The 52,077-nt window shown below is 50.0% G+C and carries 48 protein-coding genes (1 of these 48 cut by a window edge); 47 read left to right on the top strand and 1 reads right to left on the bottom strand.

Translation table 11 applies throughout. The features are described from left to right. From WC592_01140 to WC592_01025, 24 genes are all read left to right on the top strand, one after another. A partial coding sequence (locus WC592_01140; GenBank protein ID MFA4981059.1) for a hypothetical protein occupies nucleotides 1-383 on the top strand: 383 nt, incomplete at its 5' end. A gap of 89 nt (nucleotides 384-472) precedes the next feature. Further along, complete coding sequence (atpD, locus tag WC592_01135) at nucleotides 473-1,864, top strand: F0F1 ATP synthase subunit beta (GenBank protein MFA4981058.1); 1,392 nt, start codon at nucleotides 473-475, stop codon at nucleotides 1,862-1,864. Between the two features lie 71 nt (nucleotides 1,865-1,935). Continuing rightward, the gene (locus WC592_01130; GenBank protein MFA4981057.1) at nucleotides 1,936-3,708 is read left to right on the top strand and encodes an ATPase, T2SS/T4P/T4SS family; all 1,773 of its coding nucleotides are present in this window, start codon (nucleotides 1,936-1,938) and stop codon (nucleotides 3,706-3,708) included. Between the two features lie 195 nt (nucleotides 3,709-3,903). Next, nucleotides 3,904-5,181 carry a type II secretion system F family protein gene (locus WC592_01125; GenBank protein ID MFA4981056.1) on the top strand — a complete coding sequence of 426 codons (1,278 nt, stop codon included), beginning with the start codon at nucleotides 3,904-3,906 and terminating at the stop codon, nucleotides 5,179-5,181. Between the two features lie 145 nt (nucleotides 5,182-5,326). Then, nucleotides 5,327-6,130, top strand: a complete 804-nt coding sequence (locus tag WC592_01120; protein MFA4981055.1) for a peptidase MA family metallohydrolase — start codon at nucleotides 5,327-5,329, stop codon at nucleotides 6,128-6,130. Then, nucleotides 6,118-6,609: a type II secretion system major pseudopilin GspG gene (gene gspG / locus WC592_01115; protein ID MFA4981054.1), complete on the top strand. Its 492-nt coding sequence runs from the start codon at nucleotides 6,118-6,120 to the stop codon at nucleotides 6,607-6,609. Before WC592_01120 ends, gspG begins: the two co-directional genes overlap by 13 nt. Further along, the gene (locus WC592_01110) at nucleotides 6,587-7,096 is read left to right on the top strand and encodes a prepilin-type N-terminal cleavage/methylation domain-containing protein (protein MFA4981053.1); all 510 of its coding nucleotides are present in this window, start codon (nucleotides 6,587-6,589) and stop codon (nucleotides 7,094-7,096) included. Before gspG ends, WC592_01110 begins: the two co-directional genes overlap by 23 nt. Further along, the gene (locus WC592_01105; GenBank protein ID MFA4981052.1) at nucleotides 7,077-7,775 is read left to right on the top strand and encodes a prepilin-type N-terminal cleavage/methylation domain-containing protein; all 699 of its coding nucleotides are present in this window, start codon (nucleotides 7,077-7,079) and stop codon (nucleotides 7,773-7,775) included. Before WC592_01110 ends, WC592_01105 begins: the two co-directional genes overlap by 20 nt. Continuing rightward, entirely contained in the window at nucleotides 7,720-8,865 is a 1,146-nt protein-coding gene (locus tag WC592_01100) for a hypothetical protein (protein ID MFA4981051.1), read from the top strand. Before WC592_01105 ends, WC592_01100 begins: the two co-directional genes overlap by 56 nt. A 33-nt stretch (nucleotides 8,866-8,898) precedes the next feature. Next, nucleotides 8,899-10,422 (top strand): pilus assembly protein PilM, encoded by a 1,524-nt coding sequence (pilM, locus tag WC592_01095; GenBank protein ID MFA4981050.1) that lies wholly within the window; start codon nucleotides 8,899-8,901, stop codon nucleotides 10,420-10,422. After that, nucleotides 10,419-10,958 (top strand): type 4a pilus biogenesis protein PilO, encoded by a 540-nt coding sequence (gene pilO, locus WC592_01090; GenBank protein MFA4981049.1) that lies wholly within the window; start codon nucleotides 10,419-10,421, stop codon nucleotides 10,956-10,958. The genes pilM and pilO overlap by 4 nt, the downstream gene beginning before the upstream one ends. Nucleotides 10,959-11,124: 166 nt before the next feature. Beyond that, nucleotides 11,125-11,643, top strand: coding sequence for a sigma-70 family RNA polymerase sigma factor (locus WC592_01085; GenBank protein MFA4981048.1), 519 nt, complete (start codon nucleotides 11,125-11,127; stop codon nucleotides 11,641-11,643). A gap of 114 nt (nucleotides 11,644-11,757) precedes the next feature. Continuing rightward, nucleotides 11,758-13,098, top strand: a complete 1,341-nt coding sequence (locus WC592_01080) for a porin (protein MFA4981047.1) — start codon at nucleotides 11,758-11,760, stop codon at nucleotides 13,096-13,098. Nucleotides 13,099-13,129: 31 nt separating this feature from the next. After that, nucleotides 13,130-14,458, top strand: a complete 1,329-nt coding sequence (amt, locus tag WC592_01075; protein MFA4981046.1) for an ammonium transporter — start codon at nucleotides 13,130-13,132, stop codon at nucleotides 14,456-14,458. Nucleotides 14,459-14,469: 11 nt separating this feature from the next. Next, nucleotides 14,470-14,808 (top strand): P-II family nitrogen regulator, encoded by a 339-nt coding sequence (locus WC592_01070; GenBank protein ID MFA4981045.1) that lies wholly within the window; start codon nucleotides 14,470-14,472, stop codon nucleotides 14,806-14,808. After that, nucleotides 14,809-14,988, top strand: a complete 180-nt coding sequence (locus WC592_01065; GenBank protein MFA4981044.1) for a hypothetical protein — start codon at nucleotides 14,809-14,811, stop codon at nucleotides 14,986-14,988. Between the two features lie 92 nt (nucleotides 14,989-15,080). Continuing rightward, nucleotides 15,081-16,316: an ammonium transporter gene (locus WC592_01060; GenBank protein MFA4981043.1), complete on the top strand. Its 1,236-nt coding sequence runs from the start codon at nucleotides 15,081-15,083 to the stop codon at nucleotides 16,314-16,316. Nucleotides 16,317-16,326: 10 nt separating this feature from the next. After that, nucleotides 16,327-16,668 (top strand): P-II family nitrogen regulator, encoded by a 342-nt coding sequence (locus WC592_01055; protein MFA4981042.1) that lies wholly within the window; start codon nucleotides 16,327-16,329, stop codon nucleotides 16,666-16,668. A gap of 175 nt (nucleotides 16,669-16,843) precedes the next feature. Continuing rightward, nucleotides 16,844-18,175 (top strand): type I glutamate--ammonia ligase, encoded by a 1,332-nt coding sequence (gene glnA, locus WC592_01050; GenBank protein MFA4981041.1) that lies wholly within the window; start codon nucleotides 16,844-16,846, stop codon nucleotides 18,173-18,175. Nucleotides 18,176-18,274: 99 nt separating this feature from the next. Further along, the gene (locus WC592_01045) at nucleotides 18,275-18,502 is read left to right on the top strand and encodes a helix-turn-helix domain-containing protein (protein MFA4981040.1); all 228 of its coding nucleotides are present in this window, start codon (nucleotides 18,275-18,277) and stop codon (nucleotides 18,500-18,502) included. Then, nucleotides 18,499-23,031, top strand: a complete 4,533-nt coding sequence (gene gltB / locus WC592_01040; GenBank protein ID MFA4981039.1) for a glutamate synthase large subunit — start codon at nucleotides 18,499-18,501, stop codon at nucleotides 23,029-23,031. The genes WC592_01045 and gltB overlap by 4 nt, the downstream gene beginning before the upstream one ends. After that, on the top strand, nucleotides 23,024-24,469 hold the full coding sequence (locus tag WC592_01035; GenBank protein MFA4981038.1) for a glutamate synthase subunit beta: 1,446 nt from the start codon (nucleotides 23,024-23,026) through the stop codon (nucleotides 24,467-24,469). The genes gltB and WC592_01035 overlap by 8 nt, the downstream gene beginning before the upstream one ends. A 46-nt stretch (nucleotides 24,470-24,515) precedes the next feature. Further along, entirely contained in the window at nucleotides 24,516-27,125 is a 2,610-nt protein-coding gene (locus tag WC592_01030; protein MFA4981037.1) for a PEP/pyruvate-binding domain-containing protein, read from the top strand. A 2-nt stretch (nucleotides 27,126-27,127) separates the two neighbouring features. Then, on the top strand, nucleotides 27,128-28,729 hold the full coding sequence (locus WC592_01025; GenBank protein ID MFA4981036.1) for a CTP synthase: 1,602 nt from the start codon (nucleotides 27,128-27,130) through the stop codon (nucleotides 28,727-28,729). Between the two features lie 97 nt (nucleotides 28,730-28,826). Here WC592_01025 and WC592_01020 read toward each other — a convergent pair whose 3' ends face one another. Further along, nucleotides 28,827-28,961 (bottom strand): hypothetical protein, encoded by a 135-nt coding sequence (locus tag WC592_01020; protein MFA4981035.1) that lies wholly within the window; start codon nucleotides 28,959-28,961, stop codon nucleotides 28,827-28,829. Between the two features lie 580 nt (nucleotides 28,962-29,541). On the opposite strand from WC592_01020, the gene WC592_01015 reads away from it, so the two are divergent. The 23 genes from WC592_01015 to WC592_00905 all read left to right on the top strand — a co-directional run. Then, the gene (locus tag WC592_01015; protein MFA4981034.1) at nucleotides 29,542-30,645 is read left to right on the top strand and encodes a TIGR00730 family Rossman fold protein; all 1,104 of its coding nucleotides are present in this window, start codon (nucleotides 29,542-29,544) and stop codon (nucleotides 30,643-30,645) included. A gap of 38 nt (nucleotides 30,646-30,683) precedes the next feature. After that, nucleotides 30,684-31,382 (top strand): response regulator transcription factor, encoded by a 699-nt coding sequence (locus WC592_01010; GenBank protein MFA4981033.1) that lies wholly within the window; start codon nucleotides 30,684-30,686, stop codon nucleotides 31,380-31,382. Then, nucleotides 31,379-33,151 carry an ATP-binding protein gene (locus WC592_01005; GenBank protein ID MFA4981032.1) on the top strand — a complete coding sequence of 591 codons (1,773 nt, stop codon included), beginning with the start codon at nucleotides 31,379-31,381 and terminating at the stop codon, nucleotides 33,149-33,151. The genes WC592_01010 and WC592_01005 overlap by 4 nt, the downstream gene beginning before the upstream one ends. 271 nt (nucleotides 33,152-33,422) lie before the next feature. Further along, a complete protein-coding gene (locus WC592_01000; protein MFA4981031.1) occupies nucleotides 33,423-33,782 on the top strand; it encodes a response regulator in 360 nt (119 codons plus the stop codon). A 35-nt stretch (nucleotides 33,783-33,817) separates the two neighbouring features. Continuing rightward, nucleotides 33,818-34,012 carry a hypothetical protein gene (locus tag WC592_00995; protein MFA4981030.1) on the top strand — a complete coding sequence of 65 codons (195 nt, stop codon included), beginning with the start codon at nucleotides 33,818-33,820 and terminating at the stop codon, nucleotides 34,010-34,012. A 45-nt stretch (nucleotides 34,013-34,057) separates the two neighbouring features. Continuing rightward, nucleotides 34,058-35,449: a putative porin gene (locus WC592_00990; protein MFA4981029.1), complete on the top strand. Its 1,392-nt coding sequence runs from the start codon at nucleotides 34,058-34,060 to the stop codon at nucleotides 35,447-35,449. Between the two features lie 109 nt (nucleotides 35,450-35,558). Next, a complete protein-coding gene (locus WC592_00985) occupies nucleotides 35,559-36,503 on the top strand; it encodes a PstS family phosphate ABC transporter substrate-binding protein (GenBank protein ID MFA4981028.1) in 945 nt (314 codons plus the stop codon). Between the two features lie 25 nt (nucleotides 36,504-36,528). Continuing rightward, the gene (gene pstC, locus WC592_00980) at nucleotides 36,529-37,467 is read left to right on the top strand and encodes a phosphate ABC transporter permease subunit PstC (GenBank protein MFA4981027.1); all 939 of its coding nucleotides are present in this window, start codon (nucleotides 36,529-36,531) and stop codon (nucleotides 37,465-37,467) included. Then, nucleotides 37,464-38,327, top strand: coding sequence for a phosphate ABC transporter permease PstA (gene pstA / locus WC592_00975; protein MFA4981026.1), 864 nt, complete (start codon nucleotides 37,464-37,466; stop codon nucleotides 38,325-38,327). Before pstC (WC592_00980) ends, pstA (WC592_00975) begins: the two co-directional genes overlap by 4 nt. A gap of 4 nt (nucleotides 38,328-38,331) precedes the next feature. Next, nucleotides 38,332-39,090, top strand: a complete 759-nt coding sequence (pstB, locus tag WC592_00970) for a phosphate ABC transporter ATP-binding protein PstB (protein ID MFA4981025.1) — start codon at nucleotides 38,332-38,334, stop codon at nucleotides 39,088-39,090. Beyond that, nucleotides 39,087-39,482 carry a hypothetical protein gene (locus WC592_00965; protein ID MFA4981024.1) on the top strand — a complete coding sequence of 132 codons (396 nt, stop codon included), beginning with the start codon at nucleotides 39,087-39,089 and terminating at the stop codon, nucleotides 39,480-39,482. Before pstB (WC592_00970) ends, WC592_00965 begins: the two co-directional genes overlap by 4 nt. 75 nt (nucleotides 39,483-39,557) lie before the next feature. Next, nucleotides 39,558-40,235, top strand: coding sequence for a phosphate signaling complex protein PhoU (gene phoU, locus WC592_00960; GenBank protein MFA4981023.1), 678 nt, complete (start codon nucleotides 39,558-39,560; stop codon nucleotides 40,233-40,235). A 141-nt stretch (nucleotides 40,236-40,376) separates the two neighbouring features. Then, nucleotides 40,377-41,099 (top strand): response regulator transcription factor, encoded by a 723-nt coding sequence (locus WC592_00955; GenBank protein MFA4981022.1) that lies wholly within the window; start codon nucleotides 40,377-40,379, stop codon nucleotides 41,097-41,099. Further along, nucleotides 41,077-42,852 carry an ATP-binding protein gene (locus tag WC592_00950; GenBank protein ID MFA4981021.1) on the top strand — a complete coding sequence of 592 codons (1,776 nt, stop codon included), beginning with the start codon at nucleotides 41,077-41,079 and terminating at the stop codon, nucleotides 42,850-42,852. Before WC592_00955 ends, WC592_00950 begins: the two co-directional genes overlap by 23 nt. 113 nt (nucleotides 42,853-42,965) lie before the next feature. Then, complete coding sequence (locus WC592_00945) at nucleotides 42,966-43,820, top strand: phosphate ABC transporter substrate-binding protein (GenBank protein ID MFA4981020.1); 855 nt, start codon at nucleotides 42,966-42,968, stop codon at nucleotides 43,818-43,820. A 5-nt stretch (nucleotides 43,821-43,825) separates the two neighbouring features. Next, nucleotides 43,826-44,692, top strand: a complete 867-nt coding sequence (gene pstC / locus WC592_00940) for a phosphate ABC transporter permease subunit PstC (protein ID MFA4981019.1) — start codon at nucleotides 43,826-43,828, stop codon at nucleotides 44,690-44,692. Nucleotides 44,693-44,757: 65 nt separating this feature from the next. Then, nucleotides 44,758-45,606 carry a phosphate ABC transporter permease PstA gene (gene pstA / locus WC592_00935; GenBank protein ID MFA4981018.1) on the top strand — a complete coding sequence of 283 codons (849 nt, stop codon included), beginning with the start codon at nucleotides 44,758-44,760 and terminating at the stop codon, nucleotides 45,604-45,606. Next, nucleotides 45,600-46,358, top strand: a complete 759-nt coding sequence (locus WC592_00930; protein MFA4981017.1) for a phosphate ABC transporter ATP-binding protein — start codon at nucleotides 45,600-45,602, stop codon at nucleotides 46,356-46,358. The genes pstA (WC592_00935) and WC592_00930 overlap by 7 nt, the downstream gene beginning before the upstream one ends. 12 nt (nucleotides 46,359-46,370) lie before the next feature. Next, nucleotides 46,371-47,126, top strand: a complete 756-nt coding sequence (pstB, locus tag WC592_00925) for a phosphate ABC transporter ATP-binding protein PstB (GenBank protein MFA4981016.1) — start codon at nucleotides 46,371-46,373, stop codon at nucleotides 47,124-47,126. 27 nt (nucleotides 47,127-47,153) lie between these two features. After that, complete coding sequence (phoU, locus tag WC592_00920) at nucleotides 47,154-47,822, top strand: phosphate signaling complex protein PhoU (protein MFA4981015.1); 669 nt, start codon at nucleotides 47,154-47,156, stop codon at nucleotides 47,820-47,822. 89 nt (nucleotides 47,823-47,911) lie between these two features. Beyond that, nucleotides 47,912-49,228: a TolC family protein gene (locus tag WC592_00915; protein ID MFA4981014.1), complete on the top strand. Its 1,317-nt coding sequence runs from the start codon at nucleotides 47,912-47,914 to the stop codon at nucleotides 49,226-49,228. Continuing rightward, nucleotides 49,215-50,183 (top strand): efflux RND transporter periplasmic adaptor subunit, encoded by a 969-nt coding sequence (locus tag WC592_00910; protein MFA4981013.1) that lies wholly within the window; start codon nucleotides 49,215-49,217, stop codon nucleotides 50,181-50,183. Before WC592_00915 ends, WC592_00910 begins: the two co-directional genes overlap by 14 nt. A gap of 7 nt (nucleotides 50,184-50,190) precedes the next feature. After that, on the top strand, nucleotides 50,191-52,077 hold the 5' portion of the coding sequence (locus tag WC592_00905) for an ABC transporter permease (GenBank protein MFA4981012.1). It continues 81 nt past the right edge of the window; the window shows 1,887 of its 1,968 coding nt (coding positions 1-1,887); the start codon lies at nucleotides 50,191-50,193; the stop codon falls past the right edge of the window.

The following is a 52,077-nucleotide window of genomic DNA, read 5'->3' as shown; positions in this document are numbered from 1 at the left end:
GTGAGCGGGTGGGCGGGGTTGCGGGTGTGCGGGTGAGCGGGTTGGCGGGTGAGCGGGTGAACGGGTTTGCGGGTGAGCGGGTGAACGGGTTACGAGGGACGAGGGACGATACGTCCATCGATGACGTAATCGTCGAATCCCCGATAGACGGCATGATAGAGTATCTGGCGGAACAGACGCTCCTGAATAAGCTGGTCGAGGTGTTCGAGGAAAGCAAACTCTCCGAGTTCGCCGCCAGGGCGATACATCTCGAGAAGTCGACACGCGACCTTACCGACAAGGAAAAGTACCTTAAACTGAAGTTCTTTCACGCGTATCATGAGATCATAGACAAAGGGACGAGGGAGCTTTTCTCGACGCAGATTATCCGGAGAAAAGTGTGAGCGGGTTAGCGGGTCAACGGGTTAGCGGGTTTTGTTTTTAACCCGTACACTCGCTTACACGCTCACCCGCTAACAAACAAAGGGTTATTATGGTTAAACATGGCAGAGTCATCGCGGCGCAGGGGCCGGTCGTCGATGTGAAATTCGACGACGCGGAAAGTCTCCCGTCGTTATACGATATATTGATAGCCGGGACCGTCGACGAAAAAGAGATCCACCTGGAAGTTACCGAGCACCTGGAAGGCAATATCGCCAGGTGTATCGCTCTGGAATCGACAGTAAAGCTGCGAAGGAACTCGAAAGTGGAGACTACCGGGTCCGCCTTAAAGATAAAGGTGGGCGATAACCTGTTTGGCAGGATCATCAACGCCGCAGGCGACCCAATAGATAAAAAGGGGGCGATAAAAGGCGGGACCGATTCTGTAGTGGAAAAAGATATTTCAAAGATCTATTTGAATCCGGACAGGCTTACCGGGGAGAGGCCCGAGATACTGGAAACGGGGATCAAGATGGTCGATCTTCTCTTCCCTCTGGTGAAAGGCTCGAAGATGGGATTGATAGGAGGCGCCGGCCTGGGTAAGACGGTCCTGATATTGGAATTAATACATAATGTTATCACCAAGCATGAAGGCGCCTGCGTTTTTACGGGGGCGGGCGAGAGGATCAGGGAAGGAAACGAGCTTTATTTCGAATTCAAAAAACAGGATATGCTGGACAAGATCATGTTCGCGTTCGGCCAGATGAACGAGCCGCCCGGGGCGAAGTTCGGCGTGGCTTTCACCGGGATAACGCTTGCCGAATACCTGCAGGACCAGAATAAGGACGTCCTCTTCTTCATAGATAACGTTTACAGGTTTGTGCAGGCAGGATCCGAGGTCTCGACGCTTTTGGGCCGGGTCCCCTCGGAGACGGGGTATCAGCCGACGCTGGCGTCCGAGGTGAGCGATTTTCACGAACGCATCCGCTCGCGGGAAGGCAGTTCCATTACCGCCATCGAAACGGTCTATGTCCCTGCGGACGACCTTACCGATCCGGCTGTCGTAGCGATATTCAGTTATCTCAATTCCATCGTTGTCCTTTCGAGAGAGAAGGTCCAGCTGAAGATATACCCCTCGGTAGATCCGCTTCTTTCGTCTTCGTCAAATCTGGATCCGGCCGTTGTGGGAAAGGAGCACTTCGACATTACGCAGAAAGTATTGAAGGTATTCGCTAAATACAGGGAATTGGCAAAGATCGTCCCGGTCATAGGCATAGAGGAACTGTCCGGGGCCGACAGGACGTTGTATGAGAGGGCGAGAAAACTACAGTATTTCCTGACGCAGCCGTTTTTCACGGCGGAAATATATACGGGCCATAAGGGTAAATACGTCCCATTGAGGCAGACGCTCGAAGGGTGCGATAAGATAATAGAGGGCCGGCTCGATTCCGCGCCGGAGGAGAAGTTTTACATGATAGGGGATGTGAGTGAGTGTAGTGAGTGAACGGGTGTGCGGGTAAGCGGGTGTGCGGGTTAAGTCAAACCCGCTAACCCGCAAACAGGAGTTAGTTTACCATGGCGCTGCGATTAGGCGAGATACTCGTCGAGAAGAAGCTGATAACGCCGGAGCAACTGAAGTCGGCGGTCGCCGAGCAGAAGAAGACAGGCGAGATGCTTGGGCAGATCCTGATAAGCATGGGATTTGTCAGCGAGTCTAAGATGCTGCATGTGCTTGCGGAACAGCAGGGCATACCCTTTGTAGAATTAAAGGATACGCATATCGAGGACGAGGCCATAAAGAAGGTCCCTCCGAAATTCGCCTGGCATTATAAGATCATGCCTATAGCTATTAACGGCAATGTCCTGACCATTGCCATATCCAACCCGTTCGATATGTGGCCCATAGATGACCTTGAGACACATCTGGGATACAGGATCGAGAAGGTCCTCGCGACGTCGTCGGATATAGTAGAGATGGTGAAGAAGGTTTACGGCGTGGGCGCGGATACGATAGAGCGGATCCTCGCCGGAGAAGAGAATCAGAGAACCGGCAGCGGCCCCTCACGAGGGACGAAGGACGAGGGACGAGGGGCGAGGGACGAGGAAAATGTCCAGGATCTCGAGAAGATGGCCGGCGACGCCTCCGTGGTAAAGCTCGTTAACCAGATCATGCAGCAGGCGATCAAAGATAGGGCGACCGATATTCACATCGAACATTTCAGGAATGACGTGACGCTGCGCTACAGGGTTGACGGGGTTCTCGCAGACGTGCAGGTGAGCGAAAATATCCGCTATCTCTATCCGGCGATCGTGTCCAGGATAAAGATCATGTCGGGCCTCGATATCATCGAGCGCAGGATCCCCCAGGACGGAAGGGCTAAGGTGAAGATAGGCGAGAGCGAATACGACATGCGTGTTTCTATCATACCGACGATATACGGAGAGAGTATAGTGATAAGGATACTGGCGCTCAAGATGTTGTTTAGCATTGCCGATCTCGGCATGTCGGAAAAGGATGTCGTGATGCTGGAAGAGCTTATAAAGAAGCCTCATGGAATAATATTTGTAACGGGTCCGACGGGAAGCGGTAAGTCGACCACGCTTTATACGTGCCTGAGCAAGCTCAACACGCGCGCCAGGAAGATAATCACCATAGAGGATCCGGTCGAATATGAGCTGAAAGGGATCTCGCAAATACAGGTTATGCCTAAAGTAGGGCTGACCTTCGCCCAGGTCCTGCGCTCTACCTTGAGGCACGACCCGGACGTAATGATGGTCGGAGAGGTGAGGGATCTCGAGACTGCCGAGATAGCGATACAGACCGCGCTTACGGGACATCTTGTATTTTCTACCCTGCATACAAACGACGCGGCAAGCGGTATAACGCGGCTTATAGATATAGGTGTGGAACCGTATCTTATAGCGTCTTCCGTAGAGGCATTCATCGCGCAGAGGCTGGTGCGCGTTATATGCCCGAAGTGCAAGGAGAAGGTTAGTGAGCGGGTAAGCGTGTTAGCGGGTGAGCGGAGTGAGAAGGAAAAAGAAGGAAAGGTAAGGATAGATAAGGAAAAAGAAGGAAGAATATGGAAAGATACCGTTTACTACAGGGGCAAAGGCTGCAAGGCGTGCAACAATACCGGATATATGGGCAGGACCGGCATATATGAGATATTGCCTGTGAACGAAGAGATGCGGAAGCTGATATCCCAGAAAGCCTCCGTTGACGAAATAAAGGAGAAGGCGGCGGCCCTTGGAATGAGGACGCTTAAAGAAGACGGATGGGACAAGGTAGCGGCAGGCATTACGACGCCGGAAGAGGTCATGAGAGTGACGCAGCTGGAAGAGTGAGATAATAATGACAAATGTCCAATTACCAATTTCAAATTAATGACCAATTATTCAATTTCCAATGGTTCGATTTTACTCACCATTGGCACTGAGCTTTTGCCGAAGTGCCAATTGGTTCATTGGACATTGGTAATTTATTTGACATTTGACATTGGTCATTTGTCATTGGCGCGTTGATAAATCGGAGTTACACACATGCCTACATACACATACAAAGCCAAAAAAGGGCCTACGGAGATAATAGCCGGCGAAATCGACGCGCAAACCCAGGATGAGGCGACTTCCAGGGTCATAGAGATGGGGCTTTTTCCTTTGAGCGTTGCCGAGAAGCCGGGCGATTTGTCTGTGGGCGGGTCAACGGGTGAGCGTGTCAGCGGGTTAAAGGATGAACCCGCTCACCCGCTCACCCGCTCACCCGCTAACCTGTTCACCAGGATCCGTCAACAGGATATAGATACGTTCACCCATCAGCTATCGAGCCTGGTCAGGGCGAGTGTGCCTATGCTTAAGGGCCTTTCGCTTATAGCGGAACAGACGGAAAATCGCGCTATGGTAAAGGTTGTCGATGATATCAAGTCTCAGGTAAAAGAGGGTAAGATGCTTTCCGAGGCAATGAAGCTGCGGCCCGATATATTCAATAACCTCTATCTTAATATAGTCAGGGCGGGAGAGCGCGGCGGCGCCCTGGATGAAGTGTTGTCCACGCTTGCCAAACACCGCGAAAGAGAACAGGAGATAAGGCAGAAGGTGCAGGCGGCGATGGCGTATCCGGCGCTTTTAACGGTGGTCGGATTCGGCACGATCTTTGTCATGCTTACCTATTTTTTACCCAAATTGATGAAGATGTTCGTCGATACTAAACAGGCCCTGCCTTTGCCGACGCAGATATTGCTTGTGATAAGCAAATTCATGTCGGCTAATTGGGCCGGCATATTGATATTATTGGGCTTAGCCGCCGCCGTTGTTTTCAGGGTAAAACCCGGCTCTAAAAAGAAGCTATTATTTGACGGCATAAAACTCCGGATACCATTCATAAATAAATTTGTGAAGAATTCAGAGATAGCGAAATTCGCCAGGACGCTGGGGCTGCTTCTTAAGAACGGTATTTCCGTCACTGAAGGGTTAGAGTTGTCGGCGAGCACATTAGAGAACGAAATACTGAAGCAGAAACTTTCGGGCGTCGGGAAAGTGATCGTTAATCAGGGGGCCACGATGTCGTCCAGTTTAGAAAAGATAGATATTTTTCCGGTCTTTGCCGTAAACATGATAGCCGTGGGCGAAGAAAGCGGGAAACTGGAAGAGTCTCTGAACGAGGTGGCCGATGTTTACGAGCGGGAGGTCGAGCAGGCGATAAAGATTATGACCTCGCTTATAGAGCCGCTCCTTATATTGGTAATAGGCGCTGTTGTGGGGTTCATTGTCTTTGCGATGCTTTTGCCGATATTCAATATGGGAATGGGGTCCGGGCGGTGAGCGAGTTAAGGTATAATGACAAATGACCAATTTCCAATGTCAAATAAATTACCAATGTCCAATGACCAATTGGCACTTCGGCAAAAGCTCAGTGCCAATGGTGAGTAAAATCGAACCATTGGGAATTGGTAAATTGGAAATTAATTTGAAATTGGTAATTGGATATTTGACATTGGCGTGCTTTCTTCTGTGCTGCTCTACGGCGGCGGCCGAGGACTGGAAGGAACTGAAGGGCGAACACTTCATAGTCTATTATCTCGATGATAGAGAATTCGCGAGCGATGTCATGACGCGCGCCGAACAATATTATAATACGGTGGCTTCAGACCTGGGATATTCGAGATATGACAGCTTCTGGCAATGGGATAAAAGAGTAAAGATCTATATTTACAGGACAGCCGAAGAGTTCAGGAAGGCCGCGGGGATATCAAAAGAATGGCCCGTGGGAATGGCTCGATATAAGGAAAAGGAGATCATCAGCTATAAATGGAGCGCCGGATTTGTCGAATCGCTCCTGCCTCATGAAATAACGCATCTTGTCTTCAGGGATTTTGTGGGAGACAAGAACAATATACCTTTGTGGCTGGAGGAGGGAGTGGCGGTACGGGAAGAGGAGGGGAGGAGGCCGGGCGACATAGAACTGGTGAAAAAACTGGTCAGGGAAAAGAGTTATATAGCCATCGAGCTGTTGACAAAAATGGACATAAGGAATGAGCCCAACGCGGAAGCGGCGCGAAAATTTTACGCCGAAGCCGTGTCGATAGTGAATTTTCTGATGGAAAAATACGGCGTCTCGAGGTTCACGCTGTTTTGCCGCCAGCTTAGGGACGGCAGATCTATCGATGAGGCGATTTCATCTGTTTATACAGGTTACATGGGTAACATGGGAGATTTGGAAAAGAGATGGGTCGAATATTATGAGGGGGAGGGGGTAAAATGGGAAAACTGAATAAGTTAGCGGGTAAGCGGGTAAGCGGGTTAACGGGTTCGCCACACCCGTTCACCCGTTCACCCGTTCACCCGCACACTAAACACGGTTTCACGCTCATCGAGCTCATGATTGTGATCGTGATAATCGCGGCTATGGCGGCTATGATAGTCCCGAGGCTGTCCGGAAGGAGCGAGCAGGCTAAGATCGTAGTTGCGCAGGCCGATATAAGCTCCAATATAAGTATGGGTTTAAAGCTATACGAACTTGATAATGGAAGTTTTCCTTCTACGGAAGAGGGCGTTAACGCGCTCTATGAGAAACCGGCGTCGGCTACATCCTGGCGAGGACCGTATCTGGAAAAAAAGTCCATGGACCCATGGGGTAATACATATCAGTATAAATGTCCGGGTGTCCATAATAGCGCGACATATGACCTGTATTCGCTTGGAAAAGACGGACAGGACGGCACAGCCGATGATGTTAAAAACTGGGAGTGAGCTGGTTAGCTGGTTAGCGGGTCAGCGGGTTAACGGGTTAGCGGGTTCGCCAAACCCGTTCACCCGTTCACCCGTTCACCCGCACACTAAACACGGTTTTACGCTCATCGAGGTAATGATCGCGGTCTCTATACTGGCTGTGGGGATCATAGGCATACTGCATGCTTACGTTGCCGCGATAAACGGTTTTAGCGCCGGCCGCGCCGGCATAGATGCCGCCTTTTTATTAAAGGAAAAGATTGGAGACGTCGAAAAAGATATGCTGGAGAAGAAGGATATGCTCCCCGGAGCGTGCGAGGGGGAGTTCGGCGAATCGAAAAACGGGTTCAGGTGGAGGCTGGAGATAAAGCCGGTGGATTTTGGCGTGGAGGAGTTGAAAGATTGTTTGAACGAGGCCACCCTTACGGTCAGTAACGGCCGGACAAACCAATCCAGGAGTTTTTCAGTTACGACTTATATGGAGAGCAATGAGCCGGTCAAGAAATAATCAGGGATCAGGGATCAGGGATCAGGGTTCAGAAAAAAACTGTCCCCTGTCCCCTGTTCCCTGTCCCCTGAAAAGAGGGTTTACGCTTATTGAACTGCTCATTACCACCGCGATAATAGGCATCATCGCGACGGCCATATTTTCGACGTTTTCCGGCGGGATGAATATATATTACAGACTTCGCGATTACAAGGCGCTGGACCAGGATGTTTTTATCTCTCTCGAAAAGATGGAGCGCTCTTTCAGGAACGCTCTCGATTGCGCGAATATTGATTTTGTCGGCGACAAAAAGAAGGTTTCTATACCGTCTTTGACGGTCGCCGTTTTTTCGCGCGGATCGGAGGAAGATTCCAGGCTGACGGTCGGGAAAGTAACGTATTATTTAGATACTGTAAAGGATACGCTTATGAAGGAAAGCGCGGACTATGCCGGCGCGACCTCTGAGACAGGGACGGGAAACAGCTGTGAAAGCGAAATGGCGCGCGTAAATGATATCAGCTTCAGTTATCTTTATTTTGATAAAGAAGCGGATAAGTACAATTGGAAAGAATCCTGGAACCTGGATAAAGATAAGAAGGACGGCAAATTGCCGGTTGCGGTTAAAATAGGGCTTACATACAAAGATGACGGTAAAGAGGTTAAGACAGTCAGGACGGTTTTTCTGCCGCTGGGACAGTAATCAGGGGTCAGGGTTCAGAAAAAAACTGTTCCCTGTTCCCTGTTCCCTGTTCCCTGAAAAAGGCAGCGCTCTCATTATAGCGTTATGGTCGCTCTTCTTTTTGGGAATGCTTGCGGTCGCTATATACGCGTACGCGCGTCCTCAGCTTGATTGCGGTTCCAGGTTCATAAACAGGGTGAAGGCGCAGTATCTTGCCCGGGCGGGCGTGAAGAGGGCGATTTTGGAACTGGAAAAAGGCGATAAGACGGCCGATTACGACGCATTCGGCGATACCTGGAATAATAACACCGGCGCATTCAAAGAGGTTGATCTGGGTGACGGGACATTCAGTACGGTGAACGGGTCAACGGGTGAGCGTGTAAGCGGGTTAGAGGATTTGTCAAACCCGCACACCCGCACACCCGATAACCCGCTCACTAATTACGGGCTTATAGACGAGGAGCGGAAGATAAATATTAACAAGTCGTCCTACGATATACTTAGAAGACTGCTCGAGGCCAAAGAAGTCGAGCCCGAAACCGCCGCCTCGATCGCGGCCGCTATCATCGATTGGCGCGACGAAGACGATAACCCTTATATGGATGTGGGAGCCGAGAATTCGCATTACAACTCTTTAAGCCCCTCATATCATTGCAAAAACGCCAGGTTCAATGTCACTGAAGAGCTGCTGCTTCTAAAAAATATGACGGCGGATATATATAAAAGGATCAAAGATAGTATTACAGTATACAGCGAGGGCCCTGTTAATATAAACACGATCGATAAGACCGTTATGAATGCCCTGGGGATAGAGGAACCCCTGGCGGAAAAGATCCTGCGGTTTCGCGGCAACGGCGATGACCCCGAAGCCGTTGTGAATGTTTTTAAGGACCCGGGCTCGGCCGCTCTGGCGCTTAACGCCGTGGAGACCCTGTCTAATGGCGAAATTGCCTCCCTGAATAAGATCTTTGGCCAGGGCCTTATTACTGTAAAGTCGGATGTCTTTTCCGGCCGGGCAATCGGCCGGGTAAAGAATAGGACGGATTATTATAGCATTACTTTCGTTTATGACAGGAACAAGAAGGCGTTGAGATATTGGAGAGAAGAGTAAGGGGACAGGTTTAATCTTAAAAAAGAGGACAACTTGCATCTTAAAATCGCAAAAGGTACAAAGTACAAGCTGCCGGTATTCAGGTTGCCGAAATTTATGGCATTTAAACGGTTTGCTCTCAGGAAACCGATAGTGGTTATCGAAATAGGCAACGACTGGCTTAAGATCGCCGAAAACCGGTATCCGGCGGGATCCAGGATAGTGTCGAGGCTTGATTTTAAAAAAATCGCCGATATCGATGGTTCTATGACCGCGGCAATTTCAAAGATCTTCAGTATACTGAAGCTTGATAAACATTCCGTTATCTCATATATACCCAGGCATCTGGCTACGGTGAGGATACTCGAACTTCCCGCGACGGACCCGAAAGAGATAAACGAAATGGTGAGCCTGCTGGCCATCAAACAGACGCCGTATTCCAAGGAAGAGATAGTCTCCGCCTATAAGACAATAAGCTGTATGAAAGAAGGCTACACTAAGGTGATGCTGGTTATTGTGCGGCAGAATATTATCGCTGACCGCCTTGAGACGCTGAAGGGGGCGGGCATATCTTCGGACCGGGTCGCGCTCAGCACGGAAGGTATTTACAATTGGTTAAGTTCTGCTTATCCGGAAGAGCTGAAGCCCGATTCGCCGGCTTTTATATTGCTGGATGTCGATTCCAACTATTCCGATTTCATAGTGATACGGAACGGAAGGCTGTCGTTCACAAGGAATATCCTGATCGGCGCTAACCAGCTGACGGATGAAAAGAAGGATTGGCGGGAGAGCTTCATAGAAGAGCTGAAACATTCCATGGGCCTGTATCAAAACGAGGAGAGGGACGTTAAACTTTCGAAGATCCTCCTAAGCGGAGCCGCCGGGAATGTCGAATATCTCGATACGACGCTAAGCTCCAGGCTGGATATACCGTCCTCGTTTACCGATCCCAGGAAGAACCTGCGATTCAGCGGCGATATGGCTGTGTTCGATGAGGACAGGTATAAAAACATCTCCACATCCGCGCTTTTTGGGATCGCCGTCAGGGATAATGATATAGAGCTTGATCTTACGCCGCAGGATATACGCCTCCGGAGGATGATGGAGAATAAGCGCAGGGAGCTTATGTTTACCGGCATATTGTCCGTTTCCATAATAATGCTGGCCTGTATGATCCTCGTGACAAATATCAGCAACAAAAATTCTTACCTTGCGCAATTGAAGAAGAAGATAAGCCAGATCGAGAGCGGGGCGAACGAGGTAGACAGGATGCGCACGCGCATGGGCCTAATCGAAAAGAGGCTGGATGCCAACGGTTCTTCCATAGACATGTTTATCGAAATACTGAACCTTACCCCGCCCGACATATCCCTTACCTTTATAAGCATAGAGGAAAAACAGAAAGTTGTCCTGAAAGGACGCGCGCGCGCAATGTCGAACATATTCAAATTCGTTACCACGCTGGAAGGTTCCCGTATGTTTAGCGGCGTAAAACCTACGTATACCACGACCCAGAAAGACCAGTCGGGAGAGTTCGCGGAATTCGAGATAGTCTGTTCATACGAGAGGCTGCGATGATAGAATTTATAAAAAAAATTTCCGGGAAAGAGCGGATGGGGTTATTCATAGCCCTTGCCTTTGTTCTTGTGGTACTCACGGACAGGCTGGTGGTCTCTCCTATAGCAGGCACGTTCAGCCGGCTTGACCGGGAAAGCAAGATGGCGGTGCGGCAATTGAGCGCGCTTTTGCGCAACATGGAGCAGAAAGATACCGTATCGGTTGAATACCAGAAATATATACAACATATAAAAAAGGCGCCATCCGACGAGGAAGATATAGCGAGGATGCTGGGTGAGATAGAAGGGTTAGCCAGGATGTCGTCCTTGTCCGTTTCGGATATGAAGCCTCAGCCGTCCAGGACAATAGGCAGCTATAGACAGTACAGCGTTGAAGTGGAAGCGGAAGGCACTGAAGAGTCTATTGTCAAGTTCCTGCATAACCTGAATAATTCACTCCAGCTTTTGCGCGCGGAAAAAGTGCGCATCTCCCTGAAAGAAAAGAGTTCCGCAGATATCAAGATGTCCGTATTGGTCACAAAGCTGGTTACTTCCTGACCGATAGCGGAATAATGATTATTTATTGACATTTGCCGGATTTGTGGTAAACTTAATATGATGGTAAGCGCGAAGTAGAGCTTATTAGAAGGACAAAGCAGAGGGACGTCCTTTTCGGCGAAGAAAACGCCGGAAAGGATTTTTTTATTTTCAGGGACGGTGATCCATGTATTTCAGGGTACTGCTGGAAAAGATAACGCCCGCGCTAAGGTTTATCGCGCGTAAACATCTTCTCCTTGGCTATTACGACGAGGAGGACCTGTATCAGGAGATGTGTATCTACCTGTGGCAGCATTACGCTAACGGCCTTCCCATAGGTATAAATGAGTCATACGTCATCAAGGGGTGCGAATTCCATATACAGAATTTTCTGCGAAAAGGAAGGCCCAAGGTCGTCTTCTCGAGCATCGATGAGCTTGTGACCCCCGAAGGGCTGACTTTAGGCGATATACTGGAGGATAAGAGAGAAACTCCGGGGTCACGGATAGAGAGCGAGCTTACCGTCGATGAGATCAGGGGGCTCGGCCTGACCGATAAAGAGAGGGCTGTGCTCTCTTACCTGTTGAAAGGGCATACTGTGCGGGAGACGGCAGCCCAGATGGACATCTCGCATGTCATGGTACTGAAGCACAAAAAGAGCATAATCACAAAATGGCGTAAAAAGAAAAGGTTACCAATGACATAGCTTTTTTACTTGTAGCAAGTGAGATTTATTAGACGAAGGCGTCTTTTGGCACCATGGTGGTGTTAAAAGGCGCTTTTCTATTTTCACACACCGGGACAATAGGAGGTAGCGGCAATGATATGCGCGTCGAAGAGAATTTCAGTTATACTGCTTTTTGCTTTGCTGGCAAATCCATTGCCGGTCTTTTCCGATGCTGTACCAAGCGAAACCGAAGAGCTTAGAAAGGAAATAGCGGCCCTGAAAGATCGGCTGGTCGCGCTTGAGGCCAGGTTGGAAAAATCCGAAACGCGGACACCGGTTATTAAAGCGCAAAATGTAGAACCGGACAGCGGCATTTCGGCCGCCGTAACCTCTTTTGCCAGGGAGATAGAGGTCCATGGTTTTGTCGACACCTCCTATATATTTAATACGAACACCCCGGTACCTCCGAACACGCGGACAAACAGGCTGCGTGTATTCGATACCGAAGCCAACGGTTTCATGCTGAATATGGCGCAGATAAACCTGGAGAAACTTGTCTCTAAAGAATCTCCGGTCGGGTTCAGGATCGACCTGGATTTTGGCCAGGACGCCAAGCTGATACATTCTAACGGCCTGGGTACTGCCGACGGCGGATTAGGGACATCAAATGACGCGTTTGATCTTCAGCAGGCATATGCGCAAGTCATGCTGCCGTTCTCGTTTCCGCTGGCTGATACGATGACCTTTAAGATAGGCAAGTTCGCGACATTGCACGGCGCGGAGGTCATCGAATCGATGAACAACTGGAATTTTTCGCGGTCGTATATGTTCGGCTACGCGATACCGTTTACGCACACGGGTATACGTATATACGATAAGCCTTTCGCGAACGTCCCGGTCGAGGCGTATATAGGTGTAGTGAACGGGTGGGATCAAACGGTGGACCTTAATAAGGCAAAGACGGTCGAAGCGCAGGTCACAGTGACGCCAAATGACAAAATTTCGTTCAGCGTCGGCGGAATGTTCGGACCGGAGCGCGCCGATTCCGATAAGGACTTCAGGAATCTGATAGATTTCGTGGCTACATATAAAGCCACCGATAAATTGACCTTTAAGGTCAACTATGATTACGGCTGGGAGAAGAACGCCGCCTCTGTGCTGGGTGGATACGATATCGGCAAAGACGCCGCGTGGGACGGAATAGCCGGTTACGCAAAATACGATATATTCGACTGGTGGTCGATCGCCGGCAGAGGAGAATATTTTCATGATAGAGACGGTGTCCGGACGGGTTATCTCACAAGTTCGACCATGCCTATTTCCGATCTCAGCCTTTTTGAATTTACCCTGACAAATGAGTTTAAGATTTACAAAAATCTAATAACGCGTTTTGAATACAGATACGATAAGGCGAGCGGCCAGGCGTTCACGAAAGATAAGGTAACGTCCAATTACCAAAACACGATAGCCGCGGAAGTGATCGCGAAGTTCTAAATCCGATAAGACTAAATAAGGAGGTTGTCTCATGGATACAAAAGTTGTCCTGGATACGCTGTGGGTCCTGATTACAGCGATGCTCGTCTTCTTTATGAATTTGGGTTTTGCCATGGTGGAGGCGGGTTTTGCCAGGGTGAAGAACTGCGTTAACATACTCTCAAAAAATTTCGTAGTCTTCGCGGTCTCTTCTATCGGTTTCCTGGTTTTAGGCTATGGCCTGATGTTTGGAGACGGGACGCCGTTGGTAGGATTGAAAGGACTGTTTTTCCTGTCAGGCGCGGATAACTCTCCCGCCACAGGCGAGGCATATAAAGGTGTATATTCGGCGCTCTCGTGGACGGGCGTACCGTTACTCGCAAAATTCTTTTTCCAGCTGGTCTTCGCGGGGACCGCCGCTACGATAGTATCCGGCGCGGTAGCAGAAAGGATAAAGTACGCTTCCTTTATAGTCTTCTCCTTTGTCATGACAATGCTAATCTACCCTATCGTAGGGCACTGGATATGGGGGGGCGGATGGCTGGCTAAATTAGGAATGTATGATTTTGCCGGATCCACGGTAGTGCATTCTGTAGGCGGATGGGCGGCGCTGGCCGGCGTATTGGTGCTCGGTCCCCGTTTTGGAAAGTATTCGGACGACGGGAAGATCAACCCAATCCCGGGCCACAACCTCTCTATAGCGACTATAGGTACCTTTGTGCTGTGGCTCGGATGGTTTGGTTTTAACCCCGGATCGACCATGGCGGCGGATCCTTTAGCCATATGCCACGTCGCGGTTACTACGAATACGGCTGCCGCGGCGGCAATATTGAGCGCCACCTTATTATCGTGGCTTATGCTGGGCAAGCCTGATCTCGGTATGACACTGAACGGCTGTCTTGCCGGGCTTGTCGCGATAACGGCGCCATGCGCGTTTGTAAGCGTTCCGAGCTCAATTATCATAGGACTGATCGCAGGCGTATTGGTCGTGCTGGCAGTTATAGGTTTTGACAGGTTAAAAATGGATGATCCTGTAGGCGCGTTATCCGTACATTTGGTGAACGGCGTTTTCGGAACACTCTGTGTGGGTTTATTCGCTCAGGATAAGATAACCGGGACTGCTACGGGCAACGGCCTGTTTTTCGGCGGCGGCACAAAATTGTTGGCGGCGCAGGCTATCGGCGTATTATCCTGCGGGGCGTATGTTTTCCTTGCTTCCATTGTTTCATGGGTTTTAATAAAGCAGGTTATGGGATTAAGGGTAAGCCTGCAGGAAGAGATAGAAGGCCTGGATATAGGGGAACATGGCAATTCCGCATACCCTGAGTTCATAACCCGCAAGCCGGCCTATTCATTCTCAGGCTTGCGGAATGGAAATTGAGGAGGTATGGTATGAAAAAAATCGAGGCCATAATCAGGCCGGAAAGCCTTGATCCGGTGCGCCGCGCGCTGGAACTGTTTGGCTGCGCGGGGCTCATGATCAGCGAAATCGAAGGGCATGGCAAGCAAAAGGGCGTTGTCCAGCAGTGGCGCGGCGAAAAGTATAAAATGGAGCTGCTGCCGAAAATTAAAATAGAGATAATCGTTAAGAACGGCGAAGTGGATAAGATAGTGAATACTATAATGGAATATGCCCGGACAGGTGAAGTAGGAGACGGGAAAATATTTATATATCCCGTAGAAGACGCGGTTAAAATTCGAACGGGCGAAAAAGGCGAAAGCGCGATTTAGATGGTCGATAAAGAACTGATTGAAAAATTAAGGCAGTTTAAGGAGAGGAACAGGTATACGCTGCATGACCTGTCAAAAAGGATAGATATCCAGGTATCCACATTAGAAAGGTGGTTAAAAACAGGGCGTATTAATAAGGTTTACGCGGAGGTGATGAGGGCCAGATTAGGTATCCGGTGAATATTATTCGGGTGAATAGTGTATGTTTTTTTATGTGAATTTTTTCCCAGTTGTGTAAACAGATGTAAAAATTTTATGGAAAGGAAGCGGATATGATCAATTCGGGGGATACGGCGTGGATCTTGATGTCGACGGCGCTTGTCATGCTTATGACGACGCCGGGGCTGGCTCTGTTTTACGGCGGGCTCGTGAGGAGGAAGAACGTGCTTGCTACCATGATGCAGTCCTTCTTCGTCATGTGCCTTATAAGCATCCAGTGGGTGCTGTGGGGATACAGCCTGTCGTTCGGGCCTGACCAGGGCCATTTTATAGGAAGCCTCGCGTGGTTCGGGCTGAAAGGCGTGGGGATGGCCCCGAATCCGGATTACGCGTCTACGATCCCGCATCTGTTATTTATGGCCTTCCAGATGATGTTCGCGATAATTACGCCGGGCCTGATAACCGGCGCTTTCGCGGAGAGGATGAAGTTCTCGACCTATGCAGTCTTTACCTTATTGTGGGCGACCCTTGTGTATGACCCTGTTTGCCACTGGGTGTGGGGCACGGGCGGATGGCTCAGGGAGATGGGATGCCTTGACTTCGCGGGAGGTACGGTAGTCCACATTTCGTCAGGTATCTCCGCGCTGGTGTGCGCTCTTATATTAGGTAAGAGGCGCGGATACGGGAAAGAGCCGATGCCTCCCCATAACCTGCCGCTCGTCGTTCTCGGCGCGTCCCTTCTGTGGTTCGGGTGGTTTGGTTTCAATGCCGGAAGCGCCTTGGCGGCGAATGGGCTTGCCGTATCGGCATTTATAGCGACGAATACAGCCGCCGCGGCCGCTGCCCTTACATGGATGATGATCGAGTGGAAGGTGACAGGAAAGCCGACGATCCTCGGCGGGGCTACGGGAGCTGTCGCGGGACTTGTCGCGATAACGCCCGCCGCGGGGTTTGTGTCTCCGATCTCTTCAATATGCATAGGTATTATAGGCGGCATGGTCTGTTACACATCGGTCGCGGTCATGAAGCTGAAATTCGGATACGATGACTCGCTCGACGCTTTTGGAGTCCATGGCGTGGGCGGGACCATAGGAGCCCTGCTAACGGGGCTTTTCGCGCAAAAGCTCATAAACCCGGCAGGCAATAACGGCCTGTTATTCGGGAATGCCGCGCAGTTCAAGGTGCAGGCTATAGGAGCGCTTGCGGCCATGGTGTATTCGGTAGCGATAACATTTATCCTGCTCAAGGTTCTCGACGCTGTTATGGGCCTGAGGGTGTCCGATGAAGAAGAGGTTGTAGGATTAGACATAACCCAGCATGAAGAGAGCGCTTATACGCTGCTCGATTAGAAAGGACAATATGAAACTGATAATAGCCATAATTCAGCCGCATAAACTTGAGGATGTATTGCAGGAGCTCGATAATAGCCAGATACACTTAAGGACAGTATCGAATGCCCTCGGGTGCGGGCGGCAAAAAGGGCGGACAGAGGTGTATAGAGGCAGGAAAGAGACGGGCAACCTGCTGAAAAAGGTGAGGCTTGAGATCGCAGTTAACGATAGCTATGTCGAACCTGCTGTAGCGGCGATAATGAAGGCTGCGAAGACAGGCACTATAGGCGACGGCAAGATATTCGTTATAGATCTCCAAGAGTGTTTCAGGATACGCACCGGTGAAAAAGGGCCTTTGGCGATAGGGTAAATATTTTAAAATTTTAGTTACCAAGAGCCCCATTTTTTTACTTATATATACGTAATTGTTGTATTCAGGAGAGCACAGCGTTTGTGCATGAGGCGTATTAAAACAATGGTGTTTTAAGCCGAAGCGGCTAAAATACCATTTTTTATTTAACAAGCCAAAACAAAGGGGGATACAGATGGCGAAGAAGACGAAGCAGGATATTTTGAAGCTGGTTAAGGAGAATGACGTAAAGTTTATAAGGTTATGGTTTACCGACATAATGGGGCAGGTAAAGAGTTTCGCTATAACGGACAAAGAGCTGGAAAACGCTCTTGATAACGGCATGGGATTTGACGGATCCTCTATCACGGGTTACCAGGATATAGAGGAGTCTGATATGATAGCCTTCCCTGATCCCGACACGTTCGCCATACTTCCGTGGCGGCCTTCCGAGAAGGCTGTTGCCAGGATGATATGCAACGTCCTGACGCCGGATAAGAAGCCGTATGAGGGTGACCCGCGTTACATCCTGAAAAAAGCCCTTGAGAGGGCAACCGCGATGGGATATGACCATTTTTATCTCGGTCCTGAGCTCGAGTTCTTCTATTTTAAGAGTGATTCGGCTACCGAAGTCCTCGATAAGGGCGGATACTTTGACCTGACGACGCTCGACGTTGCCAGCGACCTTAGACGCGAGACGGTATTGGCCCTTGAGAAGATGGGTATAGACGTCGAATATTCGCACCATGAAGTGGCCCCTTCACAGCACGAAGTCGATATGAGATATAAAGACGCGCTCGAGATGGCCGATAGTGTTATTACCTATAAAGTAGTTGTGAAGGAGATAGCGAGCAAGTTCGGTGTGTACGCAACCTTTATGCCGAAACCTATATTCGGGCAGAACGGCTCAGGCATGCATACGCATCAATCGCTATTTAAAGGTTCGAAGAATATGTTCTTCGACGCGAAGAGCGAGGATAATCTTTCTGATACCGCCCGTAATTACATAGCGGGGCTCTTGAAACATGCCAAGGAGATCTGCGCCATATTCGCCCAGACGACAAACTCATATAAGAGGCTTGTGCCGGGTTACGAGGCGCCCGTATATGTGGCCTGGAGCCGCAGGAACAGGAGCGCTCTTGTCCGAGTGCCGCTCTACTATCCCGGCAAAGAGAAGGCGACCAGATGCGAGTTCAGGGCCTGCGACCCCGCATGCAATCCGTACCTGACGTTCGCGGCCATGCTGCACGCCGGCCTCGACGGTATTGAAAAGAAGTACAAGGCGCCGAAGGCTATGGATACGAACCTCTATCATCTGACCGACGCCGAGAGGAAAGAGAGGGGCATCGAGACTCTGCCGGACAGCCTGGGGCACGCGATCGCGATAGCCGAGAACAGCGAACTGGTCAAAAAAGTCCTGGGAAGCCATATATTCCCCAGGTTCGTTGAATTAAAGAAGAAGGAGTGGGACGAGTACAGGATCCGGGTGCCGCAGCATGAGCTGGAGAAATACCTTTCGGTCCTGTAATTGATTGGATCTTTGTAACCTCTGCCGCGGCGTATTTGACTACGCGGCAGGGGTTGCAAAATTTTTTTGTTGTCGGATGCATAAAAAATAGGCATTGATGTGACAGACGATTTCTATGATATAATAAACCGTTATTTTTATACGGGTAATTCCGAGCGCATATACGCCAGTATAATAGACGATATCGAGAAGGCGGTAATAGCGAAGGCTCTGGAACGTTCCGGCGGCAACCAGGTGGCGGCCTCAAAGATACTGGGGCTGCATCGTAACACGCTGTCAAACAAGATAAAGAAGTTGAACATAGACGTAGAGAGGTATAGATCGTGAAATCAAACCGCTATCCCGAAAAACAGGGGCTGTACGATCCGCAATTCGAGCATGATTCCTGCGGAGTCGGGTTCGTCTGCAATATTGACGGCTCGCAGTCCCATGAGATAGTAAAGAAAGGCATCGAAGCGCTCGAACATTTGAGCCACCGCGGCGCTGTCGGCGCGGACCCGGAGACAGGCGACGGCGCGGGCATACTGATACAGCTGCCGCATAAATTTTTCGCGAAGGAATGTAAGAAGGCCGGCATAGAGCTTCCCGGATACGGACATTACGGGGCAGGGCTTGTGTTCCTGCCGCAGGACGCCAAAGACAGGGAGGCCTGCATAGGGATATTCAGGACCGTTATAGAGGAAGAAGGCCAGCGATTCCTGGGGTGGCGTGATATCCCGGTAGATAGCTCTGTAATAGGCAAGACTGCTAGAGATACCATGCCGTTCATCTCCCAGGTATTTATAGGAAGAGACCCGGCCCTCGCCCATCAGCTTGATTTTGAAAGGAAGTTGTATGTCATACGAAAACAGGTCGAGAACTATGTCAGGTCATCCGCCGTCGGGCAGAAATCCTTTTTTTACATTACCAACCTTTCATCGAGGACTTTTATATACAAAGGGCTCCTTAAACCGACGCAATTAAAAAGTTTCTTTCCCGACCTGCGGGACGTTTCCATAGAGAGCTCGCTATGCATGGTCCATTCGCGCTACAGCACGAACACATTTCCTACATGGGACCTGGCTCAGCCTTTTCGTTTTCTGGCTCATAACGGAGAGATAAATACCCTTCGCGGGAACGTGAACTGGGTAAGCGCGCGCGAGCGTCTGATATCGGGCGGGTCATTCGGCCCGGACATAGATAAGCTTAAACCCGTCATAGTAAAAGGCGGCAGTGATTCGGCCGTAATAGATAATGTCTTTGAACTTCTCGTCTTATCGGGGAGGTCTCTTGAACACGCCATGATGATGCTGATCCCCGCGGCATGGGAACATGACAGCTCTATGCCTAAGGAGCTTAAGGAATTCTACAGATATCACGCCTGCTTCATGGAACCGTGGGACGGCCCCGCGGCGATCGCTTTTACGGACGGGCAAAATATAGGGGCTGTTCTCGACAGGAACGGCCTTCGTCCGGCGCGTTATATAGTCACCAATGACGGTTTTGTAGTCATGGCTTCCGAGGTCGGCGTCCTTGATATAGACCCCTCCGAGATAAAGATCTCGGGCAGGCTTGAGCCGGGCAAGATATTCTTCATAGATACGAAGGCGAAGAGGATAGTCCATGATTCCGAGATAAAGAAGAGCGTTTCCGCGCGCTGTCCGTATGGCAAGTGGAATGCCCAGAATATGGTAGATCTCGATAAGCTTTCCGCCGGCGGAGCTATCAACAACAAGAGCGAGGATATCATATCGAGCTTAAAGGCATTCGGGTATTCCCGGGAGGACATGAAGGTCATTATCAAGCCCATGGCTCAGGAAGGGAAAGAACCCGTAGGCTCTATGGGAAGCGATATACCTCACGCATTTCTGTCGAAAAAGGACCAGATCCTCTATAACTATTTTAAGCAGCTCTTCGCGCAGGTGACGAATCCGGCCATAGACTCCATAAGGGAAAAGCTCGTGATGAGCCTTGAAAGCTTTATCGGGCCGGAAAAGAACATACTTGAGGAGACGCCGGAGCACAGTCATAAGCTGAGAGTGGAGAATCCGATACTTACGGACGAAGAGCTTGCCAGGATACGCGATATAAGTATAAACGCCTTCAGGACGAAGACGATTTATACTTTTTTTGACGTGTCCGCCGGCAGGGATGGGTTTAAACAGGCCCTGGAGAGGATATGCTTTGAGTCGGAATACGCGATCGAAAAAGGTTATTCGTTCATCATACTGAGCGACCGGGGCGCGGACAAAGACAATGTTGCCCTTCCGGCGCTCCTTGCCGCGAGCGCCGTCCACCAGCACCTTGTGAGAAAGACGATACGTTCGCAGGTCGGCCTGATAATCGAAAGCGCGGAACCCAGGGAAGTGCATCATTTTGCGCTTCTATTCGGCTACGGAGCCGATTGCGTAAATCCGTATTTTGTTTATGAAGCTATAGAGTATCTGGCGCGGGAAAAAGAGATATCCCCGGATGTGAAGTCCGCCATGAAAAATTACAGGAAAGCGCTAAGAGACGGCATATTGAAGATATTATCGAAGATGGGCATATCTACGCTAAGGAGTTATCGGGGAGCTCAGGTCTTTGAGGCGCTTGGGCTGGACAGCGCATTTATCGATAAATATTTCGCAGGCACTGTGTCGCGTATAGGAGGAGTTGATCTTGACGGGATCGCGGATGACGCCATAGCAAGGCACAGGAGGGCGTATTCGCGCAGAAATGCCGAGACCCAGAATCTGGAAAGCGGCGGAGTATACCAGTGGAAGAAGGACGGAGAGCACCATCTCTGGAATCCCGAGACGATAGCCTCCTTGCAGGACGCGGCGCGCTCAAGCGACTACGGCCGATACAGCCAATTCGCGGCAATGATAAACGACCAGTCGGCAAATCCCGCTACTATAAGGGCGCTCTTCAAATTCAAGAGCGCGGAACAGATACCGCTCGCAGAGGTCGAGCCTGTCGAAAATATAATGAAACGGTTCGCGACCGGAGCTATGAGCTTTGGTTCCATCTCGAGGCCTGCCCATGAGACGATAGCCATCGCCATGAACAGGATCGGCGGGAAATCCAATACAGGCGAAGGCGGCGAAGACCCGAACAGGTTCATAACCCTGCCGAACGGGGATTCCAGGAGGAGCGCCATAAAGCAGGTCGCTTCGGGAAGATTCGGCGTTACCGCGAACTACCTTGTCAACGCCGACGAGATACAGATAAAGATAGCGCAGGGCGCCAAACCCGGCGAGGGAGGCCAGCTGCCCGGCCATAAGGTAAGCGAGATAATCGCGCGCACCAGATACACGACGCCCGGCGTCACTCTGATATCGCCTCCGCCGCATCACGATATTTATTCCATAGAAGACCTGGCGCAGCTTATATTCGACCTTAAGAACGTAAATCCATATGCCCGCGTCAGCGTAAAACTGGTATCCGAGACAGGCGTAGGCACTGTGGCCGCGGGCGTAGCAAAAGGCCACGCCGACATGATACTTATTTCGGGCGGGGACGGCGGCACAGGAGCGTCCCCAAGGAGCTCGATCAGATACGCCGGTCTTCCGTGGGAGCTTGGTCTTTCAGAGACGCACCAGACTCTGTTGTTGAACGGCCTGCGCACAAGGGTCAGGCTTCAGACAGACGGGCAGATGCGCACCGGCCGCGACGTCGCGATAGCGGCGCTCTTGGGAGCCGAAGAATATGGCTTTTGCACGGCAGTGCTTATAGTGAGCGGATGCGTCATGTTAAGGCATTGCCATTTGAATAACTGCTCCGTCGGAGTGGCTACGCAGGATGATATTTTGCAAAAGCGTTTCAGCGGAAGACCTGAATATATCGTAAACTATTTCCGTTTTGTGGCCGAAGAGCTGAGACAGATCATGGCGAGCCTCGGCATCAGGACCGTAGATGAGATGATAGGGAGATCGGACCTGTTGGAAGTGAATGAAGAGATCATCCCCTCGAAGGCTAAGGCCGTGGACTACTCGAAGATCCTTTATAAGCCTGAAATAGGCGGCGATGCCGTTAGATATTGCGCCTCCAAGCAGGAGAGCGGGCTCGATTTCGTCCTCGACAGGGAGCTCATAAAGATGTGCGCCGGCGCGCTTGATAAGAAGACGCCCGTCAGGGTATCGCTAAAGATAAACAATACGAACAGGACGACAGGCGCGATGTTGAGCGGCGAGGTGATGAGAAGGTGCGGGGACGGAGTTCTCCTGGAAGATACGATAAGATGCAGATTCGAAGGTATTGCCGGACAGAGCTTCGGCGCTTTCCTCGCGAAAGGCATAACATTTGAACTGGAAGGGATGGCGAATGATTATGTAGGTAAGGGCATATCCGGCGGGAAGATAATAATATACCAGTTCTCGGCGGCAAAATATAAGCCCGATGAGAACATGATCATCGGCAATACCACTTTTTACGGCGCCATATCGGGTGAAGCGTATATATGCGGCGTGGCGGGAGAGCGGTTCTGTATAAGGAACTCAGGGCTCCTGGCCGTTGTGGAAGGCGTCGGCGACCACGCGTGCGAATATATGACAGGCGGAAGAGTGGTCATACTCGGGACGACCGGAAGGAACTTCGGGGCCGGCATGTCGGGCGGCATCGCATACGTATATGACGAGGATGGCGCGTTCAAGGACAGGTGCAATATGGATATGGTCGCCCTCGAGAGCGTCAAAGAGCCCGATAGGGATACGATATATAATCTGCTCCATAACCACCTGAAATATACAAGGAGCGCGAAGGCAAAACAGGTGATCGATAATCTGCATGCAGAGTTGAAGAAATTCGTAAAGGTCATACCTCTTGAATATAAGCGCATCCTGGAAGGCGTGAAGATAGAAGAGAAGCTGGATCTCAAGGAGTCATTAGATGGGTGACCCGAAAGGATTCCTAAAGGCCGCAAGACAGCTCTCCCAATACAGGCCGGTATGCGAACGCGTCCGCGATTTCGCTCCCGTCGCTAAGCCAAGGAGCGAGAAGCAGTCCGAGGAACAGGCCTCGCGCTGTATGGACTGCGCGACGCCGTTTTGCCATTGGGGATGCCCGATAGGAAATTACATCCCGGAATGGAACGACCATATGTATAGCGGCAGGTGGGAAGCGGCTCTCGTGCTCTTGGAATCGACGAACAACCTGCCGGAGATAACGGGAAGGGTCTGTCCGGCTCTATGTGAATACGCGTGCGTGCTCGGGCTGAACGACGATGCCGTAACGATACGGGAGAACGAGCTTGCGCTCGTGGAATATGGTTTTAAGAATAACATCATCAAAGCGAACCGCGCAAAGGCCCGGACCGGCAAGAAGGCAGCCGTTGTCGGTTCAGGCCCCGCAGGATTGTCCTGCGCGGCGCAGCTTAACAAGGCGGGGCACAACGTTACTGTCTTTGAGCGCGACGATAAGCCCGGCGGGATATTGCGCTACGGGATCCCGGATTTCAAGCTGGAAAAAAAGGCCATAGACCGGCGAGTGGATATCTGGAAAAAAGAAGGCATAGTATTTAAGACGGGCGTTAATGTGGGGAAGGACTATCCTGCCGGAAAACTTTTAAAGGATTTCGACGCTGTTGTCCTGGCCGGCGGGTCGCGGGATCCTCGAGATCTTAAGATCGACGGCAGGGACCTGAAAGGCGTATATTTTGCGATGGATTACCTCAGCCAGGCCAATAAGAGGGCCGCGGGCGAAAAAGCGCCGCAGGGGCGGAAGGTAGACGCGAAAGGTAAGTCGGTGGTCGTTGTAGGGGGAGGCGATACGGGCTCAGACTGCGTAGGGACCGCGAACAGGCAGGGCGCGGCATGCGTTGTCCAGATAGAGGTCATGCCTAAACCGCCGGAATGCCGCACGAGCGACTATCCATGGCCGAGATATCCGCTTCTCTTGAAGACGACGTCGAGCCATGAAGAAGGAGCCCGGCGCCATTGGGCTATCCTCACGAAACGTTTTATAGGGGAAAAGGGGCGCGTGAAGAAGCTTTCATGCGTAAAGGTGGAATTTTCAAAGATTGAGGGAAATTCCTGCCCTGTAATGAAAGAGGTTCCGGGGAGCGAATTCGAGATAGACGCGGATATGGTCATCGTTGCCGTAGGATTTTTGCATCCCGAGCATTCCGGGCTTCTGGCGGAACTCGGCGTTAAATTTGACGAGCGCGGAAACGTGAAGACGGATGCCGATTATATGACATCAGTCAAAAAAGTATTTTCCGCGGGTGACATGAGGCGCGGCCAGTCTCTGGTAGTATGGGCTGTTTCAGAAGGCCGCCGGGCGGCCTATTGCGTGGATAAATTTTTAATGGGCGGCAGCGACTTGCCGCTGATTTGAAATCCCGCCCACGGCTGACTGGCGGGCGGGATAAAAGGATACCGATATGATAAGCACGGGAATAAAAGGTTTGGATAATGTGATAACCGGCCTCAGGGTCGGGGATAATGTCGTCTGGCAGATAGACGACATAAAGGATTATATCGACCTCGTGAAGCCTTTTGTGGATGAGGCTCTCAAAGGCGGCAAGAGGGTAATATATTTGAGGTTTGCCTCGCACAAGGAGCTCCTGAAAAGCTCGAAGCGCGTAAAGCGGTATGAGCTTAACGCCGACGCGGGATTCGAATCGTTTACGACAAAAGTGAATAATATCATCTCGCAGGAAGGCGACGGCGCCTATTATGTCTTCGACTGCCTGTCGGAGCTCCGCTCGGCATGGGCAACCGACCTTATGGTCGGGAATTTTTTCATGGTCACATGCCCTTACCTCTACGAGCTCAAGACCTTCACATATTTCTCGATACTGAGGAACAATCATTCTTTCAAATCGATAGCCCGCATTCGCGAGACGACGCAATTACTCATGGACGTATACCATTGCGAGGGCAGCCTGTATATACATCCGTTAAAGGTATGGAACAGATATTCGCCGACGATGTTCCTCCCTCACCAGAAGAAAGGGGAGAGGTTCATCCCGATCACGGACAGCGTCAACGCGGTGAAGATACTCTCGTACATCCGCGAAAAGGGGGCCGAGAGCGCAAAGAGGAATCTCGATTACTGGGACCGCCTTTTCATGGAAGCGGAGGAACTGGCGGGACCGGGCGCATTGAAGAACAAAGCGAAGGAAATGATAAAGAAGCTCTGCGGGATAATGATAACGAAGAACAAGAAGGTCCTTTCGCTCGCGACGCAGAATTTCACGCTTGAGGAACTGATAGAGATAAAGTCCAGGCTGATCGGGACGGGATTCATAGGCGGAAAGAGCGTGGGTATGCTGCTCGCGAGGAAGATATTGTCCGAGAAATGGTCGGATTGGCGGACCGTTTCCGAGCCGCACGACTCGTTCTATATAGGTTCGGACATATTCTATTCTTACATAGTCGAGAACCGCTGGTGGAAGCTCAGGATGCAGCAGAAGACCGAAGAGGGATATTTTCCGATAGCGAAGATATTGAAAGAGAAGATGCTCTACGGCGTATTCTCGGAAGAGATAATGGAACATTTCCAGCAGATCATAGAATATTTCGGCTCGTCGCCTATCATAATACGTTCGAGTTCGCTTCTCGAAGACGGTTTTGGCAACGCGTTCGCCGGGAAATACGAGAGCATATTCCTGGCCAACCAGGGAAGCCCGGAACAGAGGTATATCCAGTTCGCGGAAGCCGTCAAAAGGATATACGCAAGCACCATGAACGAAGACGCGCTTGTGTACAGGAAGCAGAGAGGGTTGGATAAGATGGATGAGCAGATGGCGCTCCTGGTGCAGCGCGTTTCCGGCGCCCATCACAAGAACTATTTCTTCCCTGACCTGGCCGGAGTAGGCGTGTCCCATAACACTTATGTATGGAGCGATAAGATGAACCCGGAAGCGGGAATGCTGAGGCTCGTATTCGGCCTCGGCACCAGGGCTGTGAACCGCGTCGAAGGCGATTATCCCAGGATGGTCGCCCTCGACGATCCGTTCAGGAGGCCGTATTCGGAGAGGGACGACCTGAGAAAGTTCTCCCAGCACGATGTGGACTTGATAGACGTAAAAGATAATACGTGGAAGACGGTCCCCTTCGAAGACCTGATAAGCGGGATATCTTACGCCCACACGCGCCGCGTGGCCGCCGAAGACGATGAGGCTAAGCTCATCATGGGCGATAATGCGCCGGAAGGTAAAAGATACTGGATATTGACGCTTGATAATGCGCTGCGCGACAATTCCCTGGTAGAGCATTTTAAGAAGATGCTGAAGATCCTCGAGCAGGACTATGATTATCCCGTCGAGATAGAATTTACGGTAAATTTCACCGAAGGGAACAAGTTCAAGATAAATCTTCTTCAGTGCAGGCCGCTTCAAACGCGCGGGCTGGGCAGGAAAGTGGCTATCCCGGACCACGCCGGAAAAGAAGAGACGCTCTTTGAATCACGCGGATATTTTCTGGGAGGCAACATATCCCAGGAGATCGGAAGGGTTATTTACGTCGATCCGCAAGGTTATTCCGCCCTTACGCAATCGGATAAATATGAGGTTGCGCGGCTCATCGGCGCGTTGAATAGAGAGATCGATAACAGGGAAAGGATGCCTGTCATCCTGATAGGGCCCGGACGATGGGGCTCGACTACGCCGTCTCTCGGGATACCGGTGAAATTCGCCGAGATAAACAATGTCGCCATACTGGCGGAGATGGCATTTACCGCCGGTAATCTCATGCCGGAACTTTCATTCGGCACTCATTTCTTCCAGGACCTTGTGGAGACGAATATATTCTACGTAGCGCTATTTCCCGAAAAGAAAGAGGTTGTCTTTAACCGCGGATGGCTCTCAAAGTCAAAAGACCTGTTCCTGAAGATGGCGCCCCAATCTCCAAGGTTTAAAGATATCGTGAGCGTGTATGACGTGGGCGCCAGGGAATTAAAAATAATGTCTGATGTCGTGTCGCAGAGGATAGTATGTTTTTCGGCTGGGAAGAAAGAAAAGCCTGAAGCCGGAAAGGAAAGGGTATAGAAATGGCAAAATATATATTCGTGACCGGCGGCGTCGTTTCAAGTCTCGGGAAAGGGATAACCTCGTCGTCTATCGGCAAATTACTGGAGTCCAAAGGGCTGAAGGTCACTCTGATAAAATGCGATCCTTATATAAATGTCGATCCGGGCACTATGAATCCATATCAGCACGGAGAGGTCTATGTCCTCGACGACGGCGCCGAGACCGATCTCGACCTCGGCCATTACGAGCGGTTCACGAACGCTCACCTCACGCGGGACAATAACATCACGACCGGTAAGATATACTATTCCGTAATAACAAAAGAGCGCCGGGGCGATTACCTGGGCTCTACCGTACAGATAATCCCGCACATCACGGACGAGATAAAAGACAGCATTAAAAAAGTAGCGGAGGATAAAAGGGTGGACGTCGTTATCGTGGAAATAGGCGGGACCGTCGGAGACATAGAGAGCCTGCCGTTCCTTGAGGCTATAAGGCAGCTGCGCCTTGAAGTGGGCAGGGACTACGCCATAAACGTCCACGTGACCCTTGTCCCATATATAAAATCCGCCGGAGAGATCAAGACCAAACCTACCCAACACAGCGTGGGAACGCTCCGCGAAATAGGCATAATACCCGACATCATAGTATGCAGGACCGAAAAATATCTTACGGCCGAGACAAAGGCGAAGATCGCGCTCTTTTGCAACGTAGATGTAGAAGGTGTGGTGCAGGCGGTAGACGTAGAAAGCATATACGAGGTTCCAATATGCCTTAAGAGAGAGGGACTCGACAAACTTATAGTGCGCCTCTTGAACCTGAAGTGCCAGGACGGCGATATATCCGGATGGGAAAATTCAATAATAAAACGCGTTAAATTCCCTTCGAAAGAGGTCAAGATAGCGGTAGTCGGTAAATATATGACTCTGCAGGACGCCTACAAATCCATATATGAAGCGCTGGTCCACGGCGCGATAGAGAATGACGCGAAACTGGTAATAAGGAAGGTCGATTCCGAGGACATAGAGAAAGACGGGGCGCATGCCCATCTGGAAGGCGTGGGCGGGATACTCGTTCCCGGCGGTTTCGGCAACCGCGGCATCGAAGGAAAGGTAATGGCCATCCAGTATGCGCGCGAGAACAGGATACCGTATCTCGGGATATGTTTAGGCATGCAGACGGCGATAATAGAATTTGCCAGGCACGTCTGCGGGATGAGAGGCGCTAATTCGACTGAATTTGAAAGAAAGACAAGATTCCCCGTAATAAGCCTTCTCGAAGAGCAGAAACATGTCAAGGCTATGGGCGCTACGATGCGCCTGGGCGCTTCGGAATGCGCGCTTAAGAAAGGGACGAAGGCGCATGACGCGTACAGGAAGAGCAAGGTATGTGAAAGGCACAGGCACAGATACGAATTTAATAATAAATACAGGCTGTCTTTAGAAAAGAAGGGAATGACATTCAGCGGCATCTATCCAAAGAAGGGCCTCGTCGAGATAATAGAACTGCGCGGCCATCCGTGGTTCGTGGCATGCCAGTTCCACCCCGAATTCAAATCAAAGCCGGATAAATCGCATCCGCTATTTAGGGATTTTATCAAGGCGGCGCTCAGGAACAAGTAGGGCGAAATTTCCCCGCCCGGAGTATAGCACGGGGTGGGGTCCCGCCCCCTGGTTTACTCCGGGCGGGATTCCCTTTATTGTTCGAGTGAGCTGTGATCTAAGTCTGGCGAGTCGAGAACTTTCTGCATCTTTCGTGGAACTTCTCGACTCGGCCTTCGGCCTCGCTCGAAGAATATAGATTATATATAGTAGAGACGCTTTCCAAATTACCCATATTTTCAGTGCTCATCATAACGTCGGCTTAGGTTATTCAGCCTTATTCTATCTGGAAATTTTTCGGGTGACGCGGCTTGAGACTTTTTATGATAAGGGCGAAGTATGCCCGCCTGATCGCAGCAAACTAAGTCAGGCGGGCAGGGATGGGGTGTCCCGAATACAGAAGAGTGTAGTTCGGCGCACATAGATACGCGCTTATGTCGTAGGGGAGGTTTAAACCTCCCCTACGACTACAGATTGTAAACCCGTTCCTGCCTTTATGCTTACAGGTGGCAGGAACGGATGGGGTGCCCGAATGTTAAAGACTATAGTTCGGGATACATAGATACGCGCATAGAATATACTCGTGATAGATTGTCCCGCCCGGAGTGAGACTTGAGGCGGGATCCCGCCCCGAGCTAAACAGATGGCGGGATAAACCCATACGAGCCCTTTTGAACAAAAGGCGAAGGAGTGGCAGGCCCCGTAAATTTTATGTAGAGACTAGTGCTCACATAACAAGGATTAGGTTTACTGACTGCGCTGAAATAATGCAATTGTCTTACATGCGATTGTCTGCTAGAATAACCTAAAATACAGCCACCCGCAGGAAAACGATGAAAAACACGCATAAAGAATACGAGATCGGGGACAGCGCGATAGACGGCTTAATAGATGAGCTTGCGAAGAGGTCGGGTTCTGCCGGGACAGAGCGGATATTGCGTGAAATACTCACTACCGCCGTAAAGCTTGGAAAAGAATGCGGCGATAGAGGCGATCTGAAGCTGGTGAATAACGCGCTGAAAGAATTGCGTTATTCTTTCAAGATATTCTCTCCTTATAGAGATGTTAAAAAGGTTATAATCTTCGGGTCGGCGAGATCGCTTAAGAGATCGGCTGAATATAAGATGGCTGAGGAATTTACAAGGAAGCTGACAGCCAAGGGTTACATGATTGTAACCGGAGGCGGCCCCGGAGTTATGGAAGCCGGTAATAAAGGCGCCCAGCCGGGGAAAGAGTTCGCGTTAAACATAAGGCTTCCTTTCGAACAAAAGCCCAATCCGTACATTTACGAAAAAGACAAGATAATAAACTTCAAATATTTCTTTACCAGGAAGCTGATCTTCGTGAAAGAGACCGACGCCACCGCCCTTTTCCCCGGGGGGTTCGGCACGCATGACGAGGGATTCGAGATGCTTACCCTCGTGCAGACCGGTAAATCCAGGCCCAGGCCGATAGTTTTAATGGAACCGAAAGGTTCGACATACTGGGAGGCCTGGAAACGTTACGTTAAAGATCACCTGCTTAAGAACGGCTTCATTAAAAAGGAAGATCTCAAGCTTTTCCATATCGCTAAAACCGCTGATGAGGCGGTAAAATATATAGACGATTTTTACAGCATATATCACTCTATAAGGTACGTTTCCGGCCTGACCGTGATAAGGCTGAATAAAGAGATATCCGGGAATACTCTAAAGCTTATTAATCGAAAATTTAAAGACATATTGATCCCTCGGCGAAAGCTCGGGATCAATCCCGGGCAAGCGAAGCGCGTCGAGGGATTGACAAGAGGCGATGTCAGGCGTTCGACCCCAACGGACAAGGAGATCCAGGAAGAGGAATTTCTTGACCTGCCCAGGATAGCGATGAATTTCAATCTGCGTGATTACGGCAGGCTCTGCGAGATGATTCACGTAATTAATAAAGACAGATATCTATGAACCCCGCCCATCCTATGATGGGTTAGGGGTCGGGAAGGATGGGCGGGGTGAAAGAGCGCATACTAATAGTCGAAGACGATAAGCACATATCCAGATTGGTTAAATTTAACCTCGATAAGACCGGGTACGTATGCATAGTTGCCGCGACAGGAGAAAAGGCCCTGGAGATATTGAATGACCGGCCGGTAGATTTAATAATACTCGACATAATGCTTCCGGGTATAGACGGTTTCGGGACCTGCCGCGCAATAAAAGAGAAAGAGAAGCTTAAAAATATACCTATAGTAATGCTTACGGCTAAAGGCGAAGAGGTCGACAGGATAGTAGGCCTTGAACTCGGCGCCGATGATTATATGGTCAAGCCTTTCAGCCCAAGGGAGCTGGTGCTAAGGGTAAAAGCGATCCTGAAAAGAGGTAAGGTCGAAGAATCGAAAAAAGACATCCTGATGGCAGGGGATATATCGGTCGACCTTTCGAAGCATAAAGTAACCGTAAGGGGAAGGGCCATAGAGCTTACACACATGGAGTTCAAGCTGTTAGTGACGTTCCTTGAGCGGCGCGGCCGGGTCCAGACGCGGGATAGGCTTTTGTCCGATGTCTGGGATATGGGCACAGGAGTCGATACGCGCACTATCGATACGCATGTGAAGCGCCTCAGAGAGAAGCTGGGCAAATTCGGACGTCTTATCGAAACCGTAAGGGGCCTTGGTTACAAATTCAGGGAAGAGGATGAATGAGGATTAGGATATATTGGAAACTGACGTTTATATTTTGTTCGATTGTACTCCTCATACTTACAGCTACATATTTTTATATTAATACCCACCTTAAGACCTACGTTGAAACCCGCATACAGGACAACCTTAAGAAAGACCTCCTATTAAATAAGGATCTTATCGATAACGAACTGATCCGTAAGATAACCTCCGCCGGCGCGGACGATCTTGCCGACAGGATAGGCCGGAGTTTAAGCGTGCGCGCGACAATAATTGACCCCGCGGGTATTGTTATCGGCGATTCCGAAGTAGACGGAAATGATCTGTCAAGGCTTGAGAACCATATAACAAGACCGGAAGTCCAGGATGCTCTAAAAAAAGGTCTTGGCCGGAGCAAGCGTTTTAGCACAAGCATAAGGAAAGATATGCTGTATATGGCTGTTCCCCTGGGGAAGGGCAGTCTTGCCGGCATATTGAGATTGGCCATTCCGTTCCAGGACATAGAGCTTATGAAGTCAAAGATGCTAAAGACTATAGGCATCGCGGTCATTTTTGCCATCCTTGCCACTTTGATTGCGAGTTTTTTTGTCTCGATCATGATATCAAAGCCCCTTTCCGAAATGTCCGCTATCGCAAAACGCCTTGCAGGGGGAGATTTTTCAAGAAAGGTGATAGTGCGTTCTAGCGATGAAACGGGGGATCTCGCCGGGGCATTGAATGATATGGCGGACGAAATAAATGCCAAGGTTAAGAGCATATCGTCCGAAAAGGCCAAGCTGGAGGCGATACTTTCAAGCATGTTCGAGGGGATAATGCTCACGGACGAAAAAGGCGGGATCCTGCTGATGAATCCATCGATCAGGAAACTATTTTTAATCGACTCATCCCCGGAGGGCAAAAAACCCCTGGAAGTGATACGGAATAACGCGATACAAGAGATCGTGGACAGGGTTTTAAATGAAAATAGGGAGGTCCTAACGCAGGAGGTCGCGGTTGCCGCGCCGGAACAGAAGACGATAATGATAAACGGAGTGCCTATAGTCAAAGAGAATATCGTCGAAGGCGCCGTCTTCGTTTTCCATGATATTACCGAATTGAAACGTCTCGAGGATATACGTAAGGATTTTGTGGCGAATGTTTCACATGAACTACGAACCCCGATATCAAGCATCAAAGGTTACGCGGAAACGCTTTTAGACGGTAAGGTCGATAATGAGGATACTGTCAAAGAATTCCTCGGCATCATTTATCAGGATAGTGACCGCCTGGCAAATCTTATAAATGACCTGTTGGACCTTTCCAGGATAGAATCCGGTAATATGAAGATGGAATTTGAAACGCTGGAAATCCTGCCCATTGTAAACCACTGCGTGAATGTGCTGGAAAGACCAGCCAAGGACAAATCCCTCTCCGTTAAGGTAAATATCCCGGATAATGCCGCTAAAGTAGCCGGAGATAATAAACGATTATTACAGGTTTTTTTGAATCTTTTAGATAATGCCGTTAAATATACTCCTGAGGGAGGGTCGATAGCTATAAACGCATCGGACAAAGGAAATGTTGTCCAAATCGATATTTCCGACACAGGTATCGGCATTTCCGAAAAAGACCTGCCCAGGATATTCGAAAGGTTTTACAGGGTCGATAAAGCCCGCTCCCGGGAGCTCGGAGGGACCGGCTTAGGACTTTCCATCGTCAAACATATCATTCAAGCCCACAACGGCCAGGTATGGGTCCAATCTACGCCCGGCCGGGGCTCCACATTCAGTTTTACCATTCCGATAGCTTAAATCCCGTAAATAATACCCCAATAAAGTTCACACATAATTCACATTCTCTTAAAGATTTTGTCACCTCGCCACGCTATACTTTCATTGTACAAATAAGGAGCGGTGGCAAGATGATAAAAGATACCATTCAAATACCCGTCGCGGCCGCCTTATTCTTGACCTTGTTTTTTATTCTGTTTATTTATGTTAAGCCCCGCAGAAATCGTCCGGAGTTTATTATAGAACTCTTGAATGAACTCGGCGGAAAAAACCGGTTAAGGGAGAGACATATATGCAGAAAAAAAAGAAAATACTGATCGTTGACGATGAAAAGCAACTGGTGTCACTGGTAGGCCTGCACATGAATATGTCCGGCTACGAAGTCTTGTCCGCCAATGACGGCGAAAAAGCGTTGGCCATAGCAAGGGGAGAGACCCCGGATCTTATAATCCTCGATCTAATGCTCCCCAAAATAGACGGCTGGGAAGTTTGTAAACTCTTATGGAGCGATAAAGATGAAATTGAATTCGGCAATATAGACGTCCATATAAGGCACCTAAGGGAGAAACTCGAAATTGACCCGGAAAATCCGCAGATCATAAAAACGATCAAAGGCGCGGGCTACCTGGTAGAAGGAATGGCGTATGTTTAAGACAGCTCCACAATCATAAGGAAGGAGGTGAATCCTTGTTTGAAGAAGAACTTATAATAGGGGGCGTTAGAGCTCAAGTCAATCGTCTTAAAGATATCCTGTCTCAAATAGAGAATGATGAAAAATGGAAAGACCACAGCTCGTATTATGCCAAAGAGATGCATGATATCGAGAGGAACCTGAGAAGGATCCGAAAAACGGACTTTGAGCCTATATATAGGAACAGTTGAATAACCTAAAAATATATTAGTGATAAAAAGAGGAGAGGATAAATAATGAAAAGGATATTATTAGCGGCTGTTTTAGGGGGCCTGTTCCTGTTAATGTGCGAGACGCGCTCTCAGGCAGGCGAAGTCGACATTTTGGTGCAAAAGCTGGTAGATAAGAATGTCCTGTCACCCGCCGAAGCGCAGATCATCCTGGATGAAACGAAGCTGCAGGTATCGAAAGACCTGGCCCAGGCGAAGTCTCTTTCTGTGCCTGAATGGACCCAGAGGATAAAGTGGGGCGGAGATATTAGATTCAGGACGCAAGCGGACTGGGGGAAGCCAAGCACCACTTCCAGCAGCAGCTCGACTATTAAGCATCAGCGGATCAGGGAGAGGGTGCGCGGCCGGTTCTACATGGAGGGGAAGATAAATGACTTCATGTACGGCGGGGTGAGGTTCGCGGGCGGAGCGACGAGCGCCAGGTCCACGAACGACACTCTCGACGGCTACTTCACTAAAGATTATGTAATGTTCGACCAGTACTATATCAGGGCCGAGGCGCCCAGCGAGATCGTCAGGGATTACGGAGAGTATTTCAGCGACGCCAAGCTCTGGCTGGGAAGGTTTGTCAATCCATATGAAAACTCCGAGCTCGTATGGGACTCGGACATAAATTTGAACGGTATAGCGTTCCAGTATGTATCCCCGGACCTGAAGAGCGGCATACTGCCCGACATAAATCTCTACTCCAATATTGGATTTCACTGGTTAGATGAGGCCGCCAGCATGAGCGCGGATCCTCTCTTATTCGGATACCAGGTCGGAGGGAAGACGGCGCCGTTCGGACCGCTCGATACAAAAGTGAACCTGGCCCTCACCATGTGGGATTTCACGCACCTTAAAAACAAGGCCCCTACCGGATCAGCCGGCACAAACTCGCGCTGGTGGAACGGCGCCGGACTTGACAATCCGACGAATACAGACAGGTTCAACTATTACCTGTTCGATATCCTGCTCAAAGTGGACAACGCGAAGATTATGGATATCGCGTTCCCGCACGGTTTCTACGCCGATTTCGTGCACAATATGGGATGTTCCGATCAGAACAACGGGTTCTTATTGGGAACTTACATAGGCAAAAAGAAGCTGAAGGCCCCTGGAGATTGGAAGTTCAGGACGGAATGGCGTTACATAGAGCGCGACGCTGTTACCGACTTTACCCCGGATTCGGACTTCTACGGATTCGGCACCTATACCGCGGCCGGAACAAGCGCTAACACAAACGGCTTACCGTCCGAAGGCGGCACGAACGGTAAAGGTATTAATCTGGCATTCGAATACCAGTTATTCAAGAATACCGGCTTAAACATCGAATATTACTGGATGAAGCCGATCAAGTCATGGGACAAGCTTGACCCGTGGCATGAGCTTCAGATCGACCTTGTAACCAAGTTCTAGCGCTTTGGTAAATTTACGTATAATTTACAGGCGCGTCACATGATCGTAACAATTAAATAGTAATATTAAAGTGTTAGCAGGCTCGTTTACTTAACCAGGAGGAATATCGATGAGTAGACTTAAAACAACATTAGCGATGGCGGCGCTTCTATTTTTAGCGCCGGGTTTGTGTCTCAGGGCTGAAGATATGGCGCAGATAAAGGGCTCCGACACCCTTATCAATATGGTGCAGAAACTGGCCGAAGTATATATGGATAAGAAACCCGGCACAGGTATCGCGGTTACAGGAGGAGGGTCCGGCACAGGCATAGCCGCCCTTATAAACAAAAACTGCGATATCGCGAACGCGTCCCGCCAGATAAAGGCCAGCGAGGTGGAGCAGGCAAACAAAAAAGGCGTCGATCCTAAGAGGATAGTCGTAGCTATAGACGCCCTCAGCATAATAGTAAGCGCCCGGAACCCCGTCGATGGGCTTACGGTAGATCAGATTGGAAAGATATACAGGGGAGAGATCAAAAACTGGAGCGAGGTGGGAGGGAATGACCTTCCTGTCGCTCTCTACGGCAGGCAATCGAATTCCGGAACATATGACTTCATGAAAGAAAACGTCATGTTCGGGGAGTACTCGCCAAATCTGAAGAGCATGAACGGCAACGCGCAGATAGCCGAGGCCTTAAAACAGGACGCTTCAGGTATAGGATATGTCGGCGTAGGCTACGCCAGAGAAGCAACGGGCATAAAAGTATTAAAGGTAGCGACCAAGGTCGGCGCTACTTATTACGATCCGTTCAATATGGCTGACGTCAAGAGCGGACGGTACCCGATAACCAGGCCGTTGAACCAGTATATCAATAATACCCCCAAGGGATTGACTAAAAGTTTTCTCGAGTTTGAATTGAGCGCCGAAGGCCAGGCGATAGTCGAGAAAGAAGGCTTTTTTGCCATACCGGACGAATACCAGACGTATAACGACCAGACATTGGGCAGGTCGGGACGAATAAGGGAAAGCCCGATGAGGCCGAAAGATTTAGAGACGAATCTGGGAGCCGGATAATAAATAGTAAAGGTAATAACAGGCCATGGCTAAACATAACAATCTTAACCCTTCGACTTCGCTCAGGGTTAATACTGAGCTCTGTCGAAGTATTAAGGAGAAGCTTATCCATGGCCTGTTCTTTTTTAACGGGTTATTGGTAATATTTATCCTCATCGGCATATTTATACTGCTGGTCACTAAGGCTCTTCCCGCTTTTAAAGATGTGCGACTCGGTGAATTTCTATTCAGCGCGGTATGGAACCCGACGGCCACATTTGTAAAGCCTTCGTACGGCATATTATCTATGTTCGTGAGCACACTCATGGTGTCTATAGGCGCGCTTCTTATAGCTGTACCGCTGGGCATAGGGACAGCGGCTTATCTTTCGGACGTTGCGAGCCAGCGCGTCAGGGAGATAGCGAAACCTATAGTGGAGATACTTGCGGGGATACCCTCTGTGGTAATAGGTTTTCTTGGGATAGTATTGGTAGGACCCCTTATCGCCAGGGTATTCCATCTCTCGAGCGGTTTAAACGCGCTTAACGGCTCGATCCTTCTCGCCGTTATGGCCTTGCCTACGATTATAAGTTTATCGGAAGACGCTCTTAACAGCGTCCCCAAATCATTCCAGGAGGCGTCGCTCGCGCTGGGAGCCACACAGTGGCAGACGCTCGTCAGGGTAAAGATACCGGCCGCCCTTTCCGGTATAATCGCCGCCAGCATGCTCGGGATGGGAAGGGCTATAGGCGAGACTATGACGGTCTTAATGGCCACTGGCTGCGCCATCGCTATGCCGCATAGTTTTTTGCAATCTGTCCAGACCATGACCGCGACGATAGCTATTGAATTAGGCGAAGTCCCGTATGATACCACCCATTATTACGCGCTTTTCGGCATAGGGCTTGTGTTGTTCATAATAACGTTCATTATAAACATGATATCGGATGTTGTCTTGCATAAATACCAGAGAGTATTAAAATGAACTCCGTTAAAACAAAACAGCTAAGGAACGGCTTGGGTTTCAATATCCTCAGGCTATGCATAGGCGTCGTCATGGCTGTATTAATAGTCATTCTGTATGACATTGTAAGCAAGGGTATCGGCGTGATAAATTGGGAGTTCCTGACGTCCATGCCCAGGAACGGCATGACCGAAGGAGGTATATTGCCGGCTATAGTGGGCACTTTTTTAGTCACTCTTATAACGGCTTTACTGGCGATCCCTTTAGGGATGGGATGCGCTGTTTATTTAAATGAATATGCGGTAGACGGCAAGATAACGCGGCTGATCCGGATGGCTATCCGCAATTTATCGGGAGTTCCTTCAATAGTATATGGGCTCTTTGGTGTTATATTATTTGTCCAGATGATGAATCTCGGAACTTGTATCCTGTCGGCAGGGTTAACGCTTGGGCTAATGACCCTGCCCTGGACGATCACGGCAAGCGAAGAGGCGTTAAAGAACGTCCCAAATTCATATAGAGAAGGGGCTTTAGCGTTGGGAGCGACTAAATGGCAGGCGATAAAGACGAATGTATTGCCGTATGCCGTACCGGGCATGTTAACAGGCACCATACTGGGCTTGTCCCGCGCCGCCGGAGAGACGGCGCCCATACTTTTTACGGGGGCCGCGTTTTTTCTGCCGTTTTTGCCAAAATCCGTATTTAGCCAATTTATGGCGCTTCCATACCATCTCTATATAATGTCGACCCAGCACCATGCGATAAGCAAAGTAAGGCCTATAGCGTACGGATCAGCGCTGGTATTGATCGCGCTTGTGTTCATTATGAACCTATGCGCCGTGATTTTGCGGTATCATTTAAGAAAGGTCAGGGTGGAGTGAGCCAATGGAAGATGTTAAAATAAGGGTCGGGAAATTTAATTTTTACTACGGCAAGATGCAGGTGTTAAAAAATGTGTCGATGGATATCGCCACAAATAAAGTGACCGGCATCATCGGACCGTCGGGATGCGGTAAGTCTACGTTTTTGCGCAGCATAAACCGCATGAATGACACTATACTCGGCGCGAGAGCTGAGGGGCGGATAATACTGGATAGCAAGAACATCTACGATGAAGATGTAGACGTTGTAAATATAAGGCGTAAAGTAGGAATGGTATTTCAAAAATCAAACCCTTTCCCGAAGACGATATTCGATAATGTGGCGTACGGCTTAAGGATAAACGGCGTAAAGGATAGATACTATATACAGGATCGGGTGGAAAAGAGTTTGAAAGACGCAGCCATATGGGATGAGGTGAAGGACAGGCTCAATAAAAACGCCTTCGAGCTTTCCGGCGGCCAGCAGCAAAGGCTTTGTATAGCAAGGGCCCTGGCGGTCGAGCCCGAGGTAATACTTATGGATGAGCCTGCTTCGGCGCTGGATCCTACCGCGACGCTGAAGATCGAGGAATTGATACAACAGCTGAAGAAAAAGTACACCATAATTATCGTGACCCACAATATGCAGCAGGCGGCAAGGATCTCCGACTTCACGGCCTTCTTCATGTTGGGGGAGCTTGTGGAGTATAATATTACGAGTATAATGTTTACCAAGCCGGGTAAAAAGATTACCGAAGACTACATAACAGGCAGGTTCGGATGAAAATTATCGCATGTATCGCCGTTTGTTTATTATTGTCGTCGTGCGCGTCTGTCGATGAAATACGCAATTCCGATGCTGTCTCCGCGTTGGGCTCTTTTCAGCTCAATCCGGTGGAGCCGAACAATTATTGGTATAACGGCAAGTCGTATGAATATAACGGATACGAGATACGGGTCACTGCCGGGCCGAGCGAGGCCAGGATCAAGTGGGACGGAAAATTAATAGGCACAACGCCTTTTGTCTACCGGTTTACCGGCATATTGGATAAGGACGATTACGTGAAGATCCGGGCAATCCCGATAGACGAAAAATTTCCGCCGCAAGAGGCCGTGCTTCGTATCAGAACGGAGCTTCCGCGGAAGATACATTTTGACCTGCAGAAACAGAGATAAGGTAGTCCCTCGCCGCGGGAATTAGATGACAGCGGCTCGGGATGAAATTTCATAGCGAAAAAAGGGGAAATTTCAATGAAAAGACATTTTGACGAAGAATTAAAGGATCTGAACCAGGATATATTGAAGATGGGGATCTTTGCCGAGGATGCCATCCATAAGTCCATAGAAGCGTTAAAGGGGAGGGACGCGAAACTGGCAAAAGCGGTAATAGAGAATGATAACAATATCGATAGGCTTGAATTGGTCGTAGACGAAAAATGTGTAGATCTTATCGCGAGACACCAGCCCCTGGCCAAAGACCTGCGCTTTATCACAACCGGCATGAAATTAAACGCCGAGCTTGAAAGGATAGCCGACATCGCCGTAGACATAGCGCAGCGCGTGCTTGAGATAGTCAACAAACCTTTGCTTAAACCTTTAGTCGATATCCCTAAACTGACGGTAGTAGCCCAAAATATGGTTAAGATGGCTGTGGACTCATTTGTAAAGGGTGACGTGGAACTGGCCAAGAAGGTCATATTATCCGACGGCGAGGCCGATAAGCTGCGGAATCTGATAACAAAAGAGCTGATAGAAGACTATATGGCTAAAGACGCTTCTACGGCTCCAAGGGCTGTTCAGCTTCTCCTGATAGCCCGGTTCCTTGAGCGAATATGCGATCACGCTACCAACATCGCGGAAGATGTGATCTATATGGTCCAGGCCGAGGTCGTCAAACATCATCCCGAGAAGTTAACAGGCGATAAATAAAGCCGGCCGCGTAATGAAATTTTTGCGAGCTATACTCAAACCTGCCTACCGATAAAATTACCGCGCAGAAACAATACCATTGTCTTGCGGATAATAGTCTGATAGAATATCCACGAGAATCCTCTATTTTTCAGGAGAGCGATGAAAGCGACCATACTGCTCGTCGAAGACGAAAAAGATATAGTCAAGATGCTGGAGTACAACCTCAAGAAGGAAGGCTTTAAGACTATATCCGTCCGAAGCGGGGAAGACGCCGGGGCGGCGGTAAAGAGCGGACGGCCCGACCTGATCATCCTAGATCTTATGCTTCCCGGCATTGACGGCTTAGAGGTATGCAAAGTCCTTAAAGCGGATCCTAAAACAACAGTTATCCCCGTAATAATGCTTACAGCGAAAAGCCAGGAATCGGATAAGATCGTCGGACTTGAATTGGGCGCCGATGATTATATTACAAAGCCTTTCAGCCCTCGGGAATTGATAGCGCGTATAAAAGCGGTTTTGCGCAGGGCGGGCGATAAGGGCAAGCCGCAAGATATATTGAAAGCGGGCGACCTCGTGATCGACCTGTCCAGGATAGCGGTGACGGTTAAAGGCAAGGCAATAGAGCTCACCTCCAAAGAGTTTGAACTTCTAAAGACGCTCATAAAGGCTAAGGGCAGGGTCCTGTCGCGCGACTATCTGCTGGATAATATTTGGGGTTTTGACCAGGCCTCGGAGATACAGACGCGCACGGTGGATGTGCACATAACGACGCTCCGAAAGAAGCTGAAGGGCGAATCGGGGCGCATTGTGACAGTCAAGAATTACGGGTACAGGTTCGACGACGAAGACCGGGTGTCGGATGGCGGCAAAAATAAGTTTTAAATCAAAACTGATCCTATCGTATGCCGTTGTAATATTGACGTCATTTGGTCTGGTGGCATTCTTCCTCGATAGGAACCTGGAAGAGAATTCCCTCCGCAATATCAAGGACACCCTCATCACGCAGGCAAATTTGATCGGGAGCCGGATCACCGCAGATATCCTTAATGAGGAAGGACATGCCTCTCTGATCAGGCTGGTAAGAGAGCTCAGTCTTAAGGCTAAATGCCGGATCACCGTCATCGATGACCGCGGCAAAGTCCTCGCGGATTCCGGGAAAACCTCTGAAGATATCTCGAGAATGGAAAACCACCTGAACCGGCCGGAGGTGAGGAGCGCCCGGGACGGCGGCACAGGCACGGATATCCGTTATTCCCCGACCCTGAAGATCGATATGCTCTATGCGGCATTGTTGCTTAAAAATAAGGAGAGGCCCGAGTGCGTATTGAGGTTAGCTCTTACCCTGGAAAGCGTACAGCAGACGCTTTCAGCCATAAGAAAGATAGTCGCCGCGGGATTTCTATTTGCCCTGGCGCTTGCATTTGTCCTGGGTTCATTGGTAGCGCAGAATACCATGAAGCCGGTAAGACGGATTATCCAGATCTCACGCAGATTTTCAAAAGGCGATTTCAGCCGCAGGATCATACAGGGCCCCAAAGATGAGATGGGAGAGCTGGCAGACACGCTTAATAATATGGCAGAGGATATAGAAAGTAAGATAACCGAGATCAAGGCCCAGAATCAGAAACTCGCGGCGATATTCAGCAGCATGGTCGAAGGGGTCATAATAATAGACAGAGAGGGGCGTATCGTCTCCATCAATCCCACTATAGAGAAGATATTCGGCGTATTAAAGAAAGACGCGCATGGAAGGGCATTCCTGGAAACGATACGCAATAACGATATCTCAGAAGTCATAAACGCCGTTTTGCGGGATGGACAGGTTGCCTCAGCCCATATCGAGCTTGTCTATCCCATTCGCGGGATATTTGAGGTGAACGCCGCGCCGATCTTCGACAATGAAGACGTTTCGGGATGCCTGGTAGTCATACATGACATAACCCAGATCAGGAGGCTGGAGACTATCCGGAGCGATTTCATCGCCAACGTATCCCATGAATTGAAGACGCCGCTCACATCGATCAAAGGTTTCGTAGAGACGCTCTTAGACGGCGCAGTGGATGACAGGGAAAATAGCCGCGAATTCTTAAGGATCATCCAGGAGCACGCCGAGCGGCTCAATAGCCTGGTCGACGATCTGCTCTCCCTGTCGCATCTCGAATCGAAAGAGATCGCGCTTGAGAAGAAAGAGATACACCTGCGACGGCTGGCCGAGGGGATTATCCTGGGGTTTAAATCGCAGCTGCGCAAGAAGAGTATAGAAGTGATGAACGAATTGGCGCCGGGGATCTCGGTCATGGCCGATGAGAACAGGATAGAGCAGGTATTGACCAACCTGATCGATAACGCGATAAAATTCAATAAGGATAAAGGGAGCATCAGGATCGTCGGCGAGGAAAAAGACGGTGAAGTGAAGATCACCGTTGAAGATTCAGGCGCCGGCATTCCCGAAAAAGATATTCCCAGGATATTCGAGCGGTTCTACAGGGTCGACAAGGCGCGTTCGCGCGAACTGGGCGGTACCGGGCTCGGGCTTTCTATCGTCAAGCATATCGTAGAATTACACGGAGGGAAAGTCGGCGTAGAAAGCGTCGAGGGTTTCGGGTCGAAGTTCTACTTCACGCTTCCTAAATAACCTGCGTATATCACATCTCCTCGTAACCGGCAGTAATTTACACAGATTTAACATCGTCCTCATATACGCATAATACGGAAGTAGTATACTTTGGGTGAAATCAAGGAGGATTTATGTTAAAAAAATTTATGCTATTTCTTATAGCGCTGACGCTAGCGTCATCCGCGTTCGCGGCAAAAGAGAATAATTCTATCCAGGTTAAAGGCTCTGATACGATGGTCAATCTCGGCCAGGCATGGGCGGAGAAATTCATGGAGAAAGACCCTGCTGATTTTGTGGCGGTCACGGGAGGCGGGTCAGGAACGGGGCTGTCGAGCCTGATAAGCGGGACCTGCGACATCGCTATGAGCTCGAGGAATATCAAGGGGAAAGAGATAACCATCGCGGAAAAAAAAGGGATACATCCGAAGGAGATAAAAGTCGCGCTCGACGGTCTTGTCGTCGTGGTGAATCCCGGGAACCCGGTTAGCGCGCTTACTATAGAACAGCTGGCCGGTATATTTACCGGGGCTGTTAAAAACTGGAAAGACGTCGGCGGTGTCGATGAGAAGATAGTAGTCCTGTCGCGCGAGGTTAATTCAGGGACCCATGTATATTTTAAGGAGCACGTATTGAGGGGAGGCAACGCCGGCGGAAGCGAGGAATTCGCCCCGGCCGCGCTCATGCTCTCATCGTCGCAGGCCATTGCCGATGAAATTGCGGGTAACCGCTCGGCCATTGGATATTACGGCATGGGGTATATATCGCCAAAGCAAAAGCCCGTAGCTGTGGCCAAAGACGAAAAGTCCGAATATGTCGCGCCTACGATAGAGAATGTCCTGAATAACAGATATCCGATATCGAGGCCCCTTTTCCTTTATACCAACGGCAATCCCGAAAACCTGGTAAAGAAGTTTATCGATTATACGCTCTCGAAAGAAGGCCAGGAAATTGTCCTGGCAACCGACTTCGTGCCTGTTAATGAATAAACTCAATGCGTAAGATAAAAGAATTCATTATTGAAAAGTTAATCCTTATTTGCGGTTTAGCTTCGATATTTTTTGTCGTGCTGATATTTTTATTTTTGCTTAAAGAGGGGCTTGCGGTATTTAATACTGTAAGTCCTTTTAAATTCCTCTTTGGAAAGAGCTGGTATCCTATCTCAGAGCCGCCGCAGCTCGGGATATTGCCGCTCATCCTCGGTTCTCTTCTGGTCACATTCGGCGCCGCGGTGATATCCATCCCTATAGGGGTAGGATGCGCTATATATATAGCCGAAGTCGCGCCCGTCAAAACAAAAGAGGTCTTAAAAGCGGGGATAGAATTACTGGCCGCCATACCGAGCGTCGTCCTCGGATTCGTAGGTATGGTGACGCTAGTCCCGCTGGTGAAGACTCTGTTCCATATTCCTACAGGATTGACGGCCCTGTCGGGCTCGATAATGCTGGCGTTCATGGCCATGCCCACGATAGTCTCGATAGCCGAAGACGCGCTCTACTCGGTCCCGAAGAGTTACAAAGAGGGAGCGTTCGCTCTCGGCGCTACGCATTGGCAGACCATCCGGCGTGTTATGCTGCCGGCGGCGTCAAGCGGCATTCTGGCCGCGGTGATGCTCGGTATAGGCAGGGTCATCGGAGAGACGATGGCGGTCATGATGATCACGGGTAACGCGGCCGTTATCCCCGCGAGCATCCTTGTCCCGGTGAGGACGCTTACAGCGACTATCGCGGCTGAGATGGGCGAGGCCGTTGTAGGCAGCGAACATTATTTTGCCCTTTTCGCCGTCGGGATAGTCCTGTTCGTGATAAGTTTCGCCGTGAACGTGACGGCGGACCTGTTTTTACATAAAAGGCAGCGATGACCCATTCGGCTTCGCTCAGGGTCATCCTGAGCAAGTGACGAATGAAATGAGGAGCGCGTCGAAGGATGAAAAACCCGCACAGGTCTCAAAGAATAGCGTTCTTCTTTCTCTTTCTGGCGACTCTTTTGATAGTCGTGCCGGTAGGGCTCATTGTCGTGATCATAATCCAGAAAGGGCTGCCGGCGATAAACTGGCAGTTCCTGACGGACATACCGCGCCAGGGTATGCGCGCGGGCGGCATATTCCCCGCGATCGTCGGAACAATATATCTGGTAACGGGCGCTATCATATTTGCCCTGCCGATAGGGCTGCTGGCGGCGGTATACTTAAGCGAGTATTCCCGGGACAACCTTTTGACGCGTATCGTAAAACTCGCGATCGTGAATCTTGCCGGCGTGCCGTCTGTCGTCTACGGGCTTTTTGGATTGGCGATGTTCGTAGTATTTTTCAAATTCGGCGCTTCGATACTTTCAGGCTCGCTTACACTGGGCATCATGATCTTACCTATTATAATCACAACATCGCGCGAGGCCCTGGAGAGCGTCCCGTATTCGTTCAGGGAGGTGAGCCTCTCTTTAGGCGCGAGTAAATGGCAGACGATAAGGCATATCGTCCTTCCGAACGCGATACCCGGCGTCCTGACAGGGACGATATTGGGCCTCGGGAGGGCGGCCGGCGAAACAGCGCCTATTCTTTTTACGGTAGCGGCGTTCTATCTGCCGCGGCTTCCGGATTCCATCTTCGACCAGGCTATGGCGCTGCCATACCATCTTTACGTCATATCGACCCAGGTCCCTAATGTAGACGAAAAGATAAGATACGGCACGGCGCTCGTACTACTGGCGCTCGTCCTGTTTATGAATCTGGTGGCGATCGTAATACGTTATAAATTCAGGAAGAGGAAGAAATGGTAGAGAGAAGCGAAGTCTTTGAAATAAATGGCCTAGATATATGGTTCGGCAGCGCGCATGTCTTGAGGCGGGTAAGCCTCGGTGTGCGCCGCAATGAGATACTGGGCGTGATAGGGCCTTCTAACAGCGGCAAGACGACCTTTTTAAGGACGCTCAACCGCCTTAATGACCTGTCCGCCGATTTTAAGATGAGCGGGAAAGCAATGTTCGAAGGCAAGGACATCCGCAAGGTCGACGCTGAAGAGCTGCGCGCAAAAGTGGGTATGGTATTCGCCCTGCCCCTGCCGCTGCCGCTGTCAATATTCGAAAACGTGGCCTACGGGTTGAGGAGGCACGGTTTAACGAACAGACGGGAGCTGGGCGAAAGAACAGAGAATGCGCTGAAAGAAGCTTATCTATGGGAAGAGGTAAAGGACAGGATGGGAGAATCCGCGTTCAAATTATCGGGAGGGCAGCAGCAGCGCCTTTGCATAGCCAGGACCCTGGCGGTAGGGCCGGAGGTGATACTGTTCGATGAGCCGTGTTCGGGGCTGGATCCGATATCTACGGCCAAGGTAGAAGACGCTATGCTCAAGTTAAAGAAAAAATATACGATAGTGCTCGTGACAAATAACGTGAAACAGGCCTCGAGGGTGGCTGACAGGACTGCGTTCTTCCTGAACGGAGAACTTGTAGAGATCGACAGGACGGAAAAGATATTTACCGCGCCGTCCGACAAACGCACTGACGGATATGTAAGAGGAAAATTCGGATAAGGCCTAAACATCATGGATAAGATAGCGATAAAAAAACTGGACTTGTGGTACGGCAGCTTTCGCGCGCTAAAAGACGTGAACGCGGTTTTTAAGGAGCGGAATATCACTGCTGTGATCGGGCCTTCCGGCTGCGGTAAGTCTACCTTGCTGCGGGTCTTCAACAGGATGAATGACATGATCGACGGAGTGAGGACAAAAGGCGAGATCCTGATCGACGGCGCGGACATCCTTAAGTCCTGCACAGACCTGGTGCGTCTGCGTAAAAAAGTCGGCATGGTCTTCCAGCGTCCGAATCCTTTCCCTCTGTCCATATATGAGAATATCGTTTTCGGAGAGAGGATACACGCCGATAACGTAAAACGCGATGAGCTTGATGATATAGCGGAGAAGAGCCTGAAGAGCGTCCTCCTTTGGGATGAATTAAAGGACAGGCTGAATAAGCCGGCTCTCGGCCTGTCATTGGAACAGAAGCAGAGGCTGTGCATAGCCAGGCTTATAGCCGTTAAACCGGATGTGCTGTTAATGGATGAGCCCTGTTCGACTCTCGATCCGGAGGCTACGATGCGTATCGAAGAATTAATGCGTGAATTGAAGTCCGATTATACTATAATAATAGTGACCCATAACATGCAGCAGGCGGCGCGCGTCTCCGACGATACCGGATTCATGTTATTGGGCGAACTTGTGGAGTTCGACAAGACCGAACGGATATTTACCGCTCCGCGCGATAAGCGGACAGAGGATTACATTACAGGAAGATACGGTTAAAAAGTAAAAAGGGAAAAGGAGATCGATATGGAACGCCACATGGACCAGGAACTGAAAGAGCTGAATATTGAGATCCTGAGGATGGGGGCTTATGCCGAAGAGGCCATCTATAAGTCGATAGAGGCGCTGAAGAACCGCGATAGAGGGATGGCCCAGGCCGTGGTCGATGCCGATAAGTTTGTCGATAAACTGGAGTTGGAAGTCGATGAAAGATGCATCGACCTGATCGCCCGCTATCAGCCTATGGCAAAAGACCTGCGCATCATCGCTACCGCCATGAAAATAAATTCGGAACTCGAAAGGATAGCCGATATAGCGGTAGATATAGCCCAGCGCACTTTGGAGATCGTCGATAAACCTTTCTTGAAACCTCTGGTGGATATACCGAAATTGACGGCCCTCGCGCAAGGCATGGTGAGGATGGCGATAGACGCGTTCATCAAAGGGGACATAGAGTCGGCGAAAAAAGTAGCGCTGTCCGATTCCGAGGCCGATCGCCTTAGGAACGCGATACAAAAAGAGTTGATAGAGGATTATATGGTTAAAGATGCTTCTACGGCCCCGAGGGCCGTTCAACTGCTGCTCATAGCCCGCTTCCTGGAGCGCATATGCGACCATACTACAAATATAGCCGAAGACGTCATATATATGGTCCAGGCCGAGGTCGTCAAACACCACCCTGAAAAGCTGAAGTAACGGAACTTTTCGGCATACTATTATTGTCTAATAAATAATAGTGTGATATTATCTATGCAGATATTAAAAGCAGGAGAGGGAAGGCCGGGATGCTATTGAGGACACTCTTAATATCATTTTTTATTATTCATTTTTCCGCCGCATTCGGTATCGCGCAGCCCGAAGAGACGATGGAATGGTATGATTGCGTAATAGAAGCGAAGAACCAGCACCCCAACCTCATGTCGGCCATGGAGCAGGTGAACCAGTCCAAGGCGTCGAAAGAGGTGACCAGGAGTGTTATAATGCCGCAAATAGCGGGCTCGGCTGCCAGGACGACCTCACAGTCGGCGAGCGGCGGCGGCACAGGTACATCGATGGTCAGCCATTCATCCACAGGCGCTAAACCCAAGACAAGCTACAAATACGGCATTACAGGAGAGCAACTGTTATTCGACGGGTTCAAGACCTCTTTTGATCTTTCCGCCGCGGAGAGGAATATATTATCCTCCAGGTATAATTATGACGTTACATCCTCTAATATAAGGCTAAGCCTGAGGGCCGCTTTCGCAAACCTCCTCAAGGCCCAGGAACTCGTTAAGGTAACGAAAGAAATAGCCGCCCGGCGCAAGCAGAACCTCCGTCTTGTCGAGCTGCGGTATGAAGGCGGCCGTGAGCATCGCGGGTCGCTGATGACCGCAGAGGCCGATGTCGCCCAGGCTACTTACGATGTCGACCAGGCCGGGAGAAGCGTCTATTATTCGCAAAGACAGCTTACGAAAGAGATGGGCCGCTCGACATTCATTCCAATGTCGGCGAACGGAAGCCTTGAGGTCCAGGATAAGGTTGAGTTGAGGCCCGACTTCGAGGAATTAGCCCGGACGACCCCGCTCCTGCAGCAGCTCATCGAGAAGAGAGAGTCCGCCAAATTTGGATTGAAATCGACTTACGCCGACTTCGCTCCAAAGGTTTATTTAAGCGGAGGATTGGATAATACTAATACGCAATGGCCGCCCGATAAGAACGAATGGACTGTAGGCGGTAGCATATCGCTGCCGCTTTTTGACGGCGGAAACAGGGTTGCCGCAGTTTCGAAGGCGAAGGCCGTATTAGGCCAGGCCCTCGACGATGAGAGATCGGGACGCGACGGCGTGATCCTGACGCTCGCGAATACCTGGACGAACCTGCAGAACGCGATCGAAAACGTGTGGGTGCGGAAGAAATATCTGGATGCGACTGAAGAACGGGCAAAGATAGCCAGGGCCGAATACTCAATCGGCTTGATGTCGTTCGATAACTGGATAATCATAGAGGACAACCTTGTCTCGGCAAAAAAGAGTTACGTAGAGTCGGAAGCGGCTTCTTTAATAGCCGAAGCCAATTGGATCCAGGCAAAGGGAGGAACGTTGGATTATGATCAAAATTAATAGATGGAAATTATACCTTGGCTTATTATTAATCATCCTGGCGGTGATATTTTTATTCGCGGTAAATAAAAAATCTTCAGGTGAAGTCACCAGGGAAGTGAGACCCGTGATCGGCAGTATCCAGACTATGATAACTTCGACAGCGACGGTCCAGCCGGAGAACAGGCTGGAGGTGAAGCCTCCGATAAACGGACGGATAGACGAGATCCTGGTCAAGGAAGGGGATATGGTGAAGGCGGGACAGACGTTGGCGTGGATGAGCTCGACCGAAAGAGCGGCGCTCCTGGACGCCGCTAGAGCCAGAGGGCCTGAAGAGGTCAAATACTGGCAGGAAGTGTATAAAGCGGCCCCCCTGATCTCTCCGATAGACGGCGAGGTCATAGTCAGCACCTGCGAATCGGGCCAGACGATCACCTCGTCGGACGCCGTTATCGTCCTGTCGGACCATCTGATAGTGCAGGCGCAGGTAGACGAAACCGATATAGGCGGGGTGCGCGTGGGGCAAAAAGCTATGATAAGCCTTGACGCGTATCCTAAGATCAAGGTGGACGGGAAGGTAGACCACATATATTATGAGTCCACAACGGTGAATAACGTGACCATTTACGAGGTCGATGTCATGCCTGACAGCGTCCCGCAAGTCTTCCGCTCGGGAATGTCCGCGACCGTCAATATAGTGGAAAAGACGAAAGACGACGCTCTTCTTGTGCCGCTTGAGGCGGTCAAGAAAGATAAGGACGGAGCGGCTTACGTGATTGTATCCGGAGGGCCGCGTAAAGAAGGAGTGGAGCGGAAAGTGGAGCTCGGCATAGCCGATGAAAAAAATATAGAGATCGTTTCCGGTCTTTCGGAGCAGGATACGGTCCTGATAAAGAGCCAGAAATATGATCTTGAAGCTAATTCTAAGATCGGCACCAATCCTCTCATGCCTCAGCGCAAGAAGAGCGGTAAATAAACGATATATGATAGAACTGAAGAACATATCAAAGACTTACAGGACAGGCAAGGTGGGGGTGGCGGCATTGCAAAGCGTCTCCCTCAAGGTGGATGCCGGCGAATTTTTGGCTATAATGGGCCCCTCCGGATCCGGCAAGTCGACGCTTATGCATCTCATGGGTTTTCTTGACAGGCCGGATTCAGGCAAATATTATTTAGGAGGTAAGGATGTTACCGGCCTTAACGATGACCAGCTTGCCGTTCTAAGGAATCGGTTGATGGGTTTCATATTTCAGCAATTTCATCTCCTACCGCGTATAACATCTCTTGAAAACGTGGAGCTTCCTCTAATATATGCCGGGAAACGCCATTTAAAAGAGAGGGCGGCGGAAAAGATAAAGAGTGTGGGCTTGTCACACAGGGTGTCTCACAGGCCGAATGAAATGTCCGGCGGAGAACAACAGCGCGTGGCCATAGCCCGTTCTCTTGTGAACGAGCCGCTCGTTATCCTGGCCGATGAACCCACGGGTAATCTCGATACGAAGAGCCAGAATGAGATAATAGCTATACTGGAAGGATTGAACGCTCAAGGGAAGACCATTATAATGGTAACGCACGAGGAGGAAGTGGCTGAACATGCCAAGAGGATCATCAAGATGCGGGACGGCAAGATCGTTTCCGATGAAACGCAAAAGGGTAAGGGCGAAAACGCCCATCCGGCCCCGGTTAATATCCCTATAGACGATATATTATCGGAAAAGAACACCGACCTGAAAGGCGCGGAGTTTGTCGATCATTTTAAGCAGGCCTTCTGGTCGATAATTTCTCATAAGATGCGCTCGCTCCTTTCCATGCTGGGAATACTTATAGGAGTGGCGGCTGTAATAGCTATGCTCGCGCTTGGCCAGGGAGCTAAAGAGTCTGTCTCGAAAGCGTTGGCTTCCTTGGGTTCTAATCTTCTTATGGTGAGATCGGGTTCCCACAGGACGCACGGTGTGGCGTTGGAAGCGGGGACGGTGACGCGATTTACTTTTCAGGACGTAGACGCCATATCGAAGATCCCGAGCGCAAAGAGAGTATCTCCCACGGTAAGCGGCAGGGCGCAGGTTGTTTACGGAAATAGCAACTGGAATACGCAGGTGCAGGGCACAGGGGTCGGCTACGCCGAAATGCGCGCTTCTGTTCCGGTCATAGGCAGATTTTTTACGGAGGATGAATTGAAAGCGCGGGCGCGGGTGGCCCTGTTAGGCGCGACTGTGGCAAAAGAGCTGTTTGGGCAGGATAATCCGGTAGGTTCCTTTATTAAGGCGAATAAGGTGATATTCCAGGTAATAGGGGTTTTGCCGACCAAGGGGGCAAATATGATGCGCGATCAGGACGATCTGATGGTGATACCCGTAACGACCGCTATGTACCGTGTCCTGGGCAAAGAATATATCGATTCGATAGACGTTGAAGTAAGCGACCCGTTATTGATGGACGAGACGCAGGACCTTATAAAAGAGACTATAATAAAACGCCATCGTTTAAACAGTAAAGACGCCGAGGACTCTTTCGAGATACGAAATATGGCTGAGATACAGGAGACTATGACAAAGACTACACAGACTATGACATGGCTTTTGGGATCCATAGCCGCGATATCGCTTCTGGTGGGCGGTATAGGCATCATGAATATAATGCTGGTATCCGTCACTGAGAGGACAAGGGAGATAGGCCTCAGAAAAGCGATAGGCGCCCGCGATGCGGATATAATGATTCAATTTTTGATAGAGGCGATAGTTATGACGTTTAGCGGCGGTATAGTGGGTGTGATAACCGGCTCAGGCATCGCTCTTCTTTTGGCTCTCTTGGCGGGATGGGCAATAAAGGTTTCCATGTTTTCGATAGTGCTAGCTACGACATTTTCCGTT

Source organism: Candidatus Omnitrophota bacterium (genome assembly GCA_041648975.1).
Lineage (GTDB): Bacteria > Omnitrophota > Gorgyraeia > 2-01-FULL-45-10 > 2-01-FULL-45-10 > JAQUSE01.
The sequence above is the reverse complement of the archived record's forward strand: the minus strand, read 5'-3'. Positions and strand labels throughout refer to the sequence as shown.

Excerpts from the sequence above, each read along its gene's own strand:
- atpD (MFA4981058.1), top strand. The coding sequence starts at position 473 with ATGGTTAAACATGGCAGAGTCATCGCGGCGCAGGGGCCGGTCGTCGAT.
- WC592_01130 (MFA4981057.1), top strand. The coding sequence starts at position 1,936 with ATGGCGCTGCGATTAGGCGAGATACTCGTCGAGAAGAAGCTGATAACG.
- WC592_01125 (MFA4981056.1), top strand. The coding sequence starts at position 3,904 with ATGCCTACATACACATACAAAGCCAAAAAAGGGCCTACGGAGATAATA.
- gspG (MFA4981054.1), top strand. The coding sequence starts at position 6,118 with ATGGGAAAACTGAATAAGTTAGCGGGTAAGCGGGTAAGCGGGTTAACG.
- WC592_01110 (MFA4981053.1), top strand. The coding sequence starts at position 6,587 with ATGATGTTAAAAACTGGGAGTGAGCTGGTTAGCTGGTTAGCGGGTCAG.
- WC592_01105 (MFA4981052.1), top strand. The coding sequence starts at position 7,077 with ATGAGCCGGTCAAGAAATAATCAGGGATCAGGGATCAGGGATCAGGGT.
- WC592_01100 (MFA4981051.1), top strand. The coding sequence starts at position 7,720 with ATGACGGTAAAGAGGTTAAGACAGTCAGGACGGTTTTTCTGCCGCTGG.
- pilO (MFA4981049.1), top strand. The coding sequence starts at position 10,419 with ATGATAGAATTTATAAAAAAAATTTCCGGGAAAGAGCGGATGGGGTTA.
- WC592_01085 (MFA4981048.1), top strand. The coding sequence starts at position 11,125 with ATGTATTTCAGGGTACTGCTGGAAAAGATAACGCCCGCGCTAAGGTTT.
- WC592_01080 (MFA4981047.1), top strand. The coding sequence starts at position 11,758 with ATGATATGCGCGTCGAAGAGAATTTCAGTTATACTGCTTTTTGCTTTG.
- amt (MFA4981046.1), top strand. The coding sequence starts at position 13,130 with ATGGATACAAAAGTTGTCCTGGATACGCTGTGGGTCCTGATTACAGCG.
- WC592_01070 (MFA4981045.1), top strand. The coding sequence starts at position 14,470 with ATGAAAAAAATCGAGGCCATAATCAGGCCGGAAAGCCTTGATCCGGTG.
- WC592_01065 (MFA4981044.1), top strand. The coding sequence starts at position 14,809 with ATGGTCGATAAAGAACTGATTGAAAAATTAAGGCAGTTTAAGGAGAGG.
- WC592_01060 (MFA4981043.1), top strand. The coding sequence starts at position 15,081 with ATGATCAATTCGGGGGATACGGCGTGGATCTTGATGTCGACGGCGCTT.
- WC592_01055 (MFA4981042.1), top strand. The coding sequence starts at position 16,327 with ATGAAACTGATAATAGCCATAATTCAGCCGCATAAACTTGAGGATGTA.
- glnA (MFA4981041.1), top strand. The coding sequence starts at position 16,844 with ATGGCGAAGAAGACGAAGCAGGATATTTTGAAGCTGGTTAAGGAGAAT.
- WC592_01035 (MFA4981038.1), top strand. The coding sequence starts at position 23,024 with ATGGGTGACCCGAAAGGATTCCTAAAGGCCGCAAGACAGCTCTCCCAA.
- WC592_01030 (MFA4981037.1), top strand. The coding sequence starts at position 24,516 with ATGATAAGCACGGGAATAAAAGGTTTGGATAATGTGATAACCGGCCTC.
- WC592_01025 (MFA4981036.1), top strand. The coding sequence starts at position 27,128 with ATGGCAAAATATATATTCGTGACCGGCGGCGTCGTTTCAAGTCTCGGG.
- WC592_01020 (MFA4981035.1), bottom strand. The coding sequence starts at position 28,961 with ATGATGAGCACTGAAAATATGGGTAATTTGGAAAGCGTCTCTACTATA.
- WC592_01015 (MFA4981034.1), top strand. The coding sequence starts at position 29,542 with ATGAAAAACACGCATAAAGAATACGAGATCGGGGACAGCGCGATAGAC.
- WC592_01010 (MFA4981033.1), top strand. The coding sequence starts at position 30,684 with ATGGGCGGGGTGAAAGAGCGCATACTAATAGTCGAAGACGATAAGCAC.
- WC592_01005 (MFA4981032.1), top strand. The coding sequence starts at position 31,379 with ATGAGGATTAGGATATATTGGAAACTGACGTTTATATTTTGTTCGATT.
- WC592_01000 (MFA4981031.1), top strand. The coding sequence starts at position 33,423 with ATGCAGAAAAAAAAGAAAATACTGATCGTTGACGATGAAAAGCAACTG.
- WC592_00990 (MFA4981029.1), top strand. The coding sequence starts at position 34,058 with ATGAAAAGGATATTATTAGCGGCTGTTTTAGGGGGCCTGTTCCTGTTA.
- WC592_00985 (MFA4981028.1), top strand. The coding sequence starts at position 35,559 with ATGAGTAGACTTAAAACAACATTAGCGATGGCGGCGCTTCTATTTTTA.
- pstC (MFA4981027.1), top strand. The coding sequence starts at position 36,529 with ATGGCTAAACATAACAATCTTAACCCTTCGACTTCGCTCAGGGTTAAT.
- pstA (MFA4981026.1), top strand. The coding sequence starts at position 37,464 with ATGAACTCCGTTAAAACAAAACAGCTAAGGAACGGCTTGGGTTTCAAT.
- pstB (MFA4981025.1), top strand. The coding sequence starts at position 38,332 with ATGGAAGATGTTAAAATAAGGGTCGGGAAATTTAATTTTTACTACGGC.
- WC592_00965 (MFA4981024.1), top strand. The coding sequence starts at position 39,087 with ATGAAAATTATCGCATGTATCGCCGTTTGTTTATTATTGTCGTCGTGC.
- phoU (MFA4981023.1), top strand. The coding sequence starts at position 39,558 with ATGAAAAGACATTTTGACGAAGAATTAAAGGATCTGAACCAGGATATA.
- WC592_00955 (MFA4981022.1), top strand. The coding sequence starts at position 40,377 with ATGAAAGCGACCATACTGCTCGTCGAAGACGAAAAAGATATAGTCAAG.
- WC592_00950 (MFA4981021.1), top strand. The coding sequence starts at position 41,077 with ATGGCGGCAAAAATAAGTTTTAAATCAAAACTGATCCTATCGTATGCC.
- WC592_00945 (MFA4981020.1), top strand. The coding sequence starts at position 42,966 with ATGTTAAAAAAATTTATGCTATTTCTTATAGCGCTGACGCTAGCGTCA.
- pstC (MFA4981019.1), top strand. The coding sequence starts at position 43,826 with ATGCGTAAGATAAAAGAATTCATTATTGAAAAGTTAATCCTTATTTGC.
- pstA (MFA4981018.1), top strand. The coding sequence starts at position 44,758 with ATGAAAAACCCGCACAGGTCTCAAAGAATAGCGTTCTTCTTTCTCTTT.
- WC592_00930 (MFA4981017.1), top strand. The coding sequence starts at position 45,600 with ATGGTAGAGAGAAGCGAAGTCTTTGAAATAAATGGCCTAGATATATGG.
- pstB (MFA4981016.1), top strand. The coding sequence starts at position 46,371 with ATGGATAAGATAGCGATAAAAAAACTGGACTTGTGGTACGGCAGCTTT.
- phoU (MFA4981015.1), top strand. The coding sequence starts at position 47,154 with ATGGAACGCCACATGGACCAGGAACTGAAAGAGCTGAATATTGAGATC.
- WC592_00915 (MFA4981014.1), top strand. The coding sequence starts at position 47,912 with ATGCTATTGAGGACACTCTTAATATCATTTTTTATTATTCATTTTTCC.
- WC592_00910 (MFA4981013.1), top strand. The coding sequence starts at position 49,215 with ATGATCAAAATTAATAGATGGAAATTATACCTTGGCTTATTATTAATC.